Annotated in this window: 49 protein-coding genes, 9 pseudogenes and 1 riboswitch (1 of these 59 running past the window's edge); of the genes and pseudogenes, 35 read left to right on the top strand and 23 right to left on the bottom strand. The window is 67.3% G+C overall.

The annotated features are described in order from the left end of the window. Positions 1 to 825 carry the 3' portion of a DUF1932 domain-containing protein gene (locus tag ACZ3IJ_RS28265; RefSeq protein WP_467472597.1) on the top strand. The gene continues 12 nt to the left of window position 1, outside the view, so 825 of the gene's 837 nt are visible here — the last part of the coding sequence; its start codon lies beyond the left edge, outside the window; it ends in the stop codon at positions 823 to 825. Here the strand turns inward: ACZ3IJ_RS28265 and ACZ3IJ_RS28260 are convergent. From ACZ3IJ_RS28260 to ACZ3IJ_RS28250, 3 genes are all read right to left on the bottom strand, one after another. Then, positions 785 to 1,402 (bottom strand): phosphotransferase-like protein, encoded by a 618-nt coding sequence (locus ACZ3IJ_RS28260; protein ID WP_467472595.1) that lies wholly within the window; start codon positions 1,400 to 1,402, stop codon positions 785 to 787. The two genes, ACZ3IJ_RS28265 and ACZ3IJ_RS28260, sit on opposite strands and share 41 nt — an antisense overlap. Then, positions 1,399 to 2,436, bottom strand: a complete 1,038-nt coding sequence (locus tag ACZ3IJ_RS28255; protein WP_467472593.1) for an AAA family ATPase — start codon at positions 2,434 to 2,436, stop codon at positions 1,399 to 1,401. The genes ACZ3IJ_RS28260 and ACZ3IJ_RS28255 overlap by 4 nt, the downstream gene beginning before the upstream one ends. A 184-nt stretch (positions 2,437 to 2,620) precedes the next feature. Beyond that, positions 2,621 to 2,950, bottom strand: a complete 330-nt coding sequence (locus ACZ3IJ_RS28250) for a GntR family transcriptional regulator (protein ID WP_467472592.1) — start codon at positions 2,948 to 2,950, stop codon at positions 2,621 to 2,623. A 593-nt stretch (positions 2,951 to 3,543) separates the two neighbouring features. Between ACZ3IJ_RS28250 and ACZ3IJ_RS28245 the strand changes: the two genes are divergently transcribed. The 13 genes from ACZ3IJ_RS28245 to ACZ3IJ_RS28185 all read left to right on the top strand — a co-directional run bounded on the left by ACZ3IJ_RS28245 (position 3,544) and on the right by ACZ3IJ_RS28185 (position 18,932). Next, complete coding sequence (locus tag ACZ3IJ_RS28245) at positions 3,544 to 3,948, top strand: hypothetical protein (protein WP_467472590.1); 405 nt, start codon at positions 3,544 to 3,546, stop codon at positions 3,946 to 3,948. A 279-nt stretch (positions 3,949 to 4,227) separates the two neighbouring features. Further along, positions 4,228 to 4,524 (top strand): hypothetical protein, encoded by a 297-nt coding sequence (locus ACZ3IJ_RS28240; protein ID WP_467472588.1) that lies wholly within the window; start codon positions 4,228 to 4,230, stop codon positions 4,522 to 4,524. Between the two features lie 85 nt (positions 4,525 to 4,609). Beyond that, the gene (locus tag ACZ3IJ_RS28235) at positions 4,610 to 5,770 is read left to right on the top strand and encodes a hypothetical protein (protein WP_467472585.1); all 1,161 of its coding nucleotides are present in this window, start codon (positions 4,610 to 4,612) and stop codon (positions 5,768 to 5,770) included. 111 nt (positions 5,771 to 5,881) lie between these two features. Continuing rightward, positions 5,882 to 7,621, top strand: coding sequence for an FtsK/SpoIIIE domain-containing protein (locus tag ACZ3IJ_RS28230; RefSeq protein ID WP_467472583.1), 1,740 nt, complete (start codon positions 5,882 to 5,884; stop codon positions 7,619 to 7,621). 170 nt (positions 7,622 to 7,791) lie between these two features. After that, a complete protein-coding gene (locus ACZ3IJ_RS28225; RefSeq protein WP_467472581.1) occupies positions 7,792 to 8,769 on the top strand; it encodes a C40 family peptidase in 978 nt (325 codons plus the stop codon). 2 nt (positions 8,770 to 8,771) lie between these two features. Further along, positions 8,772 to 9,047: a hypothetical protein gene (locus ACZ3IJ_RS28220; protein WP_467472579.1), complete on the top strand. Its 276-nt coding sequence runs from the start codon at positions 8,772 to 8,774 to the stop codon at positions 9,045 to 9,047. A gap of 5 nt (positions 9,048 to 9,052) precedes the next feature. After that, positions 9,053 to 10,339, top strand: a complete 1,287-nt coding sequence (locus ACZ3IJ_RS28215) for a hypothetical protein (RefSeq protein WP_467472577.1) — start codon at positions 9,053 to 9,055, stop codon at positions 10,337 to 10,339. 73 nt (positions 10,340 to 10,412) lie between these two features. Beyond that, entirely contained in the window at positions 10,413 to 11,486 is a 1,074-nt protein-coding gene (locus ACZ3IJ_RS28210; RefSeq protein ID WP_467472575.1) for a hypothetical protein, read from the top strand. Then, positions 11,483 to 13,672 (top strand): hypothetical protein, encoded by a 2,190-nt coding sequence (locus ACZ3IJ_RS28205; protein WP_467472574.1) that lies wholly within the window; start codon positions 11,483 to 11,485, stop codon positions 13,670 to 13,672. The genes ACZ3IJ_RS28210 and ACZ3IJ_RS28205 overlap by 4 nt, the downstream gene beginning before the upstream one ends. Positions 13,673 to 14,229: 557 nt before the next feature. Next, entirely contained in the window at positions 14,230 to 15,378 is a 1,149-nt protein-coding gene (locus ACZ3IJ_RS28200) for a ParA family protein (RefSeq protein WP_391801331.1), read from the top strand. Further along, positions 15,375 to 16,451, top strand: coding sequence for a ParB/RepB/Spo0J family partition protein (locus tag ACZ3IJ_RS28195; RefSeq protein ID WP_467472572.1), 1,077 nt, complete (start codon positions 15,375 to 15,377; stop codon positions 16,449 to 16,451). Before ACZ3IJ_RS28200 ends, ACZ3IJ_RS28195 begins: the two co-directional genes overlap by 4 nt. Positions 16,452 to 16,577: 126 nt before the next feature. After that, positions 16,578 to 18,071 (top strand): DUF2637 domain-containing protein, encoded by a 1,494-nt coding sequence (locus tag ACZ3IJ_RS28190; protein ID WP_467472570.1) that lies wholly within the window; start codon positions 16,578 to 16,580, stop codon positions 18,069 to 18,071. Positions 18,072 to 18,443: 372 nt separating this feature from the next. Beyond that, positions 18,444 to 18,932, top strand: coding sequence for a S1 RNA-binding domain-containing protein (locus ACZ3IJ_RS28185; RefSeq protein WP_467472569.1), 489 nt, complete (start codon positions 18,444 to 18,446; stop codon positions 18,930 to 18,932). Positions 18,933 to 19,327: 395 nt separating this feature from the next. On the opposite strand, the gene ACZ3IJ_RS28180 is transcribed toward ACZ3IJ_RS28185, so the two are convergent. Then, the gene (locus ACZ3IJ_RS28180; protein ID WP_467472567.1) at positions 19,328 to 19,504 is read right to left on the bottom strand and encodes an e9imm peptide; all 177 of its coding nucleotides are present in this window, start codon (positions 19,502 to 19,504) and stop codon (positions 19,328 to 19,330) included. 1,204 nt (positions 19,505 to 20,708) lie between these two features. Here ACZ3IJ_RS28180 and ACZ3IJ_RS28175 point away from each other — a divergent pair. The 5 genes from ACZ3IJ_RS28175 (at position 20,709) to ACZ3IJ_RS28155 (ending at position 24,261) form a co-directional block, all read left to right on the top strand. Then, positions 20,709 to 20,921, top strand: coding sequence for a hypothetical protein (locus tag ACZ3IJ_RS28175; protein WP_467472565.1), 213 nt, complete (start codon positions 20,709 to 20,711; stop codon positions 20,919 to 20,921). A gap of 558 nt (positions 20,922 to 21,479) precedes the next feature. After that, positions 21,480 to 22,211 (top strand): hypothetical protein, encoded by a 732-nt coding sequence (locus tag ACZ3IJ_RS28170; protein ID WP_467472563.1) that lies wholly within the window; start codon positions 21,480 to 21,482, stop codon positions 22,209 to 22,211. Between the two features lie 74 nt (positions 22,212 to 22,285). After that, positions 22,286 to 22,603: a hypothetical protein gene (locus ACZ3IJ_RS28165; RefSeq protein WP_467472665.1), complete on the top strand. Its 318-nt coding sequence runs from the start codon at positions 22,286 to 22,288 to the stop codon at positions 22,601 to 22,603. A gap of 574 nt (positions 22,604 to 23,177) precedes the next feature. Next, positions 23,178 to 23,939, top strand: coding sequence for a hypothetical protein (locus tag ACZ3IJ_RS28160; RefSeq protein WP_467472561.1), 762 nt, complete (start codon positions 23,178 to 23,180; stop codon positions 23,937 to 23,939). A 49-nt stretch (positions 23,940 to 23,988) separates the two neighbouring features. Then, positions 23,989 to 24,261 carry a C40 family peptidase gene (locus ACZ3IJ_RS28155; protein ID WP_467472559.1) on the top strand — a complete coding sequence of 91 codons (273 nt, stop codon included), beginning with the start codon at positions 23,989 to 23,991 and terminating at the stop codon, positions 24,259 to 24,261. Positions 24,262 to 24,355: 94 nt separating this feature from the next. Here ACZ3IJ_RS28155 and ACZ3IJ_RS28150 read toward each other — a convergent pair whose 3' ends face one another. Further along, positions 24,356 to 25,030, bottom strand: coding sequence for a nucleotidyl transferase AbiEii/AbiGii toxin family protein (locus ACZ3IJ_RS28150; protein ID WP_467472557.1), 675 nt, complete (start codon positions 25,028 to 25,030; stop codon positions 24,356 to 24,358). Continuing rightward, entirely contained in the window at positions 25,027 to 25,392 is a 366-nt protein-coding gene (locus tag ACZ3IJ_RS28145) for a hypothetical protein (protein ID WP_467472556.1), read from the bottom strand. The genes ACZ3IJ_RS28150 and ACZ3IJ_RS28145 overlap by 4 nt, the downstream gene beginning before the upstream one ends. Positions 25,393 to 25,843: 451 nt before the next feature. Between ACZ3IJ_RS28145 and ACZ3IJ_RS28140 the strand changes: the two genes are divergently transcribed. From ACZ3IJ_RS28140 to ACZ3IJ_RS28100, 9 genes and pseudogenes are all read left to right on the top strand, one after another. Further along, on the top strand, positions 25,844 to 26,245 hold the full coding sequence (locus ACZ3IJ_RS28140; RefSeq protein ID WP_467472554.1) for a zeta toxin family protein: 402 nt from the start codon (positions 25,844 to 25,846) through the stop codon (positions 26,243 to 26,245). 66 nt (positions 26,246 to 26,311) lie between these two features. Continuing rightward, a complete protein-coding gene (locus ACZ3IJ_RS28135; RefSeq protein ID WP_467472553.1) occupies positions 26,312 to 26,542 on the top strand; it encodes a hypothetical protein in 231 nt (76 codons plus the stop codon). Between the two features lie 16 nt (positions 26,543 to 26,558). Continuing rightward, positions 26,559 to 27,149 (top strand): hypothetical protein, encoded by a 591-nt coding sequence (locus tag ACZ3IJ_RS28130; RefSeq protein ID WP_467472551.1) that lies wholly within the window; start codon positions 26,559 to 26,561, stop codon positions 27,147 to 27,149. Further along, positions 27,131 to 27,340: a hypothetical protein gene (locus ACZ3IJ_RS28125; protein WP_467472550.1), complete on the top strand. Its 210-nt coding sequence runs from the start codon at positions 27,131 to 27,133 to the stop codon at positions 27,338 to 27,340. The genes ACZ3IJ_RS28130 and ACZ3IJ_RS28125 overlap by 19 nt, the downstream gene beginning before the upstream one ends. Continuing rightward, positions 27,310 to 27,726, top strand: coding sequence for a hypothetical protein (locus ACZ3IJ_RS28120; protein WP_467472548.1), 417 nt, complete (start codon positions 27,310 to 27,312; stop codon positions 27,724 to 27,726). The genes ACZ3IJ_RS28125 and ACZ3IJ_RS28120 overlap by 31 nt, the downstream gene beginning before the upstream one ends. Positions 27,727 to 28,753: 1,027 nt before the next feature. Continuing rightward, positions 28,754 to 29,398: pseudogene (locus ACZ3IJ_RS28115) on the top strand (bifunctional DNA primase/polymerase); the annotation flags it as partial. A 228-nt stretch (positions 29,399 to 29,626) separates the two neighbouring features. After that, positions 29,627 to 29,836 (top strand): hypothetical protein, encoded by a 210-nt coding sequence (locus ACZ3IJ_RS28110; RefSeq protein ID WP_467472664.1) that lies wholly within the window; start codon positions 29,627 to 29,629, stop codon positions 29,834 to 29,836. Further along, positions 29,833 to 31,401: a DNA primase family protein gene (locus ACZ3IJ_RS28105; RefSeq protein ID WP_467472546.1), complete on the top strand. Its 1,569-nt coding sequence runs from the start codon at positions 29,833 to 29,835 to the stop codon at positions 31,399 to 31,401. Before ACZ3IJ_RS28110 ends, ACZ3IJ_RS28105 begins: the two co-directional genes overlap by 4 nt. Before the next feature lie 192 nt (positions 31,402 to 31,593). Beyond that, positions 31,594 to 31,968, top strand: a complete 375-nt coding sequence (locus ACZ3IJ_RS28100) for a DUF6009 family protein (protein WP_467472544.1) — start codon at positions 31,594 to 31,596, stop codon at positions 31,966 to 31,968. Positions 31,969 to 32,214: 246 nt separating this feature from the next. Here the strand turns inward: ACZ3IJ_RS28100 and ACZ3IJ_RS28095 are convergent. Continuing rightward, positions 32,215 to 32,368: pseudogene (locus tag ACZ3IJ_RS28095) on the bottom strand (IS630 family transposase); the annotation flags it as partial. A gap of 380 nt (positions 32,369 to 32,748) precedes the next feature. Between ACZ3IJ_RS28095 and ACZ3IJ_RS28090 the strand changes: the two are divergent. Beyond that, entirely contained in the window at positions 32,749 to 32,952 is a 204-nt protein-coding gene (locus tag ACZ3IJ_RS28090; protein WP_467472543.1) for a cold-shock protein, read from the top strand. 19 nt (positions 32,953 to 32,971) lie between these two features. On the opposite strand, the gene ACZ3IJ_RS28085 is transcribed toward ACZ3IJ_RS28090, so the two are convergent. From ACZ3IJ_RS28085 to ACZ3IJ_RS28065, 5 genes are all read right to left on the bottom strand, one after another. Continuing rightward, on the bottom strand, positions 32,972 to 33,361 hold the full coding sequence (locus tag ACZ3IJ_RS28085; RefSeq protein ID WP_467472541.1) for a hypothetical protein: 390 nt from the start codon (positions 33,359 to 33,361) through the stop codon (positions 32,972 to 32,974). Positions 33,362 to 33,714: 353 nt separating this feature from the next. Continuing rightward, on the bottom strand, positions 33,715 to 33,909 hold the full coding sequence (locus ACZ3IJ_RS28080; protein WP_467472539.1) for a hypothetical protein: 195 nt from the start codon (positions 33,907 to 33,909) through the stop codon (positions 33,715 to 33,717). A gap of 31 nt (positions 33,910 to 33,940) precedes the next feature. Further along, positions 33,941 to 34,174, bottom strand: coding sequence for a hypothetical protein (locus ACZ3IJ_RS28075; protein ID WP_467472537.1), 234 nt, complete (start codon positions 34,172 to 34,174; stop codon positions 33,941 to 33,943). A 166-nt stretch (positions 34,175 to 34,340) separates the two neighbouring features. Further along, on the bottom strand, positions 34,341 to 34,850 hold the full coding sequence (locus tag ACZ3IJ_RS28070; RefSeq protein WP_467472535.1) for a recombinase family protein: 510 nt from the start codon (positions 34,848 to 34,850) through the stop codon (positions 34,341 to 34,343). A 17-nt stretch (positions 34,851 to 34,867) separates the two neighbouring features. Further along, on the bottom strand, positions 34,868 to 35,332 hold the full coding sequence (locus ACZ3IJ_RS28065; protein WP_467472533.1) for a zinc finger domain-containing protein: 465 nt from the start codon (positions 35,330 to 35,332) through the stop codon (positions 34,868 to 34,870). 623 nt (positions 35,333 to 35,955) lie between these two features. Here ACZ3IJ_RS28065 and ACZ3IJ_RS28060 point away from each other — a divergent pair. Then, the gene (locus ACZ3IJ_RS28060; protein ID WP_467472532.1) at positions 35,956 to 36,699 is read left to right on the top strand and encodes a hypothetical protein; all 744 of its coding nucleotides are present in this window, start codon (positions 35,956 to 35,958) and stop codon (positions 36,697 to 36,699) included. Positions 36,700 to 36,854: 155 nt separating this feature from the next. On the opposite strand, the gene ACZ3IJ_RS28055 is transcribed toward ACZ3IJ_RS28060, so the two are convergent. Together ACZ3IJ_RS28055 and ACZ3IJ_RS28050 are read right to left on the bottom strand one after the other, a co-directional pair. Next, a complete protein-coding gene (locus ACZ3IJ_RS28055; protein WP_467472530.1) occupies positions 36,855 to 38,204 on the bottom strand; it encodes a PhoH family protein in 1,350 nt (449 codons plus the stop codon). 359 nt (positions 38,205 to 38,563) lie between these two features. Next, the gene (locus tag ACZ3IJ_RS28050; RefSeq protein ID WP_467472529.1) at positions 38,564 to 38,758 is read right to left on the bottom strand and encodes a DUF4253 domain-containing protein; all 195 of its coding nucleotides are present in this window, start codon (positions 38,756 to 38,758) and stop codon (positions 38,564 to 38,566) included. A gap of 795 nt (positions 38,759 to 39,553) precedes the next feature. On the opposite strand from ACZ3IJ_RS28050, the pseudogene ACZ3IJ_RS28045 reads away from it, so the two are divergent. Next, positions 39,554 to 39,649: pseudogene (locus ACZ3IJ_RS28045) on the top strand (integrase core domain-containing protein); the annotation flags it as partial. 17 nt (positions 39,650 to 39,666) lie between these two features. On the opposite strand, the pseudogene ACZ3IJ_RS28040 reads toward ACZ3IJ_RS28045, so the two are convergent. The 6 pseudogenes from ACZ3IJ_RS28040 to ACZ3IJ_RS28015 all read right to left on the bottom strand — a co-directional run. After that, a pseudogene (locus ACZ3IJ_RS28040) lies at positions 39,667 to 39,843 on the bottom strand (IS481 family transposase); the annotation flags it as partial. 122 nt (positions 39,844 to 39,965) lie between these two features. After that, positions 39,966 to 40,193, bottom strand: a pseudogene (locus ACZ3IJ_RS28035) (transposase); the annotation flags it as partial. Positions 40,194 to 40,361: 168 nt separating this feature from the next. Further along, a pseudogene (locus tag ACZ3IJ_RS28030) lies at positions 40,362 to 41,072 on the bottom strand (IclR family transcriptional regulator); the annotation flags it as partial. Between the two features lie 188 nt (positions 41,073 to 41,260). Continuing rightward, positions 41,261 to 41,401: riboswitch (SAM riboswitch) on the bottom strand. A 479-nt stretch (positions 41,402 to 41,880) separates the two neighbouring features. Then, positions 41,881 to 42,116: pseudogene (locus tag ACZ3IJ_RS28025) on the bottom strand (transposase); the annotation flags it as partial. Between the two features lie 31 nt (positions 42,117 to 42,147). Next, positions 42,148 to 42,732 (bottom strand): annotated as a pseudogene (locus ACZ3IJ_RS28020) (DDE-type integrase/transposase/recombinase); the annotation flags it as partial. 714 nt (positions 42,733 to 43,446) lie between these two features. Then, positions 43,447 to 43,920 (bottom strand): annotated as a pseudogene (locus ACZ3IJ_RS28015) (DUF4158 domain-containing protein); the annotation flags it as partial. A 689-nt stretch (positions 43,921 to 44,609) separates the two neighbouring features. On the opposite strand from ACZ3IJ_RS28015, the gene ACZ3IJ_RS28010 reads away from it, so the two are divergent. Continuing rightward, positions 44,610 to 47,399: a helix-turn-helix transcriptional regulator gene (locus ACZ3IJ_RS28010; RefSeq protein WP_467472527.1), complete on the top strand. Its 2,790-nt coding sequence runs from the start codon at positions 44,610 to 44,612 to the stop codon at positions 47,397 to 47,399. A gap of 916 nt (positions 47,400 to 48,315) precedes the next feature. Beyond that, the gene (locus ACZ3IJ_RS28005) at positions 48,316 to 49,728 is read left to right on the top strand and encodes an MFS transporter (protein ID WP_467472525.1); all 1,413 of its coding nucleotides are present in this window, start codon (positions 48,316 to 48,318) and stop codon (positions 49,726 to 49,728) included. A 1,015-nt stretch (positions 49,729 to 50,743) separates the two neighbouring features. On the opposite strand, the gene ACZ3IJ_RS28000 is transcribed toward ACZ3IJ_RS28005, so the two are convergent. The 3 genes from ACZ3IJ_RS28000 to ACZ3IJ_RS27990 form a co-directional block, all read right to left on the bottom strand. Then, the gene (locus ACZ3IJ_RS28000) at positions 50,744 to 51,523 is read right to left on the bottom strand and encodes a hypothetical protein (RefSeq protein ID WP_467472524.1); all 780 of its coding nucleotides are present in this window, start codon (positions 51,521 to 51,523) and stop codon (positions 50,744 to 50,746) included. A 682-nt stretch (positions 51,524 to 52,205) separates the two neighbouring features. After that, positions 52,206 to 52,373: a hypothetical protein gene (locus tag ACZ3IJ_RS27995; protein WP_467472522.1), complete on the bottom strand. Its 168-nt coding sequence runs from the start codon at positions 52,371 to 52,373 to the stop codon at positions 52,206 to 52,208. A gap of 1,248 nt (positions 52,374 to 53,621) precedes the next feature. Then, the gene (locus ACZ3IJ_RS27990; RefSeq protein WP_467472521.1) at positions 53,622 to 54,455 is read right to left on the bottom strand and encodes a M23 family metallopeptidase; all 834 of its coding nucleotides are present in this window, start codon (positions 54,453 to 54,455) and stop codon (positions 53,622 to 53,624) included. Positions 54,456 to 56,014: 1,559 nt separating this feature from the next. On the opposite strand from ACZ3IJ_RS27990, the gene ACZ3IJ_RS27985 reads away from it, so the two are divergent. Both ACZ3IJ_RS27985 and ACZ3IJ_RS27980 read left to right on the top strand, forming a co-directional pair. Further along, positions 56,015 to 56,326: a putative quinol monooxygenase gene (locus ACZ3IJ_RS27985; protein WP_467472519.1), complete on the top strand. Its 312-nt coding sequence runs from the start codon at positions 56,015 to 56,017 to the stop codon at positions 56,324 to 56,326. 237 nt (positions 56,327 to 56,563) lie between these two features. Then, positions 56,564 to 57,147, top strand: a 584-nt coding sequence (locus tag ACZ3IJ_RS27980; RefSeq protein ID WP_467472517.1) for a putative quinol monooxygenase, incomplete at its 3' end; no start/stop codon positions are given.

Below are 57,147 nucleotides of genomic sequence, written 5' to 3'. Positions count from 1 at the left end.
ACCGTTGGCATCCTCCACCCCGGCAGCATGGGCGCCGCCGTCGCCGCCTGCGCTGCGAACAACGCGGCCGAGGTCCTGTGGTGCCAGACAGGGCGCAGCACCGCGTCCATTGAGCGCGCCACCCAGTTCGGATTGACGCCCGTGGTCACCATGGCCGAACTGCTGGACCGCAGCGACATCGTCATCAGCCTCTGCCCGCCAGCCGCCGCCGAGGACCTGGCCCGGGACGTCGTAGGGCACCGCTTCACCGGGGTGTACGTCGAGGCGAACGCCATCAACCCCACCCGCGCGCAGCGGATCGCCGCGCTGCACGCACAGGGCGCGGCCGTCGTCGACGGGGGTGTCGTTGGCTCCCCGCCGGTTGGAGGCAAGACGCCGACTTTGTACCTGTCCGGCCCTGCCGATGCGACCGAGCGCATCGAGGCGCTTTTCGCTGGCACCGCCGTCCGCGCGGCGGTACTTGGCACGGAAATCGGGCAGGCCTCTGCACTGAAACTGGCGTACGCCTCGTTCCAGAAGACCAGCCGGGTGTTGGTGGCACTCGCAGTCGGGATGGCCCGCGGGTATGGCGTCGGCCAAGAGCTCATCGAGGTCGCCTCGAAGCGCACCGACTCGTACCTGTCTGAGCCGCAGTACATCGCCAAGACTGCGGCCCGTGCGTGGCGCTGGGGCCCGGAGCTGGAGGAAGCTGCCGACGCGCTCGAGGCCGCCGGCCTCCCACCGGAGATGCTGCGCGCAGCTGCGTCCACATTGGCCCTGTGGGACGACGCCAAGGACAGCGAGCTCACGCTCGCCGACGCCCTGGACCGACTCGCCCAGCCGTAGCCTGCGCTCTTTTCGGGGCCGCTACCGCCTGCTGCGCCAGCAGCTGGTCGATGAGCCGCGCCGCGTCCTCCGGAGCATCCGCCACGGTGTCCACCGTCAGATCCCAGACCGTGGCCGGGTGCGCGTCCAGGTCCTCGCAGGTCGCGTCCCACGCCGTCAGACGCTCGGCAGTGTCGCTGTCGCCGCGCCCCGCCGACCGCTGCTCGGTCGCCTCGCGCGGGCACCACAGCAGGACCAGCGACCAGTCGGCTGGGTAGCCCTCGACCAGAGCACGGATGCCATCGACCTGTCCCAGGTGCACCACAGGCACTCCGGCCGCGAACGCGGCGTCCACGCCGGGGCGATCGATGGCGTATGTGTTGCCGTACCGGGTGTTCGCGTAGACGATGTCGCCCGCAGCCTCCAGCAAGCGCAGATCCTCCGCGGTGCCCATCCGGTAGCCGGCAGCCTTGCCCGTCCCGACCTTGAGGCGTGCGAACTGTGCGTACTTGGAGTTGAGTGCGCTGAGCGCGGCGGTGACGGTGTCCTTGCCCGAGGCCGGCGGGCCGTAGAGGATTACGCCTTGCTTCTCTGTCATACGTACATTACCCCCATTGCCTGCCGGGCCTGGTCCGCGAGCGTCACCGCGGTTCCCAGTCGGTTGTCGACGACCAGGTGCGGCACCGCTGGGCGTAGGTCAAGGTGGATCGTGGCCATGTACTCGTCCCACCGCTGGAGCTTCCACGCGTCCCGGGCTGCGGAGCGGAAGGTGATGTACTCGCGCATCGACTCTTCATCGCACCGCACCCACACGGGGAATACGTCGACTCCCATGGAGGCGGCCCGGTTAGACAGGCGCTGCATCCAGTTCGGGTCGGTCATCTCAGCGATGAAGGGCGCGGTCAACACCGTGGAGATGCCGCACTTGATATTGGCCATGGCCGACTGCATCAGGCACTCGTACTCCACGGGCCGGACCTTCTCGCGGTAGAGCTCGGTGTGCCGGTCGTTCGCGTCGCCGCCCAGCGCGAGCAGGAGGCGCTCCACGAGCGGGCGGGTGAGCGGGTCCTTGTCGAGCAGCGGCCAGCCGGTGAGCTGAACGAAGAAGCGGGCGAGCTCCGTCTTGCCGCTGCCCGCGAAGCCGCCGACCAGGATGAGCGCGGGACGGTGAGGGTCGCCACCCGTGTGCCGACGCTTCCATGCGTCGATGATCCGCTGCTGCAAGTCGAAGTGGTCGGATTCGTCGGAGCCCGGCGCGATGCGATGAATGGCTCGCTCAACAGCCAAGACGTGCGAGCCGTTGAGGCAGTCGTCCATCGGCGTGAGCTGGAAGGACGTCTCCTCTCCCGGCAGTGCAGCACGGAAACCGAGATCCGGTTCGGTTGCCCGGTACAGCAGACAGTAGGCGCGCCGGTAGTGCGGGCCGGGGTAGACCTCCCCCTGCTCGTGCTGCCATAAGGTCTGGGGATTCGCGGCGGGAATTCCCTTGAGCTTGGCCCGCTCAGCAACTGCTCGGAGCCGCTCACCAGCCTTCTCCAGGGTCAGGCCGTGGGCTTCCCGTTGCTCGCGCAGCCGGTCCGGCCTCCATCCTGCTCGCTGCCTTCCCACTCCTTGTCCCTCCGTCATCTGCATGGCCGCGAGCCTAGGGCGCAGGTCGCGAAACGCATGTGTACGTGGATGTTGAAAGCCAGTGAATGAAACTACGTACAGGCTTCGACAAGTCCCTGTGATGGTGCGCCCTCCGCCTCCAGGAGTCTGATTGGCCTCACGAGACGAACTGTGAGGGGTTGGTGGCGGGAGGTGGAGCTAGGACAAGCTACTCCGAGTACTTCTCCAGTCGTTCCAGGCGGGCGCTCAGTTCCTCTACGCGCTGCTCCAGGCGGCGAATTGCTTCCGATGTTGGGTCCGTCTTCGTGCTTGCTTGATCGCTCACGAAGCTGCCGCGGCCCTGGTGGGAGTAGATGAGTCCAAGAGCGCGCAGCTCTGTCAAAGCTCGCTGCACCGTTCCGGCCGCGACCTGGTACTCCTCCGCAAGGGACTTGATGCCGGGGATCTGCATGCCAGCCGCGAGGCGGCCAGTCGCGATCTGGTCGCGAACGTCCTGAACGATGCGCTGATACGGCTGCATGGCCTCGGCCTTTGTCATGACCGTCATCGTAGATGCACCTAGCCGGGTTAGTCGGGTTCGTCAGCTAACAGCTTGACATTGCCAATAGTGTCAGCAAAGCTAACAGTGTCGACAGGGAAGGGCTGTCGGCGAGTGCTTGACCTGCGGAAACGCGGGAGCGCCTGAGAAAAGCCCGAGGGGGCGAGTACGAGGGAAGCGCCCGTTCCTTGAGAACTCCATATGGGACATTCCGGTACTACGGCTAGCCGCCCCCTAAGAAGGGGGCATCTTGTGAGTCCTCTGGTCAACCGGCCCTAGTCCACAGGGTGACGTGGAACCGACAACCCGCAGCGAGATGCGGGACAGGCAACAGCGACAAGCCAGCCCTGCCGCGCAGGCAGCACCCGAAGCAACTTTTCCATGCCGTCCTCACGGGCGGACAAGTGATCCGAACGCGCGGTGAGACAAGGGCAGAGATCGCGGACCCCGCAAGGAAATCGACCGGTGCGAGTCCGGTCCGGGGTGCTGCGGCATCCGTGCCGCCCGGAGCAGGGCCGTCGCTCGCTCCGGAACAAGTGACGGCCACGGGGGTGGAGCCCCGTGGCCGTCTGAGTCCTGCGATGGAGGACCCGATGAACAGCATGGCATGTGCACTTCCCGCTCTCGGGAGCGAGGTCCGGGTGGACGCGTCGGAGCGGCGCCTAGTGGTGCTGCTCGACCGCATGGCCGCCGAGGGCGACGCCCGCGCCGCGAGGGCCGGGCGCCGGGCCCGGCGGACGCTCCAGGAGATGATCCCCGGCTACACCAGGCAGCCGGTCCTCACTCTGCACCGGCCGGAGATGGCCGACGACGCGTGCCCGCTTTGCACGCGGTGGGGGTGCAACGGGACTGACTGCCCGCCGGCCGCCGTCATCCCGTCGCCCGCCACGACGACGATGGCGCCCGCCGCTACCTCCGGCCAGTGCCAGAAGTGCGGCGGCCGGTTCGAGGGCTGGAACGGTGGCGTCTGCGACGCCTGCCGCGCGACCGGACGCTGACCCGTGCGCGACCTGTACGAGCGCTACATGCGCGCGGCCGCCGCGCTGCGGTCGCACGACGCCGGATGCACGGCGTGTACGGCGAAGGCGAGGTGCCCTCAGGGGGCGCGGCTGTTGGAGAGCTTTGCCCGGATTCAGGACGCGTACATGCACGGCAAGCGCTCGTGACTCTGCCGGTTGCCTGACTCGTACGGCCCGGTCCCTGCCCGGGGGCGGGCCGTACGGCGTCCAGGGGAGCCGGACAGCCCGACTCCGCACCCTCGACTTTCCAGGAGAGCCGTGACCACGCGCTTCCATTTCATCCTGACCCTCCAGCTTCCGACCTCTGGGGGCTTGGAGGTCCGTACCTGGAACTCCACCGCCGACGTGCCGCCAGGCAAGGGCAGTTACGCGCTCTGCAAGGACCTGATCGGTCAGCTCACCGCGGATGACCCGCGCTGGGGCAAGGCGAACATCCTGCACTGGTCGTGCCGCCTCGACGAGCTGCCGCACGCACAGCCGCCGGCCTCCGCCGCGCCCGTCGCCCAGGACGCGTCCGGGCCGGTGCCGTTGGACCTGCCGCGCCAGCGCGGCTGACCACCCCACCCGACCCAGTACAGGGCTCCCGCACGACCGAAACGCGCGGGAGCCCTGACTGGCCAGCCTAGAGGAGGAGCAGCACGTGATCCGATTCAGCAACCCCCGTCCCGACGGCGGGCCCGACGCCCGGCGCTGGAGCTGGCGGGGTGTCGTCCTCGCCGTCCTGGGCGCGGTGACGCTCGGCGTCGCCGTTCTGTCCGTCGTCGTCAGCTACAGCATCCTCGAGCCTCGGTTCGGCGGGTGGGCGTACGCGATCGTCGGCGCTCTCGACGCCCTGTGGGTCGTCTTCCAGGGGGCGGAGATCCTCGCGGGCAACAACCGCCGCCGCGCGGCCCGCGCCCAGCGCGCCGGGCTCGTTCTGACGGCCGTCCTGACGGCCATGCCGACCACCGACCTGATCCTGACCAGCAACGGCCGGTTCGAGCTGGCCATGGTCCTCACCCCGCTCGCGATCGTCGCCACCAAGATCGCATGGTGGCTCACGCTGCCGTCGCTCGGGCGCCGGGTATCGGAGGCGACGCGACAGAGGATCGCGCACAAGCGGCAGGAAGTCTCTAACCGGCTGGAGGAGATGGAGGCGGAGGCGGCGCACCGCATCGAGCTGCTCGCCGTCGCCACCGACCTGGAGAAGCAGGTGGCCGACGCCGAGACTGCCTACCGCAGGGCAGTCCTGAAGAGCCGCCAGCGCACCGCGGAGAAGCTACACGGCCAGGCAGCGGCGACGGAGGCCACCCTCACGGACAAGGCTCTGCCCGTTTCCGTTGCAGCGATCCGGCTCCCGGAGATGGGCGCGTGGGACCCCGCAGTGCTGCCCGGCACAGACCTGATGGGGGGCGGCACGCAGGTCAACGCCCTGCCGACCTCACCCGGCACGCAGGACGGCACGGAGAGTGTGCCGGTCGACGACACGGCGGCACAGGACACGGCACACGCCGCGGCTCTGGCCGACCTCGCGTACGTCGCGGGCGTGCCGGTGCCCGTGCCGGGCGAGGCCCTGACCTACGGGCAGATGGACGTCGTCCTCCGCCACCTGCGCTACAGCGACGACCCGCCGCTGTCCTACCGGCAGGCCCGCGACCAGTACCGCGACGCGGGGTTCGTCGGCAGCGAAGAGCGGATCCGCCGGGTCTGGGGCGATCTCCTGGCCAAGGAGGAAGCCTGCCCCGTCCGCAGCAGCAAGGCCTCCGCTCTGGCTGAGCAAGACGACGCCGAGGAGGAGCCCGAACACGGGCGCGCGAGCTGACAGCTGGCACCACCGATGCAGCCCAGCCGATCCATCGGCTGGGCTGTGTCGCGACTGCCGGACCCAGCGGTCGACCGGTGCAGACCCGGCGAGCGATCTGGCGAGCGGCACATGTCGCAGACCCAGGCGCAGACCCGGCGAGCACCAACAACCCCAGCAGGCACGCGCCTTGCGCGCGTTACCCTGCGTGATTGGACAGTTACGAAGGGGAGCGTCAACGAAGTGAGCAAGAGAAGGGCGAAATTCCAGGAACAGGAGGACAGCTACGGGCAGGCCGCGGGCGCGATCGGCGCGTTAGCCATCGCCTTCGGTGGCATGGCGGCCGTCAAGGACAAGCTCGGCCTGTCCTGGCCCGCCACCGTCCTGCTGACCGCCGGCGCGCTGGTCGCCATCGGCTACCTCGCGTGGAAGGTCCGCACGACCGTCAAGCGCCTGTGGGCCCGTGAGGGCCCCTCAGAGCCCGCAGCGGCCCTGCGAAGCGAGGCCTCCGAGGAGACGGGTGACGACCCGGGCGCGGCTACTGTGCTGGCACATCCGGAGCTGACGGCCGCGCTCATCACAGCCGGCGCCATCGGGAAGGACGAAGTGATCCGCGCCGACGAGGCCCGGATCAAAGAAGCCCCGATGGGCACCCGGTACAACTTCCTGGTGCCCCGGGGGCGGTCCTATGAGGACGTCGAGAAGAAGCTGACCATCCTCGCGGGAGTCCTCGGCGTGACCCGGATGCACCTGAAGATGGAGCGCAGCCGCGACACCGACCGCCGCGTGAAACTGCTCAAGCTCCACGATCCGCCGTTCACCCAGCCTTTCCCAGCGCCGACCCGTGGGGAAATCGAGCGGTTTCCCGGAATCGCGATCGGCCACGACGTCACCGGGAAACTCGTGGGGCTCCCCACGTTCGAGAAGGCGTCCATGCTGATCGCCGGTATGACCCAGATGGGTAAAACCACGCTGGTCAACGGACTCATCACCTGCCTCCTGATCGCCTACGGAGAATTCGAGCTGTATCTGCTCGACGGAAAATTCTGCGGACTGACGCGGTTCGAAAAGACCGCCGTCCGCTATGAAGCTTCCGACGATCCGGAGGTCTTCGAGAGCATGGTGGACGAGCTGAACACTCGATCCGACAACCGCTATGAGCAGATGAAGGAAGCCATCCGGAACCGGCAGAACGCGCCCGCGTTCAAGCCGGTCATCTTCATCGTCGACGAAGCGGCCGACTTCTTCGCCAGCGACGAATCAAAGGAAGGAAAAGAACAGGCGCGGCGGATCGCGGAGAAGACGCGGTCCCTGGTCGCGAAATCCCTCGAATCAGGAATCTCCACAATCCTGATGACACAGCGACCCTCCACGAACACCATCCCGGTGAACGTACGAGACCAGTTCCTCTACCGGCTGTGCCTCTACGTGGCATCGTCAGGAACCGCCAAGGTCGCTCTCGGCGACACGTATTTTGACACGGTCGCCCCGATCAACCCCGCTCTCCTCGACCCCGACATCAAGGGCCAGGGTGTTCTCTTCGCCAACGGCCGATCCACCCTCATCCGGGGATTCAACTTCGCGGATGAATTCGTGTGGGGAGTCGCGGACGAGATCCATGCCCGGCAGCAGAAAGTCATTGAATCCGCGCCTGTATCTCCGCTGAAGCAGGCCGTTGACCTGATGCGCGGCCAGGGTGTCGAATTCCTTCCCACCAGCGAGCTGGCGCCCGCACTCGGCATCACGAAAACCGATGCCACGGAGCGCGGAAAGCAACTCTCCACACTCCTGGGCGTACCAGCCGACAGGGTCAAGGGCGTGCGCGGCTACAAGCTGGCCGACCTCGCCGCCGCGCTCAAGTCCGGTACGTGACCACCGTCCTCCGCACCGTCCAGCAACCGTCAGCGGACCGTCCGGAGACCGTCACCTGACCGCTGGGATGACGGTTGCCACCGTCCTGGTGCCGGTGGTCAGACGGTCTCCGGACGGTGATCCATGACGGTCCTGACCAGCGGAAACATCAAGAACAGGGGGATTGACTCTTGCGAGGCACCACGCCCGTCACCGTCGGCATAGCGGCGACCGCGGCCGTCATCGTCGCCGCGCTCGTCCAGGCCGGCACCGACCCGGCAGGAACAGCGCTCGGCGTTGCCGTTCCCGCCCAGTACCGGGAACTGATCGAAGAGGCCGGAAACACCTGCCCAGAGATCAGCCCCAATCTCCTGGCCGCACTCATCCAACAGGAATCCGGATTCAACCCGAAAGCCACATCACCGGCCGACGCCCAGGGAATCGCCCAGTTCATCCCATCCACCTGGAAAGCCGAAGGAATCGACGCCAACGGCGACGGGAAACGCGACGTCTGGGACCCCGAGGACGCCATCCCGTCAGCCGGAAAATACCTCTGCACCTTAGCCGAAGACGTCAAAAACGTCCCGGGCGACCGGCAGAGCAACACACTCGCCGCCTACAACGCGGGCCCCGGAGCAGTCATCGCGGCGGGCGGCGTCCCGAAAATCACCGAGACACAGAACTACGTCCGGATCATCAACGCAAACGCGAAAACAACCACACCCGCCGGATCCTCCGAAACCGCCGCCATCGCCATCGGCACGGCATCCCGGATGATCGGCCAGCCCTACTCGTGGGGCGGAGGAAACGCGACCGGCCCCACCAATGGATCCTGCTGCTCCCCCAACGGCAGGTCCGGAGCATCCATTCGCGGATTCGACTGCTCGGGACTCGTCGTCTACGCCTACGCGAAAGCGGGGATTTCCCTTCCCCGTACCGCCGCCACGCAATACGCGGCCTCGCAGCACATCAACCCCGCCGACCTCCAGCCCGGAGACCTCGTCTTCTACGGCAGCAGCGCAGCGAGCATTCACCACGTCGGCATCTACATCGGACGCGGCCAAATGATCAACGCACCGCGCCCCGGAACCGATGTTCGGATCGACCCGATCAAAGCACTCCCCGACCTCTACGCCATCGCCCGCCCCACCCCCAAGAAGGAAATCTGAGAATGCTGAAGAACCTTTTCGTTGCCGCGCCCGTCGACCTGTCCGGCGGATTTAGCGACTTCTTCAAGACGATTGGCCTGACCGGTGGCGGTCTCGTCACCAAGGGAATCGCGGCCGTTATCGCCGTGATCGCGGTCAAGATGCTGCTCCAGCTCTCAAACGACCCGAAGACCGCACTGCGCAAGGGCAGCATGGCGATCGGCACGCTCTTCGTCGCCGTCGTCCTGGCCATGTACGGCGACACCCTGTTCTCCACCGTCACCAACGCCAAGAGCTGATCGGCATGCCAGAAAAAGACCCCTGCGAACTACTCAAGAACACCCCCGGCTACGACTACTGCGTCAACCCCGACTCCGCCCCCGGCTCCCCACAGGACGTCCCGGGCGACGCACTCACCAGCGGCGGAGCCGACCAAGTCAAGAAACTCGCCGAATCCCTCATCGAGACCATCACCGATCTGTTGGCGCCCGGTAAGGCGTGGGCGCCGGCGAAGACGGAGGACGCCTTATACGCCCCGTTCCTGTGGCTGGGGCAGCACATGGCGGTGGCGATCTTTGTGTGCGTTGTCGTGGTGGCTGGTCTGACTGCCTGGCAGGGCTCGCCCCGGCTGCGGCAGATGGGCGCGTCCACGGGGTGGACGCTGGCTGCCGTGGTCGGGATGGCATCCGTGCCCGTGATCGTGATGGGGCTGCAAAAGGCGGTGAGCGGAGCGTTCACTGCCGCGTTCGACAGCAACGAGTCCACCCTGTTCAAGGTCATCGAAGCCGACTTGGAGAAGGAGGCGGGAGACCCGCTAGGTGTGCTGATCATCGTCAGCGCGCTCGTCGTCGCCCTGGCGCTCGCGGCCCTGGTGTTCATGACGCGCCAGCCCGCGATTCTGGTGTTCGTGTGCATCGCCCCTCTCGTGCTCGCGTCGCTGGCACGTGGGGGCGACATGGACGCGGTCAAGCGCTGGACTCAGCGGCTACTCGGGCTGCTCTTCGCCCCGTTCGCGCTCCTCCTCATCACGCCGTTCGTGTCGCTCGCGAAAGGCGCGCTGGTAATGGACGCGGTGCTGCTGGTCGCGGCGGACGCGCTCATGCTGCGCATGATCTTCCATGGGGTGCCGTACTTCGGCCCGCGGATCGCGGGCGCCGTTCGGGCGGTGGTCGAGCAGAACACCAACAGCCGCCTGGTCCACGCCGCCGTGCGGGTGGGCTCGCCGGATGTGTACGAGCAGGAGAACGTCCCGCGTCCCCGGCACACGGTGGACACCCCGGGACGGGCGATGGGCCAGGACCGGGGCGTGCTGTACGCCGCCTACGGCGCCCGGACCAAGCCGCGTCCGGGGCGGCTGACGGTCGAGGCGGCTGCTGCACAGGTCCGGGAGAACGCGGGCCGTACGGCGGCGCTCACCCAGGCACGGCGCGAGGGCCGACCGCCCAGGCCTGCCGCTCCGGCGGTCGGACCGCAGAACGGCGCACAGCCCACCGCGGGACCGACCGGCACGCAGCCGCCGGCCTCCGCCCCTCGCCCTGTTCCGCAGCCCGCCCCGGGCCAGCGGCCCCAGCCTCCGCAGCAGCGGCCGTAGCTGCACCCGCTTCCTCGGTGGCCGTTCGCGCCTGCGGACGGCCACCGCCCCTTTCTTCTGAGGAGGTTCGATCGTGTACTCCCTGACCCCGGGCTACCGGGTTCCTGCTGTGCAGCGTGGACTCAGCCCCGCCGAGACCGTGATGACGAAGCTGACCGCCGGGGCCGGGAGCGCCGTCCTGGCATCCGCTCTGCTCACCCCACCGCCGATTTGGACGTTCGGCTCGGTCGGCGCAGCGGTCGCGCTGATCAACCTCGCTCCGGGCCCCCGTTCGCTGGGCCGGTGGGCTGCAGTCGGCTACCGGCACCTGCGCGAGCGCACCGCCCCCGCGTCGATGGCCGACCGGCCCGGGACCACCGCCACGTGGGGCCTGTATCTCGGGCACGGCACGGTGCAGAGCGCGGCGCCTCGGGCGGAGTTCCACGCGGCGTTCTCCCGCGCGCTCACGTTCGCGGGCGGGCAGGCCCGTACCGCCGGGGTGCAGGTCCACGTGACCCATCACGCCACCGTGAGGGCCCACACCACTCACACCCAGACTGTCTCCGTCCATGTCCCCAATGGTCTGGCCGGGGACCCTGAGCGGATCCTGAGCACCCTCGCGGGGGAGTTCGGACGGCTGGGCACGCTGACGCCGATCACGCCGGATCCCGTCCCGGAGGTGACGGGCCGTGGTCCCGGGTGGGTCGAACTTGAGGATGGCCGGTACGCCGCGACCGCGCGAATCACGTCCTGGCCGGACGCGACCGGCGACGACCTCATGGCCCGCATGCTCCTAGGCCAGGACACAGGCCGCTCCCTCGCAGTGCTCTACCGGCCGCTTCCGGCGCGGCAGTCGCGCCGGTCGGCCATGTGGCAGTCCGCGGCCGCCGGCGCCTTCACCACGGACAAGGTCAAGCAGGACGCGCACGAGTTGGCGAGCGGCACGACGCACGGGGCGCTCGTTCAGGGCGCCACGCTCGTCGACCTCGACGCCTACCTGACCGTATGGGGCGCCTCCGCCGAGAAGGTGACCGAGGAGCGGCGGCAGGCCGGACTCATGGCCGACCGGCACCGCATCACCCTCGACTGGCTGACCGGCCAGCAGCACCGCGCCCACGTAATGACCACCCCGCACGGCGCCTCCACCCGGAAAGGCAGCATCCTGTGATCCGACTCCCCTCCACCCTCGCCGCGATCACCGCGCCCCTCGTGGCCTCCAACACGTCCTTCCCCGGCATCCGGATCGGCCGCTCCCTCCTCGACGGCCGGGAGTTCCGCCTCTCACCTGTCCAGGCCAGTACCGCGCTGCTGCCCTCGACCAACAGCCTCGCGCTGGGCGGTCTGGGCTCGGGCAAGTCCACGACGGCCAAGACGCGGGCCCGCCGGGAGATCCTCGACCACGGTCACCAGTACGTGGTCATCGACTCGTTCGGGGAGGACAACTCCGGGGAGTGGGCGCCCCTCGTGCGCTCGCTCGGCGGCCGGGTCATCGAGGCCGGCTCGTTCACCCTCAACCCCTGCTCGACGCTCCTCCCGCCGCCGGTGCGTGAGCAGCTGCTCCGGTCGCTGATCGTCGCCGCCGAACCGGATGCCCTCAACAGGAAGGCGACGCACGCGCTGCAGCACGCTCTCACCCATCCCAAGGCGACCGCGCTGGGCGGGCTGGTGGACGCCCTGGTGAGCCCGGAGGACGGCCGGTGGCCGGCCGCTCGTCTTGCCGCGTGGGGCGAGGACGTCGCCATAGCGCTCTCCCGCTACACCGACGGTGCGCTGGCCGGGCTGTTCGACGGCCGTGAGTCCGGGCTGCCCGAGGTGGACCAGCCGATCACCTCGTTCGACTTTTCCCGCCTCGACCGCAACAGCCCGGCGATCCCCTCACTTATGGCGGCTATCTCGGTGTGGGCGGAGCATGTGTGGCTTCCCCAGTCGACCGCCGTGCACCGGCACTTGGTCTTGGAGGAGGCCTGGCAGATCCTCCTCTCCCCCGCCACCAGCGAACTCATCCAGCGCATGCTCAAGAACAGCCGCAAGGCCGCCATGAGCCTCGATGTCGTGATGCACACCCTCTCCGATCTCGGCGACGGCCCCGCCCGCGACCTCGCCCGGCTCTGCGAAGTCGCCCACGTCGGACGACTTGGCCCCGAGGAAGCCGCGGCCGTCGGCGCGCTGCTCGGGCTGCCGGACTGGGCGGTCGCGGAGATCCCGACGTTGGCCCCGGGACAGGCCGTGTGGAAGATCGGACCCCACTACGTCGACATCATCGAGACCGTGCTCGACGCGGAAGAGATCGCCCTCACCGACACCTCCTCCCGCCGCCGCGCCGCCCAGCAAGCCGACACCATCGAGGAGCAGGCGACGCCGCCCGTCGATACAGAAGATGACGCCGATTTCGAGTACGACCAGGAAGACGAGGAGGACGGGGACGACGATCCGGATCACGGCCTGGCCCTCCTCGTTCCTGCCGAGCCGGAGCCGGAGCTGGACGAGGGGGAGGGCTGGGACTGGGAGATGCCACCCACCGTCATCGACCGCCGGCACCACGACGTGCTCCAGGCCGCGCGCGAGGGCCGGTGCAATGAGGCTGCGCAACTCGCAGCAATGGGAGAGCGAGAGGACATCACCGCCCATGGCATCATGTCCGATCAGGCCGTCTCGTGGCTGTCCACCCGCGCCAGGGTGGCGGATCTGTGCGGAAGCCCCGACCAGGCACAGCAGCTCCGCGCTACCGTCGCCCGTATGGGCAAAGATCCCGACTGGTACACCGCAGCCGCCGAGCAGACCGACACAACCTGGTACAGCGGCGTCAACCCGGACCCGCCCGGCGCCAATGCTCTGCCTCCTTCGGACGCGTCGACGGAGCGGCGTCCGCGCCGTGTCTGGCCCTACGTCGCAGTCGTGGCCGCCGCGTCGGTCGCCACCGCCGTCATCTGGCAGGGGGCCGAAGCCGAGCAGCGGCAGGAAGACCGCAAGGCGGTCGCGGAGGCCTACAAAGGCCGCTCCGGCGCGGAACTCCACCTCGACGGAGTGAAGGCGGACCTCGTTGCACAGTGGACCAGCAGGGAACGCGTGGCCATCGAGCTACGGACCTATGGGAACGCGAACGCCCGGTACCTGCGGATCGACGCAGACGGCAAGAGTGTCGTCAGAACCCGGACACCCGACCTCAAGTACCCCAGGACACCGGAGATTGAGGTGCCTGTGACGGATCCTTTGGCTGACGTGACGGTCCGGGTGGCAGTCGGAGGCAGGGACTGGAAGGAGGGCGCCCGTGCGGTCTCGCGCGAGATCCGGCTGTCCCCGACTGGTTTCGCGTACGACGCGCAGACTGGAGTGCGACTTTCTTCCGACCTCTGACTGCACACGGATTCGCGCATGAAACGGCCCCCGGTCGCCTGAACTCAATTCGAGTGACCGGGGGCCGCTTTGTCGTGGAGGAGTTGAGCGACCGACGACGTCAATTCGGCTCCCGATCCTCATTTGGAGTAGTTCCACGGCCCAGACAAGCACGCCGCAGCCGCAGGAGGCGATCTGACGGCCTTTCGACGCCTCCTAGGACACCTCATACCGGCCGCTCCGCGTTAGGCCGCTGCAGGCCCCATTGCGTGCGTCGCATTTCTACATATATGCCGTCTTTAGTGATTCGAAGCGCTACGCCGTCCGATGCTGCGAGCGTGGTCGCGCGTGGATCCGCTCAGAGCAGGGCGGCAACGTCACCACCTTCGAAGCTGTGCGCTGCAAGGCGTTTGGGTGATCGTCGGGCGCTTGCGACTGAGCGGCTTCCTCCTCCAGGCGACTCCATCCGCCGGAAAAGGAGCATGTTTCGCGAATGAGGTGATACCGATAGTGCCTGGTGACACGCAACATGACCTGCCGTCACGCATGCCTGGGGTAGAAGTTAGTAAGCTGACCTCATGGTCACCCCAAACCCCAGTGGAGACAGAGAGAAGGTCGTCTCCAAGCTGCCGTCCTGGCTTCGTCAGGACCTGAAGGTTCGCGCCGCCGAACGTGGTGTCGACATCCAGGACGCCACGTCCGAGGGAATCTCGGCGTGGCGTGCCTCCCATGCCGACCACTCCCCCATCGACACGTCTGGCTCTGCATCGTTCTCCACCTGGCTGCCGCCCGGTCAGTGGGACGAGCTCAAGGCCACGTGCACCGAGCGGGGTATCCCATTCGTGCAGGGGCTTGCTCAGTCCATCCAGCTGTGGCTGGACACTCACCCCTCCCCCAGGCACCGTCCGGTCACCGGCATCGCCCAGCGAAAGATCGTCATCAACCAGAAGGGCGGCGTGGGAAAGACCGCTGTCGCCGCCGGCATCGCCGAAGCCTTGGCCGAAGACGGTCTTGAGACCCTCCTCGTCGACTACGACCCCCAGGGCCATCTCAGCGATCAGCTCGGTGTAGAGCAGCTCGCACCCGGCACTGACAGCCTCGTCCTGCACATGTGCGGGGAGGGCAAGGGCGATCTCCGGGACCTTGTGGTCACCATCGAGGAGCCTCGGTTCGGCAAGCGCCTGCATGTACTGCCAGCGTGCCCCGACGGCTTCCTCCTCGACGCCAAGATCGCTGTCTCCCGGATGCGCAACAAGGAGGCGGCCCTGGAGCGGGCGTTGCAGCCGCTGGAGAAGGACTTCGACGCCATCGTCGTGGACTGCCCGCCCAGCCTGGGAATGGCCACCGACGCGGCCATCTACTACGGCCGCCGACGCCAAGGTGAAGGCCACGGGGTCTCCGGCATGGTCATCCCAGTGCTCGCTGAAGACTCATCAGCGACCGCCTACAGCATGCTCGCAGACCAGATCGAGTCCCTTCGGGACGACCTGAGCCTCGACATCGAGTACCTGGGCCTGGTCGTCAACCTGTACGACAGCCGACGAGGCTTCGTCGCCACCTCCTCACTTCAGGAATGGCGCGAACTCGGCGACCCGCGCGTGCTGGCGGTCATCGGTGACCTGAAGGAGCAGCGCGAGGCCGTGCGCATGCACCGCCCACTGCTCGCCTATGCGCCTCACAGTGACCAGTCGGAGATCATGCGTCAGATCGCCAGGGAGATCTCATGAGCAAGCGAGATCAGCTGGGTACGTCGTCCTCCTTCGCTCGGGCGAGCCAGGCGCGCAGCGTCCGTCGGCAACTGACGGACGCCGCCTTCGGCGGAGACCCGACCGTTCTGGACCTGACGCTCATCAGCGGCAACCCCGACAACCCGCGGGAATCCCTGGGGGACGTGTCGGGTATGGCTGCCAGCCTCCTGGAGGTCGGCCAGATCCAGGCGATCACTGTCGCGTCGGTCGAGGCCTATCTGCGGGACCGGCCTGAGCGCGCCTCGGAGCTCGATCCGGACGCGGAGTATGTGGTGGTCGACGGCCACCGCCGGCTGGCAGGTGCCCGGGAGGCCGGCCTCGCATCGATAAAGGTCACCGTCGACGACGCGCGGGTCTCCACCGATGAGGTTCTGCTGGAGTCCGCCTTCGTCGCCAACGCGCAGCGGGAGAACCTCTCCGACCTGGAAGAGGCCCAAGCGCTCAAGACACTGGTTGCGTTCTACGGCTCTCAGCACAAGGCCGCGAAGCGACTAGGGGTAACGCAGCCATACATCTCGCAACGTCTGTCTCTGCTCGAGCTGGAGCCGCAGCTGCAGGCTGATCTCGAGGCGGGCTTGCGCAAGGTCGAGCACGTACGTGGCCTGAGCAAGCTCTCCCCCGCCGAGCAGCGCGCGACCGCAGACGCCAGAGCCGCACAAGCCCAGGAGAAGCGACTCAAGCGCACGACCGCCCCCTCCCCTGCACCTCCCGCCGCTGGTGATAACGCCGTTATCACCAGCGCGCCGCCCATCCGCCTCGGAACGGAGCAGCCGTCCAGTGATAACGCCGTTATCACCAACCCGAGCCACAGCCGGTCTGACGCGGCAGAGGCCCCCGGCCAGCCGGCCAGGGTTGATAACGGCGTTATCAGCAGCCCGCGGGATATGCACGCGGAACGGTCCGGCGAAGCTCCGGCTGACGCGGATCGTGGGGGACCGGAAGCGGCATCCGCGCTTCCGTGGCACAGCCCTCAGGGTCTCAACCGATTGGCACGCCAGCACATGTCCAATGAAGACCGCAGGACCCTGGCGAAGCTGCTCACCGAGGACTGAATCCGAAGCTGGGCGGCCATGTCTCCGGAGATCGTGAGACACGGCCGCCCCTCGTATAGGTGGATCTTTACAGGCGGCACCCGGAAGCCGGGCTGACGCTCAAGACAGAACGGGAGGGGATCGCGGGTGGCCGCGGTGCAACTGACACGCACGCACAAGATTCTGATCGGTGTGGTGGTCGCCGGCGCAGTCGTCATCGCTGGCATCGGGTTCGCCGGCTCCTACACAGCTGTACGCGAGCTCGCCGTGCAGAAGGACTTCGGCGACTTCTCCTACTTCTTCCCCATCGGCATAGACGCCGGTATCTGCGTCCTGCTGGCCCTGGATCTGCTCCTGACCTGGATCCGCATACCGTTCCCGCTGCTCCGGCAGACCGCCTGGCTCCTGACTGCGGCCACGATCGCATTCAACGGCGCGGCAGCCTGGCCCGACCCACTGGGCGTCGGCATGCACGCCGTCATCCCGGTGCTCTTCGTGGTGACCGTGGAAGCAGCCCGGCATGCAGTGGGCCGCATCGCCGACATCACGGCTGACAAGCACATGGAGGGGGTCCGGCTCACACGTTGGCTGCTCTCGCCGCTGCCCACGTTCCGACTGTGGCGCAGGATGAAGCTGTGGGAGATCCGCTCCTACGAGCGCGTCATCAAGCTGGAGCAGTACCGCCTCGTCTACGAGGCCCAGCTGCAAGCGCGGTATGGGCGTAACTGGCGGCGGAAGGCCCCGGTGGAGGCACTGATGCCGCTCCGGCTCGCCAAGTACGGCGTCCCGCTAACCGAGACCGCATCGCACGTCCTTGAGGAAGCCGGCCTGGACCTGGACGACGCCGTGACGGTGGAGCGCATCAACGAACATACGGCGGCCGTACCGTCGGTCGGTGAGCACCAGCGGGCATGGGGCTTCGGACGCGCTGAAGCTGCCAGGCATGAAGACCGCCGGGCCGAGACGCCTGTGGTCGATGGAGAGCCGGAGGCAGTGTCACAGGACATCAACGCCGTCGGCCAGCCCTCTGCGGAGCCGGTGGCCGACGACCGACCGGACATCCCTGCCGTGGCCGATGACTTGTCAGCCCTGGCTGACGAGGTCGGCGTCCGTCCTGACGCCGCGGAGGTCACAGAGCGCCCTGCTGCCGAGCCGCACCCGTTCTTCGAGCGGCACGCATCTCAGACCTTCGCCCCGCCGTCGACCCCAGCCGTCGCCGAGCCGTTCGTCCGTGAGCCGGTGCCGGCACCCACCCCGGCGGCGCTCGACGAACAGCAGGCCGACGGGGGAGTACACGTGCAGACCGCCCTGGACCTTCTCTCCACCCAATCAACAGAACCGGGGCCAGTCTCGCCCGTCTGGGAGGCCACCGTGGCCGACGCTGGAGCTGCTACCGCCCGGCTGCCCGAGCGGCAGACCGCCGAGCCGGAGTTGTCCCCGGTGCAGCGACAGCTTGTGACCGTCGCCGCGTGGCTCGCCGAGGCAGAGGAGTCGGGGGAGAGGCTCTCCGGCGCGGAGGTCGCCCGCCGTCTCGGTTTGTCCCCGCGTACCGGACAGCGCCGCCTCGACAAGGCCACCGAGTACCTGGAGGAGCAGCGCCGGCAGCAGGGCCGCGCACACCTCCGGTCCGTCCGGGGCTGACCGACCCCCATTCCGGCAGTGGCCGATGACTGACGCCGGTCGTCGGCCGCCCGCATGTCCGCACCGTGCCGACCGTGGCCGGTCCGGAGGACCGCCGACGACCGTGGCCGATGACCGATGACCTCGCCTGGTCGATTTGGTTCGTGGCCGATGACCGATCCCGGCCTCGTCGGTCATCGGCCCTGATACTCGGGCTGGTGATAACGCCGTTATCGCTGGGCGGCTGATCCTTCGAAGCGATCGTTCTGTGGCCTGGTGATAGCGCCGTTATCACCAGCGCAGTGTGGTGTGGGGGAGTAGGGCGCGCGATGGAGTGGCTGCTGTCGATTAGGGCGTGGCTGGCGCACGACGCCTTGTGCCGATGTGGCCAGCATGGATTGGCAGTCTGAGAGCCCAGAACACTGGGCCTTCCTGGAGTCACTGCGCCACCGGGAGATCTTGTCCGGCACCGTCGCGGCGATCGAACGGTTCGGGGTCTTCGTGGCTCTGGACCACGGCCCCGATCATCCGACGCTGCCTGGTGTCGGGTTCATCGTGATCCCCGACCTGTCCAGGCGGCACATCGACGCTCCCACCGACGTCGTCGAGATGGGCCAGCCTGTCTCGTGTGAGTTCCTTCAGTCCGACACCTTCAACGCCGAGGCCAGACTGTCGTTGAAGGCGCTGCAGCCCGACCCCTTCCAGGCTTCCGCCGACCGCACCGTGGTGGGCCAGGAGTTGCGCAGGGAGGTCGACAGGGTGCTTCCCGTTGGCGTCTTCGTCCATGTCGCTGACGGAGTCGTCGGGCTGGTCCCATTCAGAGAGATCCACGGCCGGCCGCCTGCCGCCACCCCGTCAGAGGACTTCGAAGCCGGAGAGTAAATCGCCGTCGTCGTGACGGATGTCGAGCGGCCCCAGAGACGGCTGTTCCTCTCCAGGTCAGAGCCTGTTCGACGTGAGGGTGCCGACCTGCCCCCGTAACTGCACTACCCCGAGTCGTTGACGTGAACGTGGGGCGGGGTGACCTCACAGACGCAGAGTGAGAGAGGCTGCGGCCGTTCCTGCCGGTCAGCAACAGCCGTTGCGGTCGGTGGCGGGTTCACCGCCAGGTGATCGACAGGATCCTGCACCGGATGCGGACCGGGGTGCATTGGCCTGCTCGGCCCGGACTTTTTGGCCCGAGGAACGTTCTACGAACGCTACCGTCTGGGGTCCGTCGACGGTGCCGGGTAACTCTGGCAGCCCGCATGGCCTGGCTTCGTAATTGTGTACCGGCGTCACAAAGCAATCGGCCGGTACGCCAAGGCATGGTCGACCACTTCCTCGGCAGACAATTCCCGCTGCGATGGCAAGAAGACCAAGGCGCTGACGTGGCCGGACGGGCAGGCCAGAGCGCTGTCCAGCCTGTCCAGGCATTCGTCCACCTCGTCTTCGGAGGCATAGTCCGTCTCCATGATTCGCTGCACGAGCGCGACCGCTTCCCCCGACTCAACACCGCACCCACCAGGCCCCTCCACCAGCGCCACATTTGCGAGCGGTGTGATCGCGAGACACGGCTGCCCGAAGTCCTTGGCTCAGCCCGTCCGTCAACCGTATGGCGCGTGATTCGACCAGTGCGTATGGGAATCCGTCGGGGGACTCACGATGATCCGGCCCAGGCAGCCTGTCCAAGGAGCGGAGCAGGCCAAGCACTCGCCCGTGATCGTGCATAACTGTCACGATCCGAGGAGTCCTCGTTCGGCTCGCTGGGCGGCTGCTCCGTTCCGGGGCGATCGTTCTGCGGCCTGGTGATAACGGCGTTATCACCAGCACCGTGTGACGTGGGGAGCAGCACCGGCCGCGGGCCCGCGCACACTTCATGTACATCCGCAGCCAACCGACATCCATTTCGGCAGTCGCCGATGACCAACCCTGGTCATCGGTCGCGTTCGCCGGGCTCGTCGGCCGTGACAGATCGCAGGGTGGCCGGCGCTCGTGACCGACGGTGGATGTGACCCCGCGTAGCCGGTCGGCTGACCCATGGCGGATGGCCGAGCCCGCCCTCTTCCGTCATCGGCCATGACACTCGGGCTGGTGATAACGGCGTTATCACCAGCATCATGTGGCGTGGGGGAGCGGCACCGGCCGCGGGGCCGGGCACCTCCGGTCTGTCCGGAGCTGACGGATCCCCTTCCGGCAGTGGCCGATGACCAACCCCTGGTCATCGGCCACCGTCATGTCCGGCATCGCGCCCCCAGGACCAGTCCACGGGATTGCCGGCGGTCGTGACCGATGGCAGGGGCCGATGGCCGATGACTATGGTGGCCGCTCGGCTGGCCCGTGACCGATGACCGATCCCGCTCTCGTCGGTCATCGGCCATGGCCGGTCCGTCGCCGATCGGCCATACCTTCGCCGTGACCGTTCCACCCAGCCGTTCCTCATCAGGAACCGCTGGCGACAGGGTTGCCCACACCCTGCCGAGGCTTGCCGAGGCTTGCCGAGAGTTGCAACGACCGGTCACAGCGGGCTTGCCCTCCCTACAACAGGCCTGCCCAATCGGCCACCGGAGGCTTGCCCGCCGCATGGGCAAGCCCATCACCTGCTCTTTCGGTGAGCCGGGCAAGCATTCGGGCAAGCCCAGCTGAGAAGTGTTCGCGGCACGAAATCCGAAAGGAGACGTGCCGTGCTCGACGTCCGAACTGCTCGACCTGGTCACCGCTGGCCTGTCCCCGCTCGACCTGCCCGACGAAGAGAAGTTCGCCCGCGCCGGTGAATGCCTCTACCGCGACCTGGCCGGCCGCATCGGCCTCATGAAAGTCGTCATCCCGCCGGACGACGCCATCATGCGGGTCACCCACACCACCCCGAGCGACTACCGGGCCGCGGCATGACCAGGATCCTTCAACTGGCCAATGCGACTGCAAGCCCTGGGCTCCGCGCGGCTGCGCCTGGCGCTGCTCTTCCAGCCGTAGCCACCGCCACCCTCACCCTGCTCACCTCCCTGCCCGGGCACGCGGAACCTGCCCCTACGCCCAGCGCGCCGACGGCCCCGGGGCAGCGCACGCCCACGCCGGAGGAGATGGAGGAGATCGAGCAACTCCTGAAGGAGCAGGGGGAGCGGCTGCGCAAGCTCCTGCCCGATGAGGGCGGCGTGCTCGGTGTCTTCAACGTCACCGACGCAGGCGGCCTGCCCATCAGCGTCTACCCCGTCAAGTCCGACACCGGAGACCTCGCCGACTGGGATCTGGGCATGGACAACATGCTCACCAAAATAACCTTCTTGATCACCAAGTGGGCCATCGCGTTCTGCTGCTGGCTCATCGCCTGGGCTCTGTCCTTCGGTCTGGCCAAGCTGCTGCTCGTTCCCGTCCTGTCGGTCGCCAACTCCCTGCACACCCGGGTCATCCTGGAGATGCCTGCCCGGCCTCTTCCTCGCCGTGTGCGCCCTCATGCGCATTGCGCGGATCCTCTTCGGCGACAAGGCCAGAGGTTGGGGCGACGCCGCCCTATCACTCCTCATCGCAGGCCTCACCGCCACCCTGCTTGCCTCCCCGCCTCAGGCCCTCCTTGGCGAAGAAACCGGCGCCATCGCCATCACCCGCGGCCTCGCCCTGGAAGTCGCCGACGTCATCCTCGACGCCAACCCCCAAACCCCCGAGGCGAACAACGACGTCACTACGCCGGCGACAGCTGCCACCCTGTCCCGGCCGCTCACCGACGCGCTGACCGACGCGTTCATCACCAAGCCGGCCATGCTCCTTCAATACGGCCGCGTCTTCGAAGGCAAGTGCGCCGCCGCCTACTCCGATACCCTCCTGAGCCAGCTCGCCTTCGACCGCTCGGTCCACGCCCGCACCGACAAGCTCAAGAAGCTCGCTGGCCTTACTGACTACCTCAGCCCGGCCGGGGCCCGGTCTCCTCCTGTTACAACGCGCAGATCGACATGTCCACGCGCTGGGCCGTCGACCACTTCGGCAACCCGCCTATGGAGCGCTTCGAGGCCGACTGCCGGCGACGTCAGCACAGCGAAGCGGGCCTCGCTCGACAAACTCGGCGGCGGGATCTTCCTCATGCTGGCGGCGCTCATCGTCACACTGCTGATCGCCGCGCTGGCCGACAGCTTCCTGATCGCCCCCAGTGCCGCATCGCCTGGGACGCCGTCCGCGGCGAGCCCGCACTGATAGCCGGCATCGTGCCCGGTGCCGGACGCGCCTTCCTGTGGGACTGGGAATCCGTGCTGCACCGCCTAAGCCAGATGTTCACTGCTGTCGTCGGTCTCGCCGTCCTCATCCTGATCATCCAGGCCGTCCTCGACCCCATGCAGGAGGACTGGGGCAACGAACTCACCCTGCGATTCCTCGTCGTGGACATCGTCTGCATCGGCGCCATCATCAAGCGCAAGGCGCTCGCCGCCCGCTCCAAGCACGCGGCCGCCAACTTCCGCGCCAAGTTGAATGGCGCCCGCGCCGACGGTACACACGGCTCCATCTTCACGCACCACCGCAGCCACACCGCACTCGACGGCAACCCGCCCATCAGCCGTGTCAACAACGCAGCGGGTCAATACAGCTAGTCCGCGGCACCATGGCCGGCGTCTCGCTCGCGCACGGCAATCCGCTCGCCGCCATCGGCTACGCCATGCCGCAGTCCATCGGCGCCACCGCCCTGATGTCCCGAATCGGGACCGGCAACCGCCGCGGCAGGCCGCACCGGGCCCGGCCCGCAGGCCGCCCCGGCCATAGCCCAGGCCCAGGGCAGCCGGGTGCTCGCGGCACCCCGTCGCGGGCGCCGCAGGGCCCGCAGCCCCACGACCCTCTGCCCGGACAGCCGCCCACGCGGCCGCGGCAGGCCAGCTCCCCCCGTCCCGCAGATACGACGCGACGCCCCGGCCCCGGTACGCGACCACCCCGCCCGCGCACCGCACCCTCCGCGACGGCACCCTCACCAGACGGCAGCTCGCCCACGGTCAGTCAGACCGGCCGTTCCCGCCGACATGTCCAGGCACAACGGGCCGCGCAGCGCCGTAACCAGCGCGCGGCCACATTGCCCCACCGCGCCTGTAGCGGAGCAGGTGGATTCGACGTCTGGCTCGCCGACCGTGAAGCGCAGGAACTGGCCCACCGGCGCAGGCCTCCAAGGAGCTCCTCGTGACCAAGAAGCGCAAGAGGTGGGTGACCGGCGGCGTGAGCCTGATCGTGCTGACAATCGTCCTGATGGGAGCGGTTGCCGGACACATCGCCACCCTCGGGCGCGAGGCCGAAGCGGCAGCCGCCCAGCAGCATTGCACCACCGGCAACGCCGACACGCTGCAGATCTCCCAGCAGGTGCAGGCCGTACTGGCCGGCAGCACAGGCAACGTGAAGGTCTCCGGCCTGGCAGCGCCCAAGGAGCAAGTCCCGAACGCAAAGGTCATCATCGCCACCGGCATCCAGATGAGGATCTCGGCCCGCGGACAGGTCGTCGCCCTCACGACCGCCCTGCAGGAATCCGGTCTACGGAACATCACCTACGGCGACCGCGACTCCCTCGGGCTGTTCCAGCAGCGCCCCTCCCAGGGCTGGGGTACCCGCGAGCAGCTCCTCGACCCCGTCTACGCCTCCACGAAGTTCTACACCGCGCTCAAGTCCGTCGGCGGCGGGAAACAGATGCCGCTGACCGTCGCCGCGCAGAAGGTCCAGAAGTCCGGCTTCCCCGACGCCCACGCCAAGCACGAGCCGCTCGCCCCCGCCCTCCAACGGGCCATCGCCCCCACCCTCGACGCGGCCGGTGCCACCCTCTTCCCAGCCGGCTACGGGCAGGCCGGATGCGTCGGCACCCAGAGCATCGACTACGGTGCGATCCCTCCCGGCAACCTCCCCCCGGGGATCGCGTTCCGGACGGCAGGCGGGGCGTCGAGGGGGAGCTGGTAGCAACCCTCACGGCCCGCTCGCGCGCGACCGCTGCGACTGCTCCTCACTCATGCAGCGCGCCTACGGTGGCGCCGGCATCGAACTCACCCGCACCACCTACACGCAGATCCACGACGGGTACACCGTGCCCAGCAATGGTGTGCGGCCGGGTGACCTCGTCTTCACCGTCGGCACAGCGTCGCGGCCAGAGCATGTCGCCATGGCGATCGGCAACGGGCTCGTCGTCCACGGCCCCCGGTCAGGCCGCCACCCATGGCAGTGTCCTGCTTGTCCGCCGGATGGTGCCGTAGCCCCGCATATGCTTGGTCGCACGTGTGAGTGATCGGCAGGGGCTGGTCGTGATGCGGACCGGGCAGCCAGTCGGGCGGGATGAGCCCGCATTGGATTGCCGAGCTGGAATGGCCCACCATCCTGGGCTACGCGTCGTCTGGGGTCTCCTCCTCACCCAGAAGTCGCGCGTCAAGGTCGGTGGCCCAGGCCAAGGCCCAGGCTCGCAGGTCGGTGATCTGGTTGGGGGTGAGGCTGTAGTCGGCGTAGTCCTGGTCATCCCACCACTCGGCGCCGACGAGGCGGTCGCGTAGGTCGTGGAGGCTGAAGTCGAACCGGGCATGGCGGCGGCCGAGGGCTTCGAGGTCAACGTTGGTGCGGTGGAGGGAGGCGGCGTGGACGTCGATCAGGTCGCGGACCGCCCCTCGGTCGGCCAGGGCTCGGACCTTGGTGCCGATCACATCATCGAGGGAGAGGACGGGTCCGTACTCGGTGGCGGTGGGTGGTGCCCAGAATGCTTCTTTGAGGATGTCAACTTCGCATTCCTCACCCGTGGCGGGGTCTGTGATGAGGAGCCGGCCGGAGAGTGGGTCGGCCTCGATCTGGCGTACCGCCCAGCCGTGCTGGGCCAGGCCGTCACCGACGGTGCGGATGATCTCTGTCATCGGCGCGGGGTTCTCGGTGGCCACGTCCAGGTCCTGGCTCAGCCGGTTGACCAGGCCGTGGGCCTGGACGGCGTAGCCGCCGGTGATGACCAGGGGGTAGGGCGTGCCGATGGCGAGGACGTCGGCCAGCAGCCGACGGTGCAGGTCGTTCAGGTTCACGCGGCGGAGGCGCCCCGGGTGGCGGCGAGCTGGGGAAAGGCGGCTTCCCAGGCATCACGCAGGGGGCGGCTGACGAGGGTGCGCAGGACGGGCCACTGGCTGATCAGCAGGTCCCGGTTGAGGACGGCTTCCAGGTCCTCGCGCTGGCCTTCGGCGAGCACGGTGCGGTACAGGCTCATCCTTGAGCGGATGCCCTCCAGCTGGTAGCTGCGCCGTCCCGACCAGACCACGTGCAGCGGCAGGTCGACGGTGCCCTGGGTAGGGCCGGTCAGATCGTCCAGCCGGGCAGGGAGCCGCTTGCTGTAGCGCGCTCGCAGCACGTCGAACGCCGACGGCACGGGAGCAGCGGAGGAAGAGGCCATACCCCTGATTATGGCGTGCCGTGGCGGGTTGGGGGCACCCGGACGGTGGCTTTCACGGGTTCCAAGCGGTGGCTCGGGCCGTGGGCTGTGCGCCGACCTCGGCGGCTGTGTGCTGGCTCCGCTCGTTTTGGCCCCAGTCGTGCATGGCTTCGATCAGGGCTTCCGAAGGGCTCGTGCGGCCGCGAAGTGATTCAGAACCTTGAAATAAATTCTCCAAGAATGCAGCTCGCCGGTGGCAGTCGATCTGCAGCCGAAAACGCACACCCCGAACCGAGGAGAACTGTGAGATCCCCGTCCGCGCGTGTCGCCGCACCACCCGGCGGCACCTGTTCTCCCGGCCGCCGTGCAGGGCGCAGTGCCCCGGCAGCACCCGGTGGTGGTGTTCGTTGCCGGGCAGGCAGGCAGCAGCAAGACCCTCGTGATGGACCTGGTTGCTCGGCCCTGAGGCGGCTTGGCGGCGCGGTACGCATCGACCGACACCTACAAGGACGCCCACCGGCACTACACCGACTTCCCGGCCGAGGGCGTCCGCACGGCGGGCGTAGGGGTTCGGCCGGAGACCTACCGCTGGCAGGCCGAAGTAGAGGCACATGGCCGTGCGCACCGCTACCACGTCGTCGAGGAAGAGGCCTTGGCCGACCCGGCCGCTTGGAAGGCCGCGGCCGCCGCCTGCCGCCGCGGTGTAGGAGTCGAGTTTCGTGGCCCTGGCGGTGCCCGAGGCAGTCAGCCATCTGGGCGTGCTAGACTACTACCTGCGGCTCGCCGAGCACGACCGGGCCCGGTACGTGTCCTGGGGCAACCACGACACGTGCGCCGCCGCGCTCCCCACCGTCCTCGCGGGTCGCCCAGGTGACCGCCGCCCACTCGCTGTAGCGCTCGTATCAGCGCCGTTTCACCCTTGCGGTGATGCGAAGGGCCCGTGCGGAAGGAAATTCTGGAAACTTGTGCGGAGCGCCTGACCGGCGGAATCGGCGGGGGAGGGGTATGGAACTCGGTCACCGCGGCCTGGTCCGGCGGCGCGGCGGTCGGCGATCGCGGCGAGCGTCTGCCCCGCATGACTGAGTTGCGCGACGGCGTCGGCAAGTTCGAACGGGCGGCCGGGGCGGTGTTCACGGTGCAGCTGCTGCTGACCGAAGCCGGTCACCCGTAGGCTGCCCTGGCCCCGGATGAACCAGCTGCTCGCCGCGTTCGCCGCCACCTCCGGGGAGAACTACCTCAAGCCCCGCCGACCGCGCACCCGCTGGGCTCACTTCGACCGAAGGTTCCTCACCGGCGAGTTCGTACCCCGCAAGCGCCAGTGGCTCACCGTTCCGGAGCTGGCCAGCTTTCTCAAGCCGCCGACCGTGAAGTGCCGCGCCTCCAGCGTGGTGCGTTCCAGCGGGCTGGTGCCGCCGGCCCTGTCTGACCTGCCCGTCTACACTGGCCAGCGCGGCCTGGTACCTCTCGGCGCCGTCATCTACTCCGACGGACGCGAGCGGATCGGCGCAGCCCGCGTGAAGGACCTTCCTTTCGGCCTGCAGCTGGGCAAGTCCGGCCACGGCAAGACTAGGGCGGCCCTGGTGCAGTGCATCGCCATGGCCCACTCCGGATACGGCACCTGGTTTCTCGACCCGCACGGCGAGGGATGGGTACGGGCAAAGCCATACCTGGCCCACACCCACATCGCCTCACGCGTCTGGGAGATCAACCTCGCCCACTCCAAACCGGACCAGCTCGTGGCGTCCTGGAATCCGCTTCCATGGAGGGCCGTCCCCTGAAGGCCGTGAAGGACGTCGTCCGCTCGGTCACCGAGGGCGTCGCCGCGGCCCAGGGCTGGGGCGACAACGCCCCACGCGCCCGAACCATCCTCGCCCGTAGCGCCCAGGCGCTGGCGCGGCTCAACCACCAGGCCGTCCAGGCCGGTAAGCCGGATGCCCAGTGCACCTGTTCCAGCTGCGGAGCTGGCTGACGGATGAGGAGTGTCCCGAGCAACTGCTCCCGAAGCTCCCTCACGGCGTGCGCGACTACTGGGAGAAGACGTTTCCGAAACTCGCCAACGACGCCGTGCCGACCGTCACCTACGCCATCGACCGGATCGACACCTCCACCAGCCCTACAGGCCTTCTTCGGCAGTCCGCGCTCGGCCTACGACGTCCGCACGGCGATGGATATCAGCCGGTTCGTCCTCGTTTGCCCGTCGGGATCCGAGTCCGACGCCATCGTCTCCTGCTTGCTCATCCACGATCTGCATCGCGCCGGCCTGTCCCGCAGCACATCCTCGAAGGCTGGACCAATCAAACCGGCGGGCATGGCACCATTGACGACCTGCTGCTTGAGCCGCAGCATCGAAGCTGAACGGTGAGAGTCACTGGAGCATGTCTGTGACTCAGTCGCTTCAGTCACTGAGAAGCTAGCGCTCCTCGCTGAGGCAGTGACTGAATAGCAGTGACCGGAATCACTTCAGTTGCTGGGGAAACTGCAGGTCAGGGCTTCCTTGGACGTGCGGACGCTGCCTGCTCCTGACTTTTCAGTCTCTGATTACTGCAGGGTCTGAGCTCCGCCCCCTCTCGAGACGAACGAGAGGGGCTCAATGACGGGGCCGTCTTCAGGTACTCGAGAGCCAGAACGGTAGGCAGGGACTCAACGTCGGGACACAGGGGACCGGCGTCGTCCTGAGCTCAGTGGCAGGGACCGAAAAGTGGGCTGAAAGCTCCGGAGCACACGGCACCTCGACGTTTCCTGAGCAGAGGACTGGAGTGGGCCACTTGTTGAGTCCCTGTTCGTTGAGTCCCTGGTGAAAGAGCAGGTCAGGGGGTATCTGTTGCCAGGAAAGGGACTGAAGGGACTCAACTTTGCTACTTCCATCCTTCGTGTGCGTGTGTGTATGCGCGGGCGTGATGCATGGCTATAGCTCTGTGTCGCTCATAACTGCAGATTTGAGTCCCTTCAGTCCCTAGGATCGACCAGCACCAGCCCCGACCAGCGGGTTTGTGCAGTGACTGAAGCGACAGAGACCAGCAGCTTGCTTGCAATGCTGAGCCCCTTAGTTCAGGGGGCTGGGGGGACCCGGGGGGAGAGGGCCTAGCCCGGCAGGGACTCAGACTCGCGGAAAAGCGGCGGTCTCGCCGTGACACGCCCATCGATCAGAATCCGTTATCCGTGAGCTTTGCCTAAAAACGGCACAAAATAGCTGGACTGAGGGACCGAAGGGACTCAACTCTGCAAGAACCGCGATGTCATGGGTGAGTCGCGCCCTTCTCTGCGCTAACCTCCGGGATAGTGAATCTTCAGTCCCTTCAGTCCCTTCGCGGCCAGACGGCCACCCGACCCGAAGGCCGGAAGGTCTCACGAGCGACCCCGACACACCGTCAAGGAAGAACCAGTGCCCGTCCATCCCGAGGACCAGCGGTCAGAGGCAACGACCGGGCGGACCCAACTGGACATCGCACTGTGGCTGGCGCGGCACGGCTACCCGGTGCATCCCCTGACCCCAGGGGCCAAGACTCCGGCAGCCAACTGTCCCGCCTGCACCCGGGTTGAGCACCCACCGCACGACTGCCCCTGCCATTCACAGGGTGGCTGGTGCCACGGCTTCCACGCCGCGACCACCGACCTGGACACGATCAGGCATTGGTGGCAATCACAACGTGGCTTCGGCGTCGGCGTTTCCTGCGGCCCGGCAAGGCTGGTCGTCGTAGATGTAGACGCCCACACCACAAACCTCCCCAACCGTGGGCGCCTTCTGCCCGGCATCCCCATCCCCCCTGAGGTTGACCTGACCGGCCTGCACAGCGGATTCGACACCCTTGCCCTTCTGGCGGCATACCGCAGCCGTCCCAACCCCAGCGAAGACACAACAACCCTCCGAGTACGCACCCCCTCAGGAGGCATGCACATCTGGTACCGCGCTCCCCGAAACGGACCACCCCTCAGGTCCTCCAGCGGATCCAGTAGCAAGAGAGCCCTCGCATGGCAGGTCGACATCAGGGCCACCAACGGCTACATCGTCGCCCCCGGAACGCGAACGGCAGCAGGCACTTACAGGGCCCTGCCCGGAGCCCGCCAGCCCGCGCCACTTCCTCTGTGGCTCACCGCCGAGCTGACACGCACCGGCCACAGCCTCGGCACCGCATTGCCCTCAACCCCCACGGTGCCCTCACTCCGGGCCCGAGACCCCCGCCCCACAGGAGACGGTCCCCGCGTACTCGCCTCGCTCCTGGAGGAAGTCCGCGCATGCGAAGCGAGCCCCTCCGGCATGGCTTTCACCGAGAAACTCAACCGCGCAGCCTTCACCGCCGGGGGACTCGTGCAGGCCGGCCACCTGGCCGAGGCCGAATGCCGTGACCTCCTCCTCCAGGCCGCGACACATGCAAGGCCGCACCAGGCCCGCAGAAACGCCCTGATCGTCGAAACCGGCCTGCGTGCTGGCAGCGCCCGACCCATCCACCCCAAGGAACGCACATGAGCAGCGCCGGAAGCACCGGGTTCAACGCCCAGGCGGCGGCCGAGCAGCTCGCCGCGTTTGCCACCGAACCCCCCGAGACCGCACGGCGCCTCCCAACGCATCAGAGCCCCGGCCCAACGAACTCCGATCCTTCGGACTTTGTTCAGTCAGGACTCCTGAACAGCCTCAGCGACCGAGGAAACGCCAAGCTGTTCGCCCACCTTCACCACGACAGGTTCCGGCACGTCGAAGGACTGGGCTGGTACGTCTGGGACGAATACCGATGGAAGCGCACGGGCGGCGAGAAGGCCGCGATCTGGGCCGCCGGCGACATGGCGGAAGAACTTCCCACACACGATCCCCGCGGTGTCTTCAACGACAGGGAACTCGCCCAGCACCGCAGGCGAGCTATGTCCACCTCAGGCGTCAAGGCGATGCTCACCCAGGCGAAAGCCTCACCCGAACTCGCCCTCGACCCGGACACTCTCGACGGCGACAAGTACGCCCTGTGCACCCCTGCCGGAGTGGTGGACCTGCGCACGGGCGAACTCCGCAAGCCCGACCCCACCCGAGACCTCCACTCGCGTGCCACCTACCTCGCACCCGAGTCGATGCCCACGCCTCGCTTCCAAGCCTTCCTCATCCAGACATTCGGCGAGGACGACAAGGGCAAGGAGATGATCAACTTTCTGCATCTCCTCCTGGGCTACTCGATCACCGGAGATGTCGGCGGGCAGGTCCTCCCCTTCCTCTACGGTGTCGGCGCCAACGGCAAGTCAGCCCTCCTCGACGTCGTCATCAAGATCCTCGGCGACTACGCCGACGTCGCACCTCCCGGCTTCCTCATGGAGCGCGGCAAGTTCAACGAGCACTCCACCGAGCTCACAGAGCTCCATGGACGCCGGCTCTTCGTCTGCAGCGAGCTCAAGCCCCACGACAAGTTCGACGAAGCCCGCGTCAAGCTCCTCACCGGCGGTGACCGCCTCAAAGCCCGGCGCATGCGCCAGGACTTCTTCAGCTTCGAGCCCACCCACAAACTCTGGCTCCTCGGCAACCACCGGCCCGAGGTCGGAACCGGCGGGCACGCCTTTTGGCGCCGCATCCGCCTCATCCCATTCGAGAGAGTCGTGCCGGACCACCGGAAGATCGACAACCTCGCAGAAATCCTCGTCCACGAGGAAGGCCCCGGCATCCTCCACTGGATGATCCAGGGAGCCAAGGCCTACCTCGCGGCCAAGCCGCCACTCAGCGGCCCCAGCGTGGTCCGAACCGCGACCCAGGCCTACGCCACCACTGAAGACCACATCGGCCGCTTCCTCTCCGAGTGCTGCATCACCATCACCGACCTCGACGAACCACGCGACCTCAAAGTGGAGCAGGGCGCCCTCTACCGCGCCTACAGCGCGTGGTGCCAGGACGGCGAGGGCCTACGCCCTGCCACCACCCGCGCCTTCGCGACCCGCATCAGGGCCGAGGCCGGCGTCGCTTCACCCAGCGACATGCTGCGCTCAAACGGGCAGAAGTTCTATCCCGGCCTCGCCCTCGTGGCCGAGGAAGAGCCAGCCCGACGCGAGGCAGACGGGTAAGCATGGAGATGACGCCAGGACGCGTGCTCCCACAAGGCGACCGACACACATACCATGGACGATGAATATGAGCCGAGCCACGAAAGCACCGAGCCACGAAACGGTCGGCCGCATACCACCATCGGCGCCGACCGCGGCGTGGAGGAACCCGGGCCCGTTGGCGGCCGAAGTCACCGAGGAGGGACCCAAGCCATGAGTTCGCTACTGACGGCAAGCGATCTCACCCACGAGGACAACGTGGTGTGGCTGGAAGACCCCAAGGAGCTCGACTACGTGCGCCAGGCGCTGGACAAGACCCCACGCCGCCGAGGAAAGCCCCGCTACCACCGCGACGGACGCATGATCGGCTTTGCTGAACTCAGTGACACAGCCGAGGCCGACCCCGACAGCGGCCTCCAGAAGCGCCGTGTCTTCTACCTGCTGCCGCACGACCGCGACGCCGAGCCCGACGGCCTATACCGGGCAGGCGCACCCGGAGAGGCAGTCGACCCCCGCACGATTCAGCCTGGTCACGTCGGCAGAAAAACTGCCCGATCGCAGCGTGGATCAGCGACGCCGGTTGCGTGAGTCAGTCCCCCTGACCTGTTGTTTCAGCTGTCACGGGGCCGGGTTGAGACCCACGACCTCTGTTCGTCCTCCCGAAGTAGGGTGCGGCTACCGGGTCTCACCTGCGTGAATGTTGTTTGCACCGGTCAGAGGGCCGGGCTTCTCGAAGGGGCTCGGGAGGGGGCGGGCTCCCAGATGGGGCCCAACCAACAGTCACCCGATCGGTGGCGGGGTGGCGCGGAACTGATCACGGCGTTGCTTGCGCGCGGCGCGGACGACCAGGTCGCGGAATCCCGCGAGCCGAAGCCCTTCGGCTCGTCCTTACGGCCCCGATACTCGCGGATCGCATTGATGAGTCGGGACCGCTGGCCCGGCTTGAAGCAGGCCATGCCCGCCATTGACACCGACCGGAGCCCCGGCCGCCAAGACCGCCACCGAGCGAGGCCTGCGGCTCCGGCCGCACGTCGTCAACGAACGGGTGAAGCACTGGTTCGCGAAGGCGGGGCTGGTGGGCGACGGGCGCCCGATCACCTCCCATGGCCTACGGGCCGGTGCCGCCACCGACCTGGCAGCGAACGACGCCACCGCCCAGGAGCTCGAGGAGGCCGGCCGCTGGGCGCCGGGCTCCACCGCCGTGCGGTTCTACCGGCCTTGGGGAACATCGGTACAGCGGTTATCGGTGAGATTGATCATGGTCCCGAGCTGGCGTTTCTCCCTCTCCTCGCCCGGGCGGCCCGCGATGATCAGACCTGCGGCCGTGGCAGCACGGTGCTGCGCCGCCCATGGATGAGGAGATTCGATATGGCCACCGGCACGGTGAAGTGGTTCAACGCGGAAAAGGGCTTCGGCTTCATCGAGCAGGACGGCGGCGGGCCCGACGTGTTCGTCCACTACTCCGCCATCGTCGCCACCGGGTACCGCGAGCTCAGCGAGGCTCAGAAGGTCCGCTTTGACGTCACGCAGGGGCAGAAGGGGCCGCAGGCCGAGAACGTCACACCGGCCTGAACACCGCCTCCTCAGCCGGTCAGCGGCCCTTGACCGCGTGGGTGAGGGTTTCGAGGTTTCCGTACAGGGCGGCGTGCAGCGCGGCTGCCAGTTCACGGGCCCGCTGTTCGCTGTCGATGTCGTGCAGCACGAAGTAGACCGGCCCGGCGGAGGAGTCGGGGCGGATCTCGCGGGAGCGGATCAGGCGGATGACCGCGCCGCGGATGGCGTCGTACACCGCGTCGTCGACGGCGTGGTCCGGCCCGGCGGTGAGCGTGTCGGCCTTCGCCGTCCAGCGCGGGCCTTGGCGCTCGACGGCGACGAATACCGTTTGCTGCTGCTTGGCCTGCCGGTAGGCGGCGGTGAAGGCGTCCGCGCCGGTCGCGTCCGGGACCAGGTCGGCAGGGCAGGGGATCGGCAGCGGCTCCATGGGAACCATGCTCGCAGCCCGATGACGAGCGCTGTGCGCCGGCGTGGGCGTGTCCTTCGGGGGCGAGGGGCGTTGAGGTCGGTGACGCGTGCACTGGTCTGGACCCCCACGTCGGGCCGGGGCAGTCCGCGGCCCCCGATTCCGCGCTCTGGCGTCGGGGCCGCGTCAGCCCTGGTCTCCCTCGGGACCGGGGCTTCGTGCTGCCGGGCGCCGTCGTGTGCGCCCCTGGCCGGGCTGCCGGACCGGGAGCCCCACCAGGTGCCGCTCCGGCAGCCCGGGAGCGCCGGGGGGCGCCTGCGGTTCCTTGGGGGTGCGGTGCGGGCGACGGTGGGGGCCGTGCCCGCACCGCGCGGTCAGTGGCCGGGCCAGGGGTAGCGGCGGGCGAGGGTCGTCCATTCCTCGTCCGGCCGGCCGGGCACGGCCCGCCCGTCGCTGGCCCACCGCGCGGCGAGCGCGGTGAAGATCGGCTCCAGCTCGGGGCGGGGAACCGTTTCGCTGCCGTCTCGCTGCACGCCGATGACGGGCGTGAGCCGCATCGTCGTGGTCACGCCGGGTTCAACGCCGTCTGGGCCGTCCGGGTCACCCACGGCCGCGGCTGACTTCCCGGAGGGCGGCGCGGGCCTGGTCGGCGTCGAGGAGGAGCGCGAACTCGCTGAACGCCGCCGCCATCACGTCGTCCCGGGTGGGGCGCTGGCCCTCGGGTGCGCGGCGGACGGCGAGCTGGGCGGCGCCGCGGGCCAGGATCTCCTCGCGCTCGGTGTCGTCGAGGGTGTCGTCGTTGAGGGCGGCCAGGACCTGCCGCCACAGCGTCACCGCCCGCTCCCGTCCGCAGGCGCGGGCACCGTGGCGGTCGGCTCCTCGGCGTGTACGCCGGTGTCGTCGTCCTCGCCCGGCGCGGGCCGGCGGCCGAAGGGTCCGTCCTGTCCGGGAAGGGTGGCCCCCAGCGCGGGGGCACCTTTCGCTCGGTGAATGCCATACATCATGCGCTCATGCTCCCCGCCATCTGGCCCGGAATGCTCCCGGCGCTCTGGAGGGCTGCGAAGTCGGCGTGAGCCTGCTCGACGGCCTCCGGGTACGCCAGGCGCTTCTCGTGCTCGGCGAGCGCCCGGTAGATGCTGGACAGGCTGGGGCTGTGGCCTTTGCGGCGGCCGGTGGGGATGATCAGGTCGGGCTGGATCTGCTCGACGCTCTCGCCGTTCGCGGGGCGCCGCAGGACGGTGTGGAGCATGTCGTCGGTGATGACCGGGGGACGGCCGCCGTGCTTGCCCTTGCGGGCCGCGGTGTCGAGTCCTTCGAGGGTGGACTCGCGGATGTTCTCCCGCTCGGTCTCCGCCATCGCGGCGAAGAACGCGAACAGCAGCCGTCCGTGGCCGGTGGGGTCGTAGATCCCGGCCAGCGGACCGGCGAGCATCTCCAGGACCAGGCCGTGCGCGGCGAGGTGGTCGGCCAGCGCGGTCAGCTCGGCGGCGTCCCGTCCGAGCCGCTTCATCTCGTACACGGTGAAGATCACCCGCAGTGCGGGGCATGGGCCTTGATCTCCCGCGCGGCGGCGAGCGCGGCCTCGAACTTGGGGCGGACCCGCACCCGGGTGCTGATCTTCTCGGCGATGATCTTGTCCCTTGGGATGCCGTGCTTGCTCAGTGCGTCGAGCTGGGAGTCGAGTTCCTGCCCCAGGGTGGAGCACCGGGCGTAGCCGACGCGGATGTCCGCGCTCGGGGTGTCCGCCTCGACCGGAGCGGGCACGGGGGTGCCGGGGCGCCACGGCTGCCCGGGCCCGCGGTCGGCCGGGGTGGGGACGCGCAGGAGCTTGGCGAGCCGGGGTACCTTCGTGAAGCGGCCGGTGTGGTAGGTGCCGGCGACCGCTCCGGAACGCGAGCGGCAGGGTGAGCCTGGCTGGGCGTGACAGCGCGGGCAGGGGTGGCGCTCGACGTCGTCCGCGTCGCTCGCGTGTGCGGCGTGAGGGGCCGTCATGACCCCGGATCGTGTCACAAACCATTCCCAGAACATGCCCGTTCCACTTTTGAGTGAGAACGAGTTCTGACAATGAATCCGCGATCCGGACCGCTCCCGCCGACCGTTTCCGATCTTGCTCCGGGAAAGGGTCGTTTCTGACAGTGACGCGGCGTACGGCCGTGGCCTACACCTCGCCCGAGAGGGAGCGTGATCGACTTCCGGCCGCGGGTCCGATTTCGGCGGTGTCGACTGTCAGTGGCCGCCGCAACACTCTGAGCTGATGGTCGTTCAGAGGGGGGGCCGATGGCGTTCCGGGCCGTGCACGCCGAGTGGGGAACCGTCTTCGCGCACCTGCCCGATCTCGGGTGCGGGCAGGCGTGGGAAGCGGTGTGAAAGGTCCGGCCGCCCGCGCCGCTTGCGTGCGCGAAGTGCCGGCACCCGATGCACGCGAAGACCTCCTACAGCGGGCTCAAGTTCTTCGCCTACGCCCCGCACGCCCCGGACTGCGAGATCGCCCGCCAGGGCGAGTCCGAGGCCCACCACCTCCTGAAGCTGGAGCTGGCCAGTGCCACGCGGGACGCGGGCGCCCACGCCGAGCTGGAGGTCCGCGCGCCGGACGGCTCCTGGCGCGCGGACGTGACGTGCTGGCCACCGACCCGGCCGGGACGTGGCGCATGGCGCTGGAGGTCGAGCTCTCCCCGATCACCTCGGCGGATATCACCACCCGCACGACGCGGATGCGCGAGGACGGCGTCACCTCGTGCTGGTTCAGCGACCGGCCCCGCCCTCCCTGGCTGGGCACGGTGCCGTCCCTGCGGCTGGCCACGACGGACAACGGGGTGCTCGTCGCCGAGGGCCTGGTGAAGTTCGCCCAGGGCGGCTGGGCCGCCGTGCCGGAGGTGCCGATCTCCGACTTCCTGCGCTGGGTGTTCACCGGCAAGGTCGTCCCGCGCACCCCGCGCCGCCACCTGTTTTATCCGCAGCGTCAGCTGGCGCAGGTGTGGACGGCGCCGCAGTACGCCGCCGCCGAGGACGCCTACCTGGTCAAGGAGGCGGAGCGGCAGCGGATCGACGCCGAGCGCCAGGAGCGCCTCCGCCGCCCCGCAGCGCGGGGTTCTTCGGTGAGGGTGTCGAACAGAGCGTTCTGCCGGTGTCGTCCGGCAGCTCTGCAGCGTCGTCGGCGTGTACAGGGTGGCCGAGTCCCGGCGCCAGTCCCGCCGCTCACCTCCTTCAGCAGCGTGCACGGCTGCGGGGAACATCCAGCCGTCGACCACCGGGACGCAAATCTCGTATGCCTTTGTCCACAAAGGCGCGCTGGAACAAGGTGCGCGGTGAGCCCGATCCGCAGGTCCTTGTACTGCTCCGGTGGAACCCGCCGCGTGTAGAGCTGCCTTCGTTTGCCGTCCTCGGTGTCGACATGGAGAGCCCCGACTCCACGGAGACCGCGGGAGGGGTGGCTCGAAGCCGAAGAGCAGCGCCGGCCGGACCGCCGTGCGCTCCTGCTTGTGCGTCGAGGCCTACATGGGCTCGTCGGGCCGGTTCAGGTCTCAAGCAGCTCTGTGACAAGAGCTGCTATCCGGGAGCGTTCTGAACGAGTCAGAGTGATGTGGGCGAAGAGGGGATGGCCCTTGAGCTTTTCCACGACCGCCACGACGCCGTCGTAGCGGCCGACGCAGAGGTTGTCACGTTGTGCGACATCGTGGGTGAGGACGACTCGAGAGCCACGGCCGATTCGGGAGAGGACGGTAAGGAGGACGTTGCGTTCCAGGGACTGTGCCTCGTCGACGATGACGAACGCATCGTGAAGGGAGCGGCCGCGGATGTGAGTGAGCGGCAGGACTTCCAGCATTCCTCGGGAGATGACTTCCTCGATCACCTCCGGGGTGGTGACCGCGGAGAGGGTGTCGAAGACGGCTTGTGCCCAGGGCCCCATCTTCTCGGCTTCGCTGCCCGGCAAGTAGCCGAGCTCCTGTCCGCCGACTGCGTAGAGGGGACGGAATATCATGATCTTGCGGTGCTGGCGGCGTTCCAGGACGGCCTCCAGGCCTGCGCACAATGCCAGTGCCGACTTGCCCGTGCCAGCCCGCCCACCCATCGAGACGATGCCGATTTCGGGGTCAAGGAGCATGTCGAGGGCGATCCGCTGCTCGGCGGAGCGGCCCCGAAGACCGAACACCTCGCGATCGCTGCGGACCAGATGCACCCGTCCGTCGTGGCCGACCCGGCCCAGGGCACTACCACGTTCGGACTGCAGCACCAGACCGGTGTGAACGGGCAGCTCGGCTGCTTCATCCATGTCGACAGCGCCGTGACCGGCAGCGAAGAGTGCATCGACCTGGGCGGCGGAGATGTGAAGTTCGGCGATTCCGGTCCATCCGGTGTGGACGGCCAGTTCGGCGCGGTACTCCTCAGCATGCAGACCGATCGAGCTGGCCTTGATTCGCAGCGGCAAGTCTTTGGACACGACAGTGACGTCGTGTCCCTCAGCCTGGAGATTGCGGGCAACGGCGAGCACGCGCGCATCGGCTTCGCCAGCACTGGTGCGATAGCCGGCTGGCAGGACTGACAGGTCGGAGTGATTGAGTTCGACCCGGATCGTGCCGCCAAACTTGCCGACTGGGATCGGCTCGTCGAGGCGGCCGTGCCGGATGCGGTAGTCGTCTAGGAGGCGGAGCGCCTGGCGAGCAAAGTAGCCCAGTTCGGGGTGGTGTCTTTTGGCTTCCAGTTCGGTGACCACGACCACGGGCAGGACGACCTCGTGCTCCTCAAAGCGGGTCATGGCCGGCGGGTCCGCCAGGAGCACGCTGGTATCAAGAACGTATGTACGCCGGTCACCGTGGCGGGAGCGAATGGGCGTATTGGCCCTGGTACTGCGTTCATCGTCGAGCATCAATGTCTCTCCGATCTCCGGTTTACCGCGACGCCGCGACACCACGGCCCTCAAGGCTGTTCGTCGCACCCCCGGGCGGTGCGCTCGTGTGGACGCTAACGCTGGCAGCGAGCGCAAGGCGACTGTTTATGGTGTTAATCACACTGTTTAATGGGGAAATGGTTCATATTTCAGCACACTAGGCAGATTGATGAGCCTGTGGGCTGGTGATGGTCGGTGGTGGCCGTGGGAGCCGCCAGGCTGAGCTGGGATGACGACCGGCTCGTCAACTGGCCGACGACCACCTCTGACTCACCCAGTGACTCGGCTCCCGCCTCCGCGGCGCGAAAGGCGCCGCACCCCCAGCGCCGGTCACTCCCTCAGTCACACCAGAACGTCCAGTGAGTGCTGCCCCAACAGGGCTTCCCCGCGTAGATGCGGATGGTTTCGTATATCTCCCAGATGTTGTCGGGGCAGAACGCGAAGTGCTCCGCAGCAACCGAGACGGCTTCGCCCATCGTCTGCGGCGGCGCATTCACGGACAGGTCCAGTCGCGTGTAGGCCAGGGCGATCACCTGGGCGCCGAAGCGGTCCTGGGACCAACGCTCGCCGAGGGCTCATGAGCTCGTGCGAGATCAGACTTTCGGCAACGTCCGCAGCAGTCGTGTCCGGATCTGTCGCATGCCTCCCTGGCGGTGCAAGACCAGGCCAGCGATCGGTGAACGGGGCCACGGTCTTGCCCTCGCTTTCTTCGTTCTCCTTGCTTTCTGACACCGCCAATTCCCCGAACCCCTTGAGAAGTTCCTCCGCGTCGTGGTCGCCAAGATCGGCCCTCATGCCTGGATTCAGCTCGTCCTTCCACCACTCTTCATTCCGCGCTTCAACGCGGGACTGGAGGAGCACAGGCTGCAGTCCCGCGGCATCCCATGCCGACCGGCCCTGGGCTCCATGTACCGGGCGCTGCGATGTCGTCCGCCACCCAAAGCAGTGGCTCATTCCAAGGGACAAAGAGCGTTTCGGTTACCAGTGAGCCTTGCGGCAGGTGAGCCCCAGTGCTGTGCAAGTGGGATCGGCCGCCAGCATCGACAGCGGATTGGAATGCGTCGTCATGAGGGCGAAGTAACGGCCCCCACTGACAGGCTCTGCGGCGGCCAGGTTCAGGCTGAGAACAGGCTCCTCATGTCGAAACCTGCCGCCCGATCGGTCTACTCCCCGGATCGGAAGGCATCGATCTGACCGCCTGGCTCGCGCAGCGGCCTAGGTGTATTGACCTGCAGCGTTGTTGGCACGGCTGGTCGGCGGGTGTCCGCCCAGTGCGGCAGCGGTGGTGGTTGTCCAAGCTCTTCACCCAGAGCCTGGCCGACGGCGGCATCGCCCCCAAGAAGATCCGGCCCTACCGGCCCCAGACCAATGGCAAGGTCGAGCGCTTCAACCGCACCCTGCTCGACGGATGGGCCTACCTGCGGCCCTAAACCTCAAACGGCTTGTAGCAGGCGCCGTTGCGTTCGACGGTTTTGCCGTGATCGGCGAAGAACGCGTTCGCCCCTTGCCAGAAGGCGATGGCGGTGTGCTGGCGTTCGTCGGATAGGACTTCGCAGTAGGACGGGCGGGAGTGGTCGTCGACGGCGGAGTGGATGTAGCTGTAGCCGATCACCGGCGTGCAGGTGGCGCCCTCGGCGTAGAACAGGGCGCGGTCCCGGCAGACGATCTCGATTTCGGGCCGTTCGGACAGCCAGGCAGTGAGGTGTCCACCTCCCGGTCCGGCAGGAAGTCTACCGGCCGGCGTGTCTCGACATCGACGAGGGCGTCGGCCTGGACCGTCCTCAGGACACGCTCCCACGTGCCATCCGCCGACCATCTGCGATGGCGGTCATAGACCGTCTTCCACTTCCCGAAGCGGGTCGGAAGTCTCGCCACGGCACACTGCCAACGTCCGCCCCGCCCAACGTTCTTGGGCAGACTCGGTTCGAGTCGAGCCCACTCGTCATCAGAAAGATCACCCCGCCCCACACTGGACAGAACGACTGGCTGACAGGCGGGTTACCTGACCCATCGGCCCTAGGGACCGCCTCGATGCCGAGCCGGGGGCGGGGGAACGCGCTGACCAGGCCGAGGCGACAACTTGCTGCGGTCTGCTGCCGGAAGAGCTTCGGAGCCCCCACGGGGCTCCTGAACGCTCATAGCCTCGGTGAGGCGGTCGGCCGCATTGATGGCGTCCTTCGCGAGCCGGGCGCCAGGGTGGCGGGTGAGGCGCTGGATCGGGCCGGTGATGGTGATGGCGGCCACGACACGATGGGCTGGATCCCGCACCGGCGCCGAGACGGAGGCCATGCCCGGTTCGCGCTCACCGATCGACTGGGCCCAGCCTCGGCGCCGTACGCCGCTGAGGGCGGTGGCCGTGAAGCGAGCCCCTTGCAGCCCGTGGTGGTAGCGCTCGGGCTCCTCCCAGGCCAGCAGAACCTGAGCAGCGGAGCCGACCTTCATGGAGAGCGCGGCGCCGACGGGAACGATGTTGCGCAGGCCGGTGGTCCGTTCGGCGGCGGCGACGCAGACGCGCATTTCCCCCTGCCGGCGGTAGAGCTGCGCGCTCTCGCCGGTGGTGTCGCGCAGGGCAGAGAGGACCGTGCCGGCCGTGGCTAGCAGGCGGTCCTCGCCCGCGGCGGCCGAGAGTTCGGCAAGCCGGGGGCCGAGGATGAAGCGGCCCTGCAGGTCCCTGGCGACCAGACGGTGGCGTTCGAGTGCGGTGGCGAGCCGGTGGGCGGTGGGCCGGGCCAGGCCGGTGGCGGCGACCAGCCCCGCCAGAGCCGCCGGCCCCGACGCCAGCGCACCCAAGATCACTGCGGCCTTGTCGAGGACGCCAACGCCACTAGAAATATGCGATATGTTCACGAAAAGGGGTACTCCAGTCTCGGTCCGCGAGTCATGAATCGCGGGGATCTCGCGCAGGCGAGGGGGGGTGGTCAGCGGGGCAGGGCCGAAGCGGTCGGCCGACGTGCCGCGGTGATCGCGAGACGGGTATGCGGAAGGCTCGGGGCGGACAGAGCCTGGGTGAAGGGCAGCACAGAGAGCACCGTGTCTCCTCATCTTTTCCCGCGCCACGTTGGCGCGGGCCGGAGTTGGCACTGATCCCGATGGCGCGGCACGAACATTGAGTGCCGAGCGACCGGGGAGTTGCCGGGGCTTCGTAGGGCCGGTCCCTCCACCCCTCTGGATGAATCGCGAGGAACCATACAAGACTCCAGGCACTTCCTGCCAACGGCTGCCCGGCCACGCAAGGGGCAGGTCAGGCCGACCGCGACGCTGCAGCCGGGCGAACCGAATCCGGGGGACCCACGTTACGGAGAGCTCTTCCGGCCTGGGTGAAGCCGGTGCTCAAGCCCCTCATCAGCGGTCCGTCGATGCCTCCGGGCCCGGTGACACCACCCCCCCCGGATCATCAACCGCAACAAGGGGGGAAATCATGCCGGACCGACGGCCGGAGGCCCCATTGCGGAGCTACGAAGACGGTGACTGGGAGAGGAGGACAGACGAGCCAGGAGACTTCGGACCGGACATGCTGGCCCGTTATGAGCCCGTCGGCTCAGCATAGGCGCGGCTGTGCTACCCGCTGGTCACATCGGCAGCGTCAGCCGCGGGGACATCATTCGTACTCACGGGAATTGCTTCGAGATCGCCGCCGTGATCGCATCCGGTGTCAGGTGCCGTTTCGCTGTCTTCGGCGGAACAAGCCGTAGATCCGGCCCCATGGTCCGTACTCGACGGGCACGTCCCGCCACGGAACTCCGGTCCGGTCCGGGAACCGTATGCCGTCGATCATCCGGCGCCGGCGCCAGACGGGCGGCCGCCGCCCCACCTTCATCCCTCTCGGCAACAACGGCTCCAGCTTGCTCACTGCTTGTCCCTAAGATCTCCCTGACCATGGACTGTGATCATTCACAACTCGAGATCCACTTTCATGCACGCCCTAGGTGTATTGACCCGCAGCGTTGTTGACACGTGAGCTGATGGGCGGGTGCCCGCCCAGTGCGGTGTGACTGTGGGGTGGTTGAGGTGTGTAGGAAGTCTGCCAGGGCGTCGGTGCGCTCGTCGTTTGAGGTGTAGGGCCGTAGGCAGGCCCATTCGTTGAGCAGGGTGCGGTTGAAGCGTTCGATCTTGCCGTTGGTCTGTGGCCGGTAGGCGGGGGTGAGCTTGCCTGTGGCGCCGAGTTCGGCCAGGACGGTCTTCCATGCCAGGCCTTTGCGGTAGGCCCAGGCGTTGTCGGTCCGGACCCGTTCGATGCGGTGGATTGCCGTGGTCGTGGAAGAAGGCGGCTGCGCGGGTGAGGAAGTCTGCGCAGGTCGCGACTTTCTCGTCGGTGGATCTCGCTGTAGGCGAGGCGGGAGTGGTCGTCGACGGCGGAGTGGACGTAGTCGAAGCCCATGCCGTTGCGGGTGGCCCGGCCGGCCTGGCGGCCCAGAACCTTGTGACCGCCGCCGGTGGGGATCCGGCCGAGCTTCTTCACGTCCACGTGGATGAGTTCGCCGGGCCGTTTGCGTTCGTAGCGGCGGATTGCCACGCACCGTTGGGGCCGGTGAAATCATGCCCAGCCTGGACTGTGTCTTTGGCGTCGGGGTGTGCGGTGTCCCCCCGGGAATCCAGCCGGGCGATCTTGATGCCGTGACCGCGGTAGGTGGGCGGGAGCTGGTGGAGCCTCATCGCCTGCATCCCCCAGCCGGTCACCGCACGCCCCGGGAACCCTTCGAACGTCTCCGCCAAGGCCTGCACCTCGGCGGTGATCTTCCCCGTCGTCTGCGGGGCGGGGGTTGTCAATGCGCAGCGGCCAGTAACCGGCCACTGAGCGGACATACAGCGACTGGAGGGTAGAGGGGGTGTCCGCGGCGAGTTGCAGGCTCACCCGGCCATCATGGCTGGTTACCCCGTGTGCACCGTCGCTGCCTCTGACCAGCACTCGGATGTGCCCAGGCTCCTGGAGCGCCACCGCCAGCATGGGGTCCATCAGCGGCGTCCTGCTCATACCGCCCAAGGTGGAGGCGGGGGCGTAGGAGAGGGGCTGGTCGATTTCAACGACGGCCTGCGGGTTCGCGGCCAGCGCACGGGCCCGCTCCTCCGGCATCGCCACCACCGCCACCGGCGGACAGGCGGGATGCGGCTCGGTGATCGCGCCCAGAGCACGCGAACGCGCCGGTTGCATCTGCGCCACGACCGCCGCCCACAGTCCGCCGCGTCCACGTCTGCGCCATGCGCTCGACTAGATCCAACTCCTCGGACACAGCACCCGGTGACGGCGCAGCCAGCCCACCGCTTGGTTGAACAGCACCGGCCCCTCGGCGTGTCCACGCCTGTCCGTGCAGGAACGTACGGAACTTCCGCCCCCGCTCAGCATCGTCGTACTGGTGGTACTCATACGCGTCCCGGATCTCCCGCGCGTGCTCATACGCCTCGGCACGCGCTCGGTGTACTGCTTCACGCACGAGACGTCCTCATGTCGAGCTGTTCTCCGGGGTGGTACTCCACCACCGCCCGCGGAACGTCATTGGGCCATCCGGAAGAAAGCGCCTGATGTAGCGCACGGTGCACATCAGAAGGGCGAAGCCGCGCCGCCTGTGATCACCGGCCGCTTCCCGATCAGCTTGCGGTCCTCGTCGTCGAGAACGAAGAACCGCTCCACCTCCCGGCGGGTCGGCTCCTCGTTGAACTTCCCGTACGAGGCCGACGACGCCCGCAGCCCGTCAATGATCTTCCGTCGAATCCCGCCGCCGCCAGGCTGCTCGGCTGCGCTAGAGATCCATGATCATTAACCGCTGCGGCCTGTATAGCAAGGCCGTAGATGGTGACGTTGCCCATGGAGCCGGTGATCTTCGACAGCTTGCCGCTGCGCGTGTAATCGTAGGATGTCGAGTACGCCGACGGGCCGAACCCGTCGGTGTACGTGTGGCTCCGCTCAGCGGTCGGCGGCATCATCGTGGTGGAGTCGCCGTGGTACTCGGTGCGCGTGTGGCCCTGGACCTGCGGCGCGCCGTTCACCATGATCCGGAACTCGGTGGTGCGGCCTGCGTGGGTCGATCACCAGGTCCGTGCAGGACGACAGCGAGGCGGTTGCCGGAGGTGTCGCAGCGGGTGCTGGTCACCTTGCGCCCGGTGCCGCCCGGGTACGCCGCCATCTGGCCCGGCCTGAAGCGGTCGGCACTCGCGGAGAAGGCCACGCGCGCGTCCTTACCTTGGTATGGGACGGCACCTCGCCCGTCGGACGTTTATGCGGGCCTGCCAAAGCTTCAGCGCTTGGCCGCACCTGCGCGCTCAGGAGGACAGGAGTGATGGGCTGTGCCTGACGTTTCCGGCGCGTATGGACCACTATGGACTGCGTCGGGGTACGGAGGTTCTGCAGCAGAACGGAGTACCCGCACCCTGTGCGGAGGGAGGCAGTCGATGGCCGTGGGAGCCGTGGCGGATGAGTTCGTCGGGCGGGAGGCCGAGCTGTCTCGGCTCCGGGAATGTGCGGCGGGCGCACGGGAGGGCCAGCCGTGGGTGGTGCTGGTCGAGGGGGAAGCGGGGGTCGGCAAGAGTGCCCTGCTGCGGCAGTGGTTGAGGGAACCGGGATTCGAAGGATTCACCGTGCTGAGGGCGACTGCGGACGTGGGGGAGCAGGACTTGGCCATGGGCGTCCTTGGCCAGTTGCTGAGAGGGGTTCCCCAGCGGATAGTCGCAGACTATCCGCTGTTGAGTCAGGGATCGGCGACAGCGGCGCCGTTTCAGGTGGGGATGCAGTTTCTGGCGTTGGTCGGCCAGCTCCAGGCCGACCGGGCTGTGGCACTCGTGGTGGATGATGTGCAGTGGGCTGACGAGGAGTCGTTGCGGGTACTGGGGCTTGCCGTGCGCCGACTCGAGGCGGACCAGGTCCTGACGGTGCTGGTGGCTCGCGCCGGGCAGGACGGGCTTCCGCAGATCCGGCGGCTGGTGACCGATCGGAAGTGGTCGTACCACCTGGTGCTGAAAGGGCTGGCGTCGCAAGATGTGGCGCAACTGGCCGAGCGCGTCCTTGGGCGTGCGGTGCATGCAAGGGCTTCGGAGCGATTGTGGCATCACACCAACGGCAACGCACTGTATGTGAGCACGCTGCTCGCAGAGTTTCCGGACGAGTCCCTGGCGGGTGAACGGGAGCAGCTGCCGGTGCCATCGTCGCTGGCGGGAGCGGTGGTACAGCAGCTGGCCGGGCTTCCGGACGCGACCCGGCGGCTGGTGGAGGCGGCAGCGGTGCTGGACACCCGATCGCCGCTGACCATGGTGGCTCAGGTCGCTCAGGTTGCAGACCCGATCAGCGCTCTGGAACCCGGGCTGGAAGCGGGGCTGCTGCGCTGGTGGCCGAACGAGCCGACTACTCCCGTAATGGTGAACCACGCCCTGCAGTCCGACGTGATCATAACGAGGATCACTCCAGCCCGTAGACGGGCCTTGCACGCGGCGGCTGCCCAGCTCGTGGATCGTGCCGCCTCATGGTCACACAGGGTAGCCGCCGCCGATCGCTACGATGAGCAACTGGCCGAAGAACTAGAAGCCGAAGCCCGGACACGGGCTGACGCAGGTGCGGTGGAGCGGGCGGCAACGCTTCTCGTGTGGGCGTCCGGTCTCACCAGCGCACGCGCCGATCGTGAACGCCTGCTGCTGACTGCGGCCGCCTTACTGACCTGGGCAGATAAGTTCGCCCAGGTCGAACCCCTCCTTCCAGCCATCCGCTCCTGCGACCCCTCCGCACTGCGCTCCCTCGCCCTGGGTGCCTACGCGATGAGCTGTGGTACGGCCAGCGCGGCCGAAGCCGAGATGGAACTGGGCAAGGCCCTCACCGCGGCCGCATCCGATCCAGCTCTCAGCTGGATCGCCGCCATGGCGGGCTTCGGGCTCGGCTGGCTCTACCTCAACCAGGCCCGTTACGAGGAATCCGTTAGAAAGTTCAGGCAGGTGCTGGCTCTCGACACGCCCGGCGAGGACGTTGTGTACAGGACCGCGTCACGCCTGTGCTCGTCACGCGGAGCCCTTGACGGTCCTCAGGCGGCGCTGGAGGAGTTCGCCCAAATCGCGCGTACCGTCCCGGTCGACGAGCGGACGCCGCCAGGCGCATACATGCTGGCCATTCGCGGCTGGCTGCAAACATGGAACAGCACCGAAGAGCTAACGAAGGCAGCCGAGGACCTGACCGCAGCGCTGCGGATGTCGCAGTCCATGGGCTATCCCGTGGCGGAGGAGTACGCCTACGCCCACCTGTCCTACGCCCAGTACTGGCTGGGCCAGTGGGACGACGCAGTGATCAACGCAGACCACGCCATAACGATATCCGCTACCGATAACCGCCCCTGGGGTTTCCCGCTCGGCTATATGGCCGCCAGCCTCGTACCCTCCGGGCGAGGCCAGTGGGACAAGGCCGCGGAGCTCCTGCGCCATGCCAAGCGCTGGGCCCGAGACAACGGCCGGTACTTCGAGCCGTACGCGCTGATTGGTGAAGTCCTCCATGCACAGGCCAAGGGAGATTTTCAGCGCATGCTCAACGCACTCGCCCCCCTCAGACAGACCCCGGACCGGGGAGTGCCGCTGCGCCTGCGTGTCTGGTGGCAGCCGCTGTACGTGGAAGCCTTGATCGGCAGCGGCAAGCTGAACGAGGCGGCCCGCGCGCTCGCAGCACTCCGTCAGCTGAGCCACGACGCTCACCCACACCTGCGCACCTCGACAGCCTGGCTGTCGGGATGGCTCGCCCACTGCCGCGGCGACCTCGCCCAAGCCCGCGCCCACTATGAGGAAGGCCTCGCCCTCACTGCCACCGGTCAACGGCTGCCCCTTCGCCAGGCCATGCTCGAAGAAGCGTACGGCCGACTGCTGACCGACCAGCCCGGCCAGCTCGACCAAGCTCTGCACTGGCTCCACGAGGCACACCGTCACTTCACCGACCTCGGTGCCACCCCCTTCGCTAGCCGCTGCACCACCGCCCTCACCACTGCGGGCGACCCCCGGCCGGCCCCCCGCGCCTATCTCACCGCACTCACCGACCGCGAACGCGACATCGCCCATCTCGTCAGTCAGGGCCTCACTAACAAGGAGGTCGCGCGAGACCTGTTCATCAGTACCAAGACCGTTGAATACCACCTAGGCAACATCTACGCGAAGCTTGACCTCACCAACCGCCGCCAACTTCGCGACCACATCAAAAGCCAAGCCACGCCCGCGTTCTGAAGTGTTCTCAAAGGTTCCAGATTGACACTTCGGGTGAAGAGTCATATCCGACATTCGGGAAGCGGCGCGTGCAGGACGCGGGCACCGATGTATCCGATCGCCTGGGGCTGGGAGATCCGGATATTCGTAAGCGTCCGTCGAAGGCTATATCACAGGCCTGGCGGGCTCAGGGGCCGTTTCGGGGTCCTGGCGGTGACGTGAGTCCGCAGGCCAGAGCCGTGCGGCCCGGCGGATCTCGGGTGTCCTGCCCAAGAGGCGTCACCGGCTCAGCTCGATTATTCTTAACCTACTCACCGGGCCCGGGCGCATCCGGCCAGAGTCCATCCGGGCGCACTCAGAGGCACCCGGCTACCCAAGCAGAACGAGCGTCCTAAGCGGCCGTCTCACCGCCGCTTGGCAAGCACCAGAGCAACGAAATGAACCCTCACCAACCGCATTTCTTCAATCGAGGACATGGCCTCCCCGGCGGAGCCGGACGGTCCACGAATAATCCCGTGGTATCGGGTGGCGTATCACGGGTAGCGATCAAGCCGGAGAGTAGACAACAGTACACCGCTCACGTAGTCCATGCGCATGATGCGGGTAACCGTGCAACTGCTGGCCATCGAGATTGCAGTCGATCCGACAAGTGTGTGAGCATCCTGGCCGCATGATGCCTAGAACCAGGGCGGCGACTATGCACCCCTGCTCATTCCCTGGTTCGGGGGTGTTACCTCCTTGATCGTGGGACTATCAGCATTCAGGGCTCGACGCAGTCAAGGAACGGCCCCCGACCTTCCCTGCTCGCCTCCGGTCCTTGCCTCCCGTAGAACCCCGAGTGCTCCACGACGTCTGCCTTGCCATCGAAAGGGCCGTTGCTCCGGGGGATCCCTTGATCTGCCCATGCTCGCCCTCAGAGTCCAGCAAGGAGCTGACTATGGGTGATCTCGCCATGGCGTCGGAGGCCGAGCGCATCAAGGCCGATGTGACGCACAATGATGTGCGGTGGGCGACCGTCATCTGCTTCCTGGCATGGACGTTCGCCGCCTACGACTTCATGCTGTTCGCGGACCTTCTTCCCGTCATCAGCGATGATCTGGGATGGAACAGCGCGAAGACCATCAGCATCAACACCTGGGTGATTGCCGGCACCGCCTTGGTCGCCTTTATCGTCGGCCCTCTCGTGGACCGGTTCGGCCGACGCGCCGGCATCGTCGGCTGCGTCGCAGGCGCGGCCATCGTGTCACTGCTCACCTGGCTCGGAGGCCTGGCAGCCGGTGCGGCTGGCACCGCAGGCGTCGTCTTGCTGATCCTGATCCGTTCGCTGGGCGGCCTGGGGTACACGGAACAGTCGGTTAACGCCACCTACCTGAATGAGATGTTCGCGCATGTCTACACGGACGAGAAATCCGCACGGCGCCGCGGCTTCCTCTACTCATTCGTTCAGGCCGGCTACCCCATCGGAGCTGTGCTCGCGGCCGTCTCCATCCGTATCCTCGAACCGGTCGGCGGCTGGGAGCTCTGCTTCGTCGTCGGGGTGTTCCCGGCGTTCCTGTTGCCCTTCATGGCACGCAAGCTGAAGGAGAGCCCCGCCTTCGTGGCCAAGCGCCGTATCGAGCAACTGCGGACCGAAGGCCGTACCGAGGTCGCCGCGGAACTCGCACGGCTCACAGGACAGGACCACACCGTGCGCAAGTCCGGTGTTCGTACTCTGTTCCAGGGCGAATCGTTGCGCGCAACGCTGTCCCTGTCGGCCGCGTTCCTACTGAACTGGCTGGGTGTTCTGGCGTTCGCCTTCCAAGGGACCCTGATCCTTGTCTCCGGCAAGCAGGTGCCATTCACCAACGCCCTTGCCGTCCTGATCGTGTCTAACCTGGCCGGCTTCCTGGGGTACCTCTTCCACGGCTGGCTGGGCGACCGTTTCAGTCGCCGTAACACCATCTGCTTCGGTTGGTTCGTGTCGGCTATCTGCTTCGCGGTCATGGTCCTCGGCCCCAACGGCAACCTCCCGCTCCTGGTTGCCGCGTACGCGGTCGGCACGTTTTTCCTGATCGGCCCCTACGCTGCCTTCCTGTTTTTCAACGGCGAGTCTTTTCCTGCCGAGACCCGCTCGACCGCCGGTGCCCTCATCAATGCCCTCGGCCTGCTGGGCGCCATCATCGGCGGGGCGCTGTTCACGGCGACGCTGTCGGCGGCGGGGCCGAGCGCCGAGGAGCAGGCCGACGCCTGGATCCTCTCAGGCCTCATCTGGGGCTGCGTACCAATCCTGCTGTCTGCCGCGGTCATCCTGTTCGCTCGCAACGTCAAACCTCTGAGCAGTGCGCCGACCGACGTCGTGCATGATCTTTAGCGCGTGCTGCCGAACGGCGCTTCGCACTTGATCACTTGGTTCGGCAGCTCCCGTACGCGGAGTCTGAACATATGTTTCGGCCAGGAAACACACACGCTCAGTATGGAGACTGTGGGGGATGAGTCTGCTGACTAGCGATGACCAGCAATAGCCGTTGGCCGAACTATCACGTCTCCGGGGTGAGTTCCCCCTGCCGCGCAGTTCATGCGGGGCGGGGAGGCGAGGTCGCTGGCCGAGCAGTTGCTGGTAAGCCAACACCGCCGTGGCCATATGAGGCTCTACGCTGCCGCCTCAGGGGCAGGGTCGACACGGGCCTGATGCTGTGTGGGGCGGTGTACCAATCGCCCTGTGGTGCTGGGCAGGCTGATTCCGATGTCTGGACAGAGTGTGCATGCTTTCGACAACGACACGACCGAGGCCTGACCAGCCGTGCACGACGTACTTTACGCGCTGGATCCTCGACGTCGTGACCAGCTGGCAGGCCCGGGTCGACAGCATCCCAACGAAGCCCTCTGGCTGCGGCACGGACACAGGGCGGACAACCGATGCCGATCGCCGGAGCACAGCACACGACCCTGTTTGTCCTCGGAATGGGCGACCGTGCTGTCGTGCCTGCGGCGAACCCAACCGCGCGCTGCCTTACGGGCATTCCGATCGCCGACCACTGCACCCCCCTTGGACGGTCCAGAGTGCGCCTGCTGTCTCCAGCGGGCGGCCACCGCAGCCGGGCTGTTTGTCCCCCGACCCCTCCTCTCTGGTCCCGGCTGAAGCCGCGCACCGGTTCCATCGACGTAAGGCGCCTACAGGTCACTCCCGGGCACTGGGAGACGGCGACGACCTTCCTCAACCGCTGGCCGAGGAAGTGCAGCAGTGCACTGCAAAGCTGGCTGGCGCCGCAGCCCGGGAACCGAGGTGGGGCCACCCTGGTGACACGGGGAGCTGCTCCGAATGCGTGGCGGCCGTCTGCCGGATACGTACTCGGGACGACTTCACATTAGGCTAGCGGGATCTCTAATCAACCATGACTCTGGCCCGGGAAGGCATCGACGTATTCGCCCTCAGCAGGTAGATCATCCACGTCTGAAAGATCATTCCAGATTGGTCCGGCCCTGAAAGGAGCGCGGCAGCAAGGACACCTGGGCGGCATTTTGTGATAAGTCATTGTGCCGTCCTGATTAAGGTCGCCAGTGCTAAATCCGTGTCTACCTGCAGATTCAACCGCGCCCCTGAGGCAGAGCTTGTGCATTTGGGATCCGTGCCTGCACGCCAGATTAGCAGCAGCCTCGATCTGAACAGTTTCGGTGCATATTACGCATTTTTCACCTTCCTCTTCTGCTGCCCACTGAAAGTGGCTCAGGTTATCGGTGTCGTCGACTGCTTCTGTCTGTTCGATTTCGGGGGTGTAGTCCTCTGGGGCCCAGATATCTCCACTGATTCCTTCGTCTTCACTTTCCTCGTTACCGCTCTCGTAATCCTCGTCATTAGAGGTGTATTCATCCAGGTACGGCTGACCAGTGCGCGCCAGCTGCAGGGCAGCGAGCCAGTGGTCGCCCAGACCTCGGGAAGCTCCCTCGCAGAGTTCAGCCATCAGGGCTGGCGTGTTCGTGTTCAGCAATTCCCAGAGATCCTCGATGTATGATTCGTCGGCGAACCAGTCCGCCGGCCAGTCGAGTCCATGGCTGATCAGATCGCGGCACTCTCCCACGGCTTTTTCGCCGATGGGGGCCGGCTCGGCATTGGGGTCGAGCAGCCAGGCGGCCTCACGCTTGAAATCGTCCAGGTTCATGATCGTCACGCCCTCAAAACTCGACCGCGGCAAAATTGTTTCGACGCTCTGTTCCGTGACATGGGGTCACGGAACTTTCAGGATTAGAGCGGGCATCCGACACTATTCCCGTGCTATCTAAAATGGATAAGTCGGCGCTGTAGAGAACTCGAAAGACTGGGTATGTCGCTCGAATGTACCAGTCGCATCACTGCTGCAAGTAGGGCCGATGAGGCAGGAAACGGGGCAGGTGCTACAGCCGTAGACCTTGATCCGTCGGCCATGGCACCGGTGATCCCCGGGGGTCCATCAGGTGGGGGCCGTGTTCCTATTCCCGTGGGGTGGGCAATGGGGGACAGACCGGGATCGGGCTTGGTGAACGTCCCTTTCTGTGCGCAGCTGGCGTGTGCCTCTGCCAGGGCCGGGGCGGCACGTCTCCTGCAACCGGCTCTGTTCGACGTGACGGCCTGGAAGCCCCAGCGCACGGGAGGGCCTGGGCGGGGCTGGGCCAGCAACACGTTCTGGTTCAAATCCCGTTGTTTCATCCAGCGGGGCGAGGAGCTGCGCAGGCACCTCTGGTGCGTCGACTGGCATGTGCCGGTCTGGTCACCCGCGCCTGCGGCGAATTCGTTCAGCTCGGACACCGTCCCCCACGTGTGGGGTGACCGTGGGTCGCACGGCCGTCGGTGGGCCGTCAGCAGGTTCATTCGTGTCATGTCCAGGCCTCCAGAGCCTCTTCCAGTTGCCTGTTCCACAGGGGGCATTCGGAGTCGCCGCCTTGGCACACCTCGCCGTGCATGTGATTCGCCGTGTGCAGGTGCACCCCTTCGCGCAGCTCCACGTCGTGTACCACCCGGCGGATGACCGGCCACTGCTTCACGCGAACCACCCCGCCACAGCGGCCAGGCCGATCAATCCCCACACCACCAGGAGGGTGGTCACGAAGAACGCGAAGTCACCCCTCTTGCACACCGAACAGCAGTCCGGGTCATGCCTCGTGTCATCCCTCATGAGTATTCACCTTGATTCCGGCCGGTCGGCCCACAGGTTCGTCTGCCGCCCCGGCCCTTGTTTTCGATCTTCCGGATGGTGCGGGTGTCCACGGCCTCATCAGGTCCAGCTGTTCGCGGACCGGCCTGCTTGCCTGAGTCGTGGACGTGCATCGGTCTCCTCGTGTTCCACGTTGTGGCAGTGCTGGGTTCGGAATTGCGCGCAGGTGTGCAGCGACGCCATCGGGCGAACGCGTTCCAGGGGCTGTCCCACGACTGGTCTTCGCCACCGCGGACGGCAGTGCCCGCAGCGGGCACAGGTGACTGACAGCGGCGCCGAAGGCGAAGCCGTGGAGGCATCGCATCAGCTTCTCCCGGTCAGCACGGGAAGGGGGCGCCGTAGTGCTCGACGCCGGCGATGACCGCCACGGTCATGCAGCCCCGCCGGCCCTCAGTGATCCTGGTCGGCAGCGGAGTGGCCGGAGCAGCGGCTGACGGCTTCGTGGCAGGCCGGGTGGGGGCCGTCGCAGAGGGCTGGCGTGAAGCAACATGGCGGGGCTTCTGCCGGGCAGGCGAAGGCCTGCTCGAAAACGACGACATGGGGGACGAGGACACCGTCGGCGACGGCGCATCGCCGTGTGACCGGACAGGGGCACTTGGCTTCGGTTTCGGCGAGGCCGGGGTGGGGGTGAGAGGGGCAGGAGCATGCGGTCGTGCAGTCGATGACGTCACCTCCGACTTCGGTGATACCGGAGCGGTACCACGATCCAACGATGCGGCCACTGCGGCACCGCCGCCGACCACGACAGCGACGAACGCCGCCGACCACTTGGGAGCCCGTCGCGGCGGGCGGCGATGACGAGTCACGACGGACGACGCTGCGCCTCGCCGTCCAGGTCCACGCGGTGTGACCTGTTCGCCCTTTTCGGGCTGACCGTTGGGGCAGTGCACGTCGGGAACCGGATGCAGCACCACCTCCACCTCCTTCAGAGCCACATGGCGTCGCTAGGACCGTCTCTCGGCTTTCCGCCGCCGCAGCCTTAGCTGCTAGAGGCCAGCACCCCTGGTTCACGTGCGCCTGCCGAGTCGAGGCCAATAGCATCGACGACCAGGACCGACAGGCGGCCGGGCCGGGGCTGCTAACCGACCGCGGCGCCGTGCTGGCGGAGATATGCGACGGGGCTGATGTCAGAGCCGTAGTCTGGCGTGCTGCGGATCTCGAAGTGCAGGTGCGGCCCCGTGACGTTGCCGGTGGCGCCGGACAGTCCGAGCTGCTGGCCCTGGGTGACGCTCTGGCCTGCCGAGACGGAGAACTGGGAGAGGTGGGCGTACTGAGCGTAGTAGCCGTCGTCGAGCCTGATGACGACTTGGTTGCCGTAGGCGCCTCCCCAGCCGGCGGAGACGACGGTGCCCGAGGCGACGGCCTGGACTGAGGTTCCGGTCGGTACGGCGAAGTCGACCCCCGTGTGGTAGCCGCTGGACCACATGCCGCCGGCAACGCCGTAGCCGGTGCTGATGGCGCCGGCTACCGGAAGAACGGCGCCGTCGGAGCCGGTCACGGAGTGGGCGGGGGCGGCGGGCTGGGACGGCAGCTGCACGGCTCGCTCGCCGAGCGTGAGCTTCAGGCCGGGGTGGATCAATGAGGGGTTGGAGCCGATTGCCTGCCGGTTCTCCTCGTACAGACTCCGCCAGCCGCCGGGCACCCGCTGCTGGTCGGCAATCGTCGAAAGACAGTCGCCAGCCTTCACCGAGTACGAGCGTACTTGCGAATTCGACACGACGGCGGTCGGCTTCGCAGTGAAGGGGGATGCCTGCACGGCCTGATGGGAGGCGGGTTGCGAGGGCGTGGCTGCGTGCGCCGCGGTGGCGCCGAAGAGCGGGACGGCTAGAGCGACACCCCCGGTTCCAGCAGCCGCGATGGAACGGGGAAGACGCCGGGGCTTGGGACGTCGATGCTTACCCTTCGCGGTCATCGTGGATTCCTCTCCGGTAGCTGGGGGTCAGTTGTGGTGAGCGGGCGGGAGCGCCCGGCCGTGCGGGACCGCTTCACCGGGGCCTGTCGCAGAGGTCAGAACAGGCAGTCTGTGAGCGGGAGCCCCCGTTCCTGGCGAACTCGGCCACATGGTGGGGGCCGGGCAGGGCGGGCTGCAGGGTTCTGTTTCCCACCCGAATCGGCGGAGCGAGCAAGGCCTACGAAACCAGCGACCGGTTCCCGTTGTTCGCACTTCAGGTGATCGAAACCGAAATGCACGGTCACTGTCAGTTCATTCCAGCCTGCTCTTCCTTCCCAATTCCCTTCAGACAAACAGAATTGCGTGACCATGACACAACACGGAAAGTCACAATGTGGCGCCACTCACAAGCGCAGATGGCATCGAATGCCTCCACCTTGATCCAATTCGGGCAAAGCATTTAAATATGGAGATTAGGCGTGAAGTGAGATGGCTGGAGCCTGTGCCCGACGCCTGGGGGAGCGTCTATTGCTTTCAGGGGCCCCTGCCTGCGTACTGACGGTTCGTCGGGAAGCGAGGGGCGGGGGCTGTGCCCGTTGCGCAGAGAGCTTCTCGGCTGCTGTCGGCCTCCGGACCCGATGGCAGGGACCCCGTCCAGAGGTATCCGAAGGCTTCCGGACTCGCTCAGGCCTTCGTTAACTCGGCCGCAGCCGTTGGTGCCCGTTCCGCATTTGGACCTCGCCAGCAGGTGCCTGGACGTATGGGGCATCAGCGCCGGGGGCGGCACGCGAATCGTCCAGCGTGGTTGTCACGGCGGGCCGAACCGGCAGCTCCCTCCGCCCTTGGGGGCCAAGGCCTGCGAGATCGGGACGTCCGCCGCCAAGCGTCCGCCGTCCCAACAGGTCGGACACTTCCTGCGGCTGGGCCGCACAGGAGGCCGCCCGGCCTCGATGTGAGGCGCCGAGTCATACAAGCTGTGCAACATCGTCGAGCGATGCATCAACCGGCTCAAGCGATGCGTGGTCCGGTCAGCCCAGTGCTCGACCTCCCGACGGGCGTCCCGGGGACCACAGGCCTCCCTTGCTCGGGATGCGGACGGTGCCCCCTGCCTGCCATGGGCGCGGCCCGGCCGCCGTCCGCGCGGCCCGCCGGATTCTCCAGACCCTGATCTGCGAACGCAAGGGCATCCAGTCCTCGCCGACTGCCTATGCCCGGGCCGGGTCCATAGGAGAACCACGTCCCCGCAGGATCAGGGGGACCCGCGCACCCTCGCGAGGCTTCGTCCGAAACCGGCGTAAGGACTTCGGCGCGCCCAAACGCTAGGCACAGCCCGGCCGCCTTCACCTTCCAGTGCGGGTCGGGGGCCCGCCGCCTCTCGTTTCCGATCCTGCCGGCGCTGTCTGCCAGGCGGGGTCCTGTGGCGAACGGACGGGTGCGGTGTCACAGATGAGGACCACCCCCGTGGTGTCGGAATCGGTGTGTTAGTTGTCGTTCCCGCCACTGGTTGGTGCTGTTTGCCGGACCGTACCTTCGGTGCATGCCGGGCATCCGGCCGGTTCATACGACGAGGAGTGATCACTGTGAAGCTTGGTCTGCTGGCGCGCATCGAGGTCAAGCCCGAGTTCGCCGACAAGGTAGAGGCGATGCTGCGCGGCGCGGAAACGCTGGCCGAGCAGGAAGCGCAGACCGTGACCTGGTTCTCCTTCCGCCAGGACGCAACGACCTTCGGAGTGTTCGACACCTTCGACGACGAACAGGGACGCCAGAGCCACCTGGAAGGCCTGATCGCCGCCGCTCTCATGGAAGCCGCCCCCACCATGCTCAGCTCCGCCCCCGTCATCACCCCTGTAGACCTCCTGGGCATCAAGATCCCCAGCACCCGCAACACCTGATGCCACGACGATTGGCCGGGCGACCTCTGCCTGCCCGCTCCGAAGCCATGATCCGCGTTGTCCCATGACTGGCCTCACCGACGAGATCCCCATCTTCGGCCTCTCCGCCAGAGCGTGCGGCCGTAATTTAGCAGCCCGATCCATTTCGGACCGACTGGGTCACGAAGGTATTCCAAACAAGGTATGTGACGATTGACGGTCGGCGCAGCCCGTCTAGAGTGAAAGTGAAATAGATAGATGTTTAAAACCAAGATTGCCCCAGGCGCCGCTAAGAAGATAGCGCTGCTTCTTGCCCCAGTGGCTGCGCTTGCCCTGGCAACCCCTGCCGTCGCCCAGGGTCACCAGTACGGCCACGCGGAAATTTCGCGGGCAGGATTTATCGCAGACTCCATCCAAGACCGGAGAACGGATCTGAAGGTGGGTCTTCTGGCTACGATCGATGCCAAGCCGGAGAATTCTGCAAAGGTTCAGGAACTGTTGACGGGTGCCGTCGAACTTGCTAACCAGGAGGCTGGTACAACCGTCTGGTACTCGTTCAAGGCCGGGCCGAACACGTTCGGCATCTTCGATGCTTTCGGGTCTGACGCTGCCCGCGAGGCCCATCTCAAGGGGAAGATTGCCGCGGCCCTCACGACACCCCCGGGTGCGGAACTCCTCGCCAGCCCTCTCGCCATCCAGAAGACCGAAATCCTCGCAGCGAAAAGGAGCAGCGCGCAGGGCGGCCTGAAGGTGGGTCTTCTGGCTACGATCGATGCCAAGCCGGAGAATTCTGCAAAGGTTCAGGAACTGTTGACGGGTGCCGTCGAACTTGCTAACCAGGA

The sequence above is a fragment of the Streptomyces sp. NPDC013317 genome (assembly GCF_055563155.1).
The sequence above is the reverse complement of the archived record's forward strand: the minus strand, read 5'-3'. Positions and strand labels throughout refer to the sequence as shown.

Bases quoted from the DNA above. Each gene is read 5' to 3' on its own strand.
- ACZ3IJ_RS28260 (WP_467472595.1), bottom strand. From the start codon at position 1,402: ATGACAGAGAAGCAAGGCGTAATCCTCTACGGCCCGCCGGCCTCGGGC.
- ACZ3IJ_RS28255 (WP_467472593.1), bottom strand. From the start codon at position 2,436: ATGCAGATGACGGAGGGACAAGGAGTGGGAAGGCAGCGAGCAGGATGG.
- ACZ3IJ_RS28250 (WP_467472592.1), bottom strand. From the start codon at position 2,950: ATGACAAAGGCCGAGGCCATGCAGCCGTATCAGCGCATCGTTCAGGAC.
- ACZ3IJ_RS28245 (WP_467472590.1), top strand. From the start codon at position 3,544: ATGAACAGCATGGCATGTGCACTTCCCGCTCTCGGGAGCGAGGTCCGG.
- ACZ3IJ_RS28230 (WP_467472583.1), top strand. From the start codon at position 5,882: ATGTCGCAGACCCAGGCGCAGACCCGGCGAGCACCAACAACCCCAGCA.
- ACZ3IJ_RS28220 (WP_467472579.1), top strand. From the start codon at position 8,772: ATGCTGAAGAACCTTTTCGTTGCCGCGCCCGTCGACCTGTCCGGCGGA.
- ACZ3IJ_RS28215 (WP_467472577.1), top strand. From the start codon at position 9,053: ATGCCAGAAAAAGACCCCTGCGAACTACTCAAGAACACCCCCGGCTAC.
- ACZ3IJ_RS28200 (WP_391801331.1), top strand. From the start codon at position 14,230: ATGGTCACCCCAAACCCCAGTGGAGACAGAGAGAAGGTCGTCTCCAAG.
- ACZ3IJ_RS28195 (WP_467472572.1), top strand. From the start codon at position 15,375: ATGAGCAAGCGAGATCAGCTGGGTACGTCGTCCTCCTTCGCTCGGGCG.
- ACZ3IJ_RS28185 (WP_467472569.1), top strand. From the start codon at position 18,444: ATGGATTGGCAGTCTGAGAGCCCAGAACACTGGGCCTTCCTGGAGTCA.
- ACZ3IJ_RS28180 (WP_467472567.1), bottom strand. From the start codon at position 19,504: ATGGAGACGGACTATGCCTCCGAAGACGAGGTGGACGAATGCCTGGAC.
- ACZ3IJ_RS28170 (WP_467472563.1), top strand. From the start codon at position 21,480: ATGCGCATTGCGCGGATCCTCTTCGGCGACAAGGCCAGAGGTTGGGGC.
- ACZ3IJ_RS28165 (WP_467472665.1), top strand. From the start codon at position 22,286: ATGTTCACTGCTGTCGTCGGTCTCGCCGTCCTCATCCTGATCATCCAG.
- ACZ3IJ_RS28155 (WP_467472559.1), top strand. From the start codon at position 23,989: ATGCAGCGCGCCTACGGTGGCGCCGGCATCGAACTCACCCGCACCACC.
- ACZ3IJ_RS28145 (WP_467472556.1), bottom strand. From the start codon at position 25,392: ATGGCCTCTTCCTCCGCTGCTCCCGTGCCGTCGGCGTTCGACGTGCTG.
- ACZ3IJ_RS28130 (WP_467472551.1), top strand. From the start codon at position 26,559: ATGAACCAGCTGCTCGCCGCGTTCGCCGCCACCTCCGGGGAGAACTAC.
- ACZ3IJ_RS28125 (WP_467472550.1), top strand. From the start codon at position 27,131: ATGGAGGGCCGTCCCCTGAAGGCCGTGAAGGACGTCGTCCGCTCGGTC.
- ACZ3IJ_RS28110 (WP_467472664.1), top strand. From the start codon at position 29,627: ATGGCTTTCACCGAGAAACTCAACCGCGCAGCCTTCACCGCCGGGGGA.
- ACZ3IJ_RS28105 (WP_467472546.1), top strand. From the start codon at position 29,833: ATGAGCAGCGCCGGAAGCACCGGGTTCAACGCCCAGGCGGCGGCCGAG.
- ACZ3IJ_RS28100 (WP_467472544.1), top strand. From the start codon at position 31,594: ATGAGTTCGCTACTGACGGCAAGCGATCTCACCCACGAGGACAACGTG.
- ACZ3IJ_RS28090 (WP_467472543.1), top strand. From the start codon at position 32,749: ATGGCCACCGGCACGGTGAAGTGGTTCAACGCGGAAAAGGGCTTCGGC.
- ACZ3IJ_RS28085 (WP_467472541.1), bottom strand. From the start codon at position 33,361: ATGGAGCCGCTGCCGATCCCCTGCCCTGCCGACCTGGTCCCGGACGCG.
- ACZ3IJ_RS28070 (WP_467472535.1), bottom strand. From the start codon at position 34,850: ATGAAGCGGCTCGGACGGGACGCCGCCGAGCTGACCGCGCTGGCCGAC.
- ACZ3IJ_RS28065 (WP_467472533.1), bottom strand. From the start codon at position 35,332: ATGACGGCCCCTCACGCCGCACACGCGAGCGACGCGGACGACGTCGAG.
- ACZ3IJ_RS28055 (WP_467472530.1), bottom strand. From the start codon at position 38,204: ATGCTCGACGATGAACGCAGTACCAGGGCCAATACGCCCATTCGCTCC.
- ACZ3IJ_RS28010 (WP_467472527.1), top strand. From the start codon at position 44,610: ATGGCCGTGGGAGCCGTGGCGGATGAGTTCGTCGGGCGGGAGGCCGAG.
- ACZ3IJ_RS28005 (WP_467472525.1), top strand. From the start codon at position 48,316: ATGGGTGATCTCGCCATGGCGTCGGAGGCCGAGCGCATCAAGGCCGAT.
- ACZ3IJ_RS27990 (WP_467472521.1), bottom strand. From the start codon at position 54,455: ATGACCGCGAAGGGTAAGCATCGACGTCCCAAGCCCCGGCGTCTTCCC.